The 57,103-nt window shown below is 75.4% G+C and carries 46 protein-coding genes and 1 tRNA gene (1 of these 47 only partly in view); 28 read left to right on the top strand and 19 right to left on the bottom strand.

Annotated features, from left to right (window positions below):
* The 3 genes in view from IE106_RS21300 to IE106_RS21290 are tightly spaced (at most 21 nt apart) and all read left to right on the top strand, a layout consistent with a single transcriptional unit that may run on beyond the window.
* Positions 1–2,625 carry the 3' portion of a CHAT domain-containing protein gene (locus tag IE106_RS21300; protein ID WP_189536459.1) on the top strand. The gene continues 303 nt to the left of window position 1, outside the view, so the window shows 2,625 of its 2,928 coding nt (coding positions 304–2,928); the start codon falls outside the window, past its left edge; the stop codon is at positions 2,623–2,625.
* Between the two features lie 21 nt (positions 2,626–2,646).
* The gene (locus IE106_RS21295; RefSeq protein WP_189536457.1) at positions 2,647–3,021 is read left to right on the top strand and encodes a CATRA system-associated protein; all 375 of its coding nucleotides are present in this window, start codon (positions 2,647–2,649) and stop codon (positions 3,019–3,021) included.
* A gap of 4 nt (positions 3,022–3,025) precedes the next feature.
* Complete coding sequence (locus IE106_RS21290) at positions 3,026–4,669, top strand: CATRA conflict system CASPASE/TPR repeat-associated protein (protein ID WP_189536454.1); 1,644 nt, start codon at positions 3,026–3,028, stop codon at positions 4,667–4,669.
* Here IE106_RS21290 and IE106_RS21285 read toward each other — a convergent pair.
* Positions 4,660–5,031, bottom strand: a complete 372-nt coding sequence (locus IE106_RS21285; RefSeq protein ID WP_229840651.1) for a hypothetical protein — start codon at positions 5,029–5,031, stop codon at positions 4,660–4,662. The two genes, IE106_RS21290 and IE106_RS21285, sit on opposite strands and share 10 nt — an antisense overlap.
* 830 nt (positions 5,032–5,861) lie before the next feature.
* Here IE106_RS21285 and IE106_RS21280 point away from each other — a divergent pair.
* Positions 5,862–6,827: a glycoside hydrolase family 6 protein gene (locus tag IE106_RS21280; protein ID WP_189536452.1), complete on the top strand. Its 966-nt coding sequence runs from the start codon at positions 5,862–5,864 to the stop codon at positions 6,825–6,827.
* Between the two features lie 168 nt (positions 6,828–6,995).
* Here the strand turns inward: IE106_RS21280 and IE106_RS30745 are convergent, their stop codons facing one another.
* Positions 6,996–7,697 carry a (2Fe-2S)-binding protein gene (locus IE106_RS30745; RefSeq protein ID WP_189536450.1) on the bottom strand — a complete coding sequence of 234 codons (702 nt, stop codon included), beginning with the start codon at positions 7,695–7,697 and terminating at the stop codon, positions 6,996–6,998.
* A 354-nt stretch (positions 7,698–8,051) separates the two neighbouring features.
* A complete protein-coding gene (locus tag IE106_RS21270) occupies positions 8,052–8,633 on the bottom strand; it encodes a helix-turn-helix domain-containing protein (protein WP_189536449.1) in 582 nt (193 codons plus the stop codon).
* A gap of 122 nt (positions 8,634–8,755) precedes the next feature.
* On the opposite strand from IE106_RS21270, the gene IE106_RS21265 reads away from it, so the two are divergent.
* From IE106_RS21265 to IE106_RS21255, 3 genes are read left to right on the top strand one after another with little or no spacing between them, the layout of a single operon-like run.
* Entirely contained in the window at positions 8,756–9,592 is an 837-nt protein-coding gene (locus IE106_RS21265) for an EamA family transporter (RefSeq protein ID WP_189536447.1), read from the top strand.
* Positions 9,593–9,630: 38 nt separating this feature from the next.
* Positions 9,631–10,278, top strand: coding sequence for an FMN-binding negative transcriptional regulator (locus tag IE106_RS21260; protein WP_189536444.1), 648 nt, complete (start codon positions 9,631–9,633; stop codon positions 10,276–10,278).
* Positions 10,279–10,320: 42 nt separating this feature from the next.
* Positions 10,321–11,028: a B3/B4 domain-containing protein gene (locus tag IE106_RS21255; RefSeq protein ID WP_189536443.1), complete on the top strand. Its 708-nt coding sequence runs from the start codon at positions 10,321–10,323 to the stop codon at positions 11,026–11,028.
* Between the two features lie 252 nt (positions 11,029–11,280).
* Here IE106_RS21255 and IE106_RS21250 read toward each other — a convergent pair whose 3' ends face one another.
* From IE106_RS21250 to IE106_RS21235, 4 genes are all read right to left on the bottom strand, one after another.
* Complete coding sequence (locus IE106_RS21250; protein ID WP_229840649.1) at positions 11,281–12,384, bottom strand: DMT family transporter; 1,104 nt, start codon at positions 12,382–12,384, stop codon at positions 11,281–11,283.
* A complete protein-coding gene (locus tag IE106_RS21245) occupies positions 12,381–12,986 on the bottom strand; it encodes a TetR/AcrR family transcriptional regulator (RefSeq protein ID WP_189536441.1) in 606 nt (201 codons plus the stop codon). Before IE106_RS21245 ends, IE106_RS21250 begins: the two co-directional genes overlap by 4 nt.
* Positions 12,987–13,602: 616 nt before the next feature.
* Positions 13,603–14,052, bottom strand: coding sequence for a DNA-binding protein (locus tag IE106_RS21240; protein ID WP_189536439.1), 450 nt, complete (start codon positions 14,050–14,052; stop codon positions 13,603–13,605).
* Between the two features lie 211 nt (positions 14,053–14,263).
* A complete protein-coding gene (locus IE106_RS21235; RefSeq protein WP_189536572.1) occupies positions 14,264–15,112 on the bottom strand; it encodes a rhomboid family intramembrane serine protease in 849 nt (282 codons plus the stop codon).
* Between the two features lie 235 nt (positions 15,113–15,347).
* Here IE106_RS21235 and IE106_RS21230 point away from each other — a divergent pair, with 235 nt between their 5' ends.
* From IE106_RS21230 to IE106_RS21210, 5 genes are all read left to right on the top strand, one after another.
* Positions 15,348–15,863 carry a gluconokinase gene (locus tag IE106_RS21230; protein WP_189536419.1) on the top strand — a complete coding sequence of 172 codons (516 nt, stop codon included), beginning with the start codon at positions 15,348–15,350 and terminating at the stop codon, positions 15,861–15,863.
* A 214-nt stretch (positions 15,864–16,077) separates the two neighbouring features.
* Positions 16,078–16,488, top strand: a complete 411-nt coding sequence (locus IE106_RS21225; protein ID WP_189536417.1) for a DUF1622 domain-containing protein — start codon at positions 16,078–16,080, stop codon at positions 16,486–16,488.
* A complete protein-coding gene (locus IE106_RS21220; protein ID WP_189536415.1) occupies positions 16,485–16,733 on the top strand; it encodes a DUF1622 domain-containing protein in 249 nt (82 codons plus the stop codon). The genes IE106_RS21225 and IE106_RS21220 overlap by 4 nt, the downstream gene beginning before the upstream one ends.
* Positions 16,734–16,934: 201 nt before the next feature.
* Positions 16,935–17,990 (top strand): glucose 1-dehydrogenase, encoded by a 1,056-nt coding sequence (locus tag IE106_RS21215; RefSeq protein WP_189536413.1) that lies wholly within the window; start codon positions 16,935–16,937, stop codon positions 17,988–17,990.
* A 293-nt stretch (positions 17,991–18,283) separates the two neighbouring features.
* On the top strand, positions 18,284–19,456 hold the full coding sequence (locus tag IE106_RS21210; RefSeq protein WP_189536411.1) for an FUSC family protein: 1,173 nt from the start codon (positions 18,284–18,286) through the stop codon (positions 19,454–19,456).
* Between the two features lie 63 nt (positions 19,457–19,519).
* On the opposite strand, the gene IE106_RS21205 is transcribed toward IE106_RS21210, so the two are convergent.
* Together IE106_RS21205 and IE106_RS21200 are read right to left on the bottom strand one after the other, a co-directional pair.
* Positions 19,520–21,325 (bottom strand): thiamine pyrophosphate-requiring protein, encoded by a 1,806-nt coding sequence (locus IE106_RS21205; protein ID WP_189536409.1) that lies wholly within the window; start codon positions 21,323–21,325, stop codon positions 19,520–19,522.
* 88 nt (positions 21,326–21,413) lie between these two features.
* Positions 21,414–22,094: an NADPH-dependent FMN reductase gene (locus IE106_RS21200; RefSeq protein ID WP_189536407.1), complete on the bottom strand. Its 681-nt coding sequence runs from the start codon at positions 22,092–22,094 to the stop codon at positions 21,414–21,416.
* Positions 22,095–22,620: 526 nt separating this feature from the next.
* Between IE106_RS21200 and IE106_RS21195 the strand changes: the two genes are divergently transcribed.
* Positions 22,621–23,043, top strand: coding sequence for a DUF350 domain-containing protein (locus IE106_RS21195; protein ID WP_189536570.1), 423 nt, complete (start codon positions 22,621–22,623; stop codon positions 23,041–23,043).
* A gap of 137 nt (positions 23,044–23,180) precedes the next feature.
* Here the strand turns inward: IE106_RS21195 and IE106_RS21190 are convergent, their stop codons facing one another.
* Positions 23,181–23,672: a hypothetical protein gene (locus IE106_RS21190; protein ID WP_189536405.1), complete on the bottom strand. Its 492-nt coding sequence runs from the start codon at positions 23,670–23,672 to the stop codon at positions 23,181–23,183.
* Complete coding sequence (locus IE106_RS21185) at positions 23,669–25,117, bottom strand: WGR domain-containing protein (RefSeq protein ID WP_189536403.1); 1,449 nt, start codon at positions 25,115–25,117, stop codon at positions 23,669–23,671. Before IE106_RS21185 ends, IE106_RS21190 begins: the two co-directional genes overlap by 4 nt.
* A gap of 209 nt (positions 25,118–25,326) precedes the next feature.
* Here IE106_RS21185 and IE106_RS21180 point away from each other — a divergent pair, with 209 nt between their 5' ends.
* Positions 25,327–26,094, top strand: coding sequence for a peptidoglycan recognition protein family protein (locus IE106_RS21180; protein WP_189536401.1), 768 nt, complete (start codon positions 25,327–25,329; stop codon positions 26,092–26,094).
* Here IE106_RS21180 and IE106_RS21175 read toward each other — a convergent pair.
* A complete protein-coding gene (locus tag IE106_RS21175; RefSeq protein ID WP_189536398.1) occupies positions 26,060–26,731 on the bottom strand; it encodes an SGNH/GDSL hydrolase family protein in 672 nt (223 codons plus the stop codon). The two genes, IE106_RS21180 and IE106_RS21175, sit on opposite strands and share 35 nt — an antisense overlap.
* Before the next feature lie 226 nt (positions 26,732–26,957).
* Here IE106_RS21175 and IE106_RS21170 point away from each other — a divergent pair, with 226 nt between their 5' ends.
* The 8 genes from IE106_RS21170 (at position 26,958) to IE106_RS21135 (ending at position 41,019) form a co-directional block, all read left to right on the top strand.
* The gene (locus IE106_RS21170; RefSeq protein WP_189536397.1) at positions 26,958–28,538 is read left to right on the top strand and encodes a sigma-70 family RNA polymerase sigma factor; all 1,581 of its coding nucleotides are present in this window, start codon (positions 26,958–26,960) and stop codon (positions 28,536–28,538) included.
* A 274-nt stretch (positions 28,539–28,812) separates the two neighbouring features.
* Positions 28,813–29,124 (top strand): CU044_2847 family protein, encoded by a 312-nt coding sequence (locus IE106_RS21165; RefSeq protein ID WP_189536395.1) that lies wholly within the window; start codon positions 28,813–28,815, stop codon positions 29,122–29,124.
* 76 nt (positions 29,125–29,200) lie between these two features.
* Positions 29,201–30,712, top strand: a complete 1,512-nt coding sequence (gene hpnR, locus IE106_RS21160; protein ID WP_189536393.1) for a hopanoid C-3 methylase HpnR — start codon at positions 29,201–29,203, stop codon at positions 30,710–30,712.
* 154 nt (positions 30,713–30,866) lie between these two features.
* Positions 30,867–31,898 (top strand): 2-dehydropantoate 2-reductase, encoded by a 1,032-nt coding sequence (locus tag IE106_RS21155; protein WP_189536391.1) that lies wholly within the window; start codon positions 30,867–30,869, stop codon positions 31,896–31,898.
* 143 nt (positions 31,899–32,041) lie between these two features.
* Complete coding sequence (locus IE106_RS21150) at positions 32,042–33,013, top strand: alpha/beta hydrolase (RefSeq protein WP_189536389.1); 972 nt, start codon at positions 32,042–32,044, stop codon at positions 33,011–33,013.
* Positions 33,010–35,076, top strand: a complete 2,067-nt coding sequence (locus IE106_RS21145; RefSeq protein ID WP_189536387.1) for a vWA-MoxR associated conflict system protein — start codon at positions 33,010–33,012, stop codon at positions 35,074–35,076. The genes IE106_RS21150 and IE106_RS21145 overlap by 4 nt, the downstream gene beginning before the upstream one ends.
* Positions 35,073–36,008, top strand: coding sequence for an AAA family ATPase (locus tag IE106_RS21140; RefSeq protein WP_189536386.1), 936 nt, complete (start codon positions 35,073–35,075; stop codon positions 36,006–36,008). Before IE106_RS21145 ends, IE106_RS21140 begins: the two co-directional genes overlap by 4 nt.
* Positions 36,001–41,019 (top strand): NaeI family type II restriction endonuclease, encoded by a 5,019-nt coding sequence (locus IE106_RS21135; protein WP_189536384.1) that lies wholly within the window; start codon positions 36,001–36,003, stop codon positions 41,017–41,019. Before IE106_RS21140 ends, IE106_RS21135 begins: the two co-directional genes overlap by 8 nt.
* Before the next feature lie 102 nt (positions 41,020–41,121).
* Here the strand turns inward: IE106_RS21135 and IE106_RS21130 are convergent, their stop codons facing one another.
* Entirely contained in the window at positions 41,122–41,367 is a 246-nt protein-coding gene (locus IE106_RS21130; protein WP_229840647.1) for a DUF2180 family protein, read from the bottom strand.
* Positions 41,368–41,995: 628 nt separating this feature from the next.
* On the opposite strand from IE106_RS21130, the gene IE106_RS21125 reads away from it, so the two are divergent.
* Positions 41,996–42,796, top strand: a complete 801-nt coding sequence (locus IE106_RS21125) for an SDR family oxidoreductase (RefSeq protein WP_189536382.1) — start codon at positions 41,996–41,998, stop codon at positions 42,794–42,796.
* A gap of 130 nt (positions 42,797–42,926) precedes the next feature.
* Positions 42,927–45,002 carry a pectinesterase family protein gene (locus tag IE106_RS21120; RefSeq protein ID WP_189536381.1) on the top strand — a complete coding sequence of 692 codons (2,076 nt, stop codon included), beginning with the start codon at positions 42,927–42,929 and terminating at the stop codon, positions 45,000–45,002.
* A gap of 177 nt (positions 45,003–45,179) precedes the next feature.
* Here IE106_RS21120 and IE106_RS21115 read toward each other — a convergent pair whose 3' ends face one another.
* The 3 genes from IE106_RS21115 to IE106_RS21105 all read right to left on the bottom strand — a co-directional run bounded on the left by IE106_RS21115 (position 45,180) and on the right by IE106_RS21105 (position 49,817).
* Complete coding sequence (locus IE106_RS21115; RefSeq protein WP_189536378.1) at positions 45,180–46,688, bottom strand: DUF4246 domain-containing protein; 1,509 nt, start codon at positions 46,686–46,688, stop codon at positions 45,180–45,182.
* 353 nt (positions 46,689–47,041) lie between these two features.
* Positions 47,042–47,115, bottom strand: a tRNA-Pro gene (locus tag IE106_RS21110).
* A gap of 50 nt (positions 47,116–47,165) precedes the next feature.
* A complete protein-coding gene (locus IE106_RS21105) occupies positions 47,166–49,817 on the bottom strand; it encodes an ATP-binding protein (protein WP_189536376.1) in 2,652 nt (883 codons plus the stop codon).
* Between the two features lie 105 nt (positions 49,818–49,922).
* Here IE106_RS21105 and IE106_RS21100 point away from each other — a divergent pair, with 105 nt between their 5' ends.
* Positions 49,923–50,489, top strand: a complete 567-nt coding sequence (locus IE106_RS21100; RefSeq protein ID WP_189536374.1) for a DUF309 domain-containing protein — start codon at positions 49,923–49,925, stop codon at positions 50,487–50,489.
* Between the two features lie 43 nt (positions 50,490–50,532).
* Here the strand turns inward: IE106_RS21100 and IE106_RS21095 are convergent, their stop codons facing one another.
* From IE106_RS21095 to IE106_RS21085, 3 genes are all read right to left on the bottom strand, one after another.
* Positions 50,533–50,913 (bottom strand): DUF488 domain-containing protein, encoded by a 381-nt coding sequence (locus IE106_RS21095; protein WP_229840645.1) that lies wholly within the window; start codon positions 50,911–50,913, stop codon positions 50,533–50,535.
* A 279-nt stretch (positions 50,914–51,192) separates the two neighbouring features.
* Positions 51,193–52,563 carry a carbohydrate-binding protein gene (locus IE106_RS21090; protein ID WP_189536372.1) on the bottom strand — a complete coding sequence of 457 codons (1,371 nt, stop codon included), beginning with the start codon at positions 52,561–52,563 and terminating at the stop codon, positions 51,193–51,195.
* A gap of 91 nt (positions 52,564–52,654) precedes the next feature.
* On the bottom strand, positions 52,655–53,605 hold the full coding sequence (locus IE106_RS21085) for a LysR family transcriptional regulator (RefSeq protein ID WP_189536370.1): 951 nt from the start codon (positions 53,603–53,605) through the stop codon (positions 52,655–52,657).
* Between the two features lie 169 nt (positions 53,606–53,774).
* On the opposite strand from IE106_RS21085, the gene IE106_RS21080 reads away from it, so the two are divergent.
* The 3 genes from IE106_RS21080 to IE106_RS21070 all read left to right on the top strand — a co-directional run bounded on the left by IE106_RS21080 (position 53,775) and on the right by IE106_RS21070 (position 57,045).
* A complete protein-coding gene (locus tag IE106_RS21080) occupies positions 53,775–55,994 on the top strand; it encodes an NADP-dependent isocitrate dehydrogenase (RefSeq protein ID WP_189536368.1) in 2,220 nt (739 codons plus the stop codon).
* Between the two features lie 133 nt (positions 55,995–56,127).
* Positions 56,128–56,670, top strand: coding sequence for a TetR/AcrR family transcriptional regulator (locus IE106_RS21075; RefSeq protein WP_189536366.1), 543 nt, complete (start codon positions 56,128–56,130; stop codon positions 56,668–56,670).
* A 12-nt stretch (positions 56,671–56,682) separates the two neighbouring features.
* A complete protein-coding gene (locus IE106_RS21070; RefSeq protein WP_189536364.1) occupies positions 56,683–57,045 on the top strand; it encodes a hypothetical protein in 363 nt (120 codons plus the stop codon).
* The last annotated feature ends 58 nt before the right edge of the window (positions 57,046–57,103 follow it).

Here is a 57,103-nt window from a genome sequence, read left to right as displayed (position 1 = left end):
AGCCGGCAGGGGGCCGGGACCGGGATCCCCGCGGCCGCGCTGTCCGACGTCACCTCCGTCCAAGCCTCGCGTGAACCGGCGCAGACGCCGGCAGCCGACGTGGTGACGGCCCTGCGGTCTCATCTGTACGTCCTCGTCGCGGAACTCCACCAACACCACGACCGACGGCTCCTGGAGGGTTTTCTGCGCACCCTGTGCACCCTGGCCGATCACCCCGTGACGCGGCACGGGCCCGACCAGGACGACGTCATGACCGACCTGGGACGCGCCGTGCTGCTCGCCGCCGAACTCAATCTGGAGGGCAGGCGGGATCTCGGTGTGGAGGTTTTCCGCGAGGTGCTGCTGCGTCCCGACGACGACTCCCTCCTGCGCGCCCGGTACCGCCTGGTCCTCGCGCGGGCCCTTCAGGCACGTGTCACCCGTGTCGGTGACTCCGCCCTCGCACAGGCGGCGGTCGAGGAAGCCGGGCTGGCAGACGCCTTCCTGCGTACGGTCGAGGATCCCTGGCTGCGCCACCTGGCCGCGACCACGCTCGGTGCGACGCTGCTACGCCGGTACGAGCGCTTCCACACCCGTGCCGACATCACCGCCGCGGTCGACGCCTTCGCTCGGGCGGTGGAGACCGCCGCGGGCACCGCGCACCACGCCGCTGCCCTGTCCAACTATGCTGACGCGCAACGGCTCGTGGACCCCGCCTCGGACGAGGAGTTGTCCAAGGCCGTCAACGCCTCTCGTGAGGCGGTGCGGATCAGCACGCCCGGCAGCCCCGGTCGGCTCCGCTTCCTGACGGTGCTCACCAACGCCCTGCGCATGCGCTACGACGCGTTCCGCCGCCCCCAGGACCTCGACGATGCGATAGCCCATGGACGGGAGTGCGTCGAGGCCAGCCTGCCGGACACCCCCGACGGTGTCGTCTTCCGCACGAACGTGGCGAACTCGCTGCAGTACAAGGCCGAGGCCGCCGAGAATCCCCGTCCCTTCCGGCGCGAGGCCGCCGCGCTCCTGGAGGAGGTGGTCTCGTCCACCGCCGGGCACCTCCGGGTACGGCTGACCGCCGCCCGTGCCTGGGGACGGCTCGCCGCCGAGGAGAAGGACTGGCCGGCCTCCGAGGCCGCCTACCGCAAGGCTCTGGAGATCCGCGGGGCCATGAGCCAGACCCACCTGGAGCCCGCCGACCGCGAGCACGTGCTGACCCTCTTCGAGGACCTGGTCACCGACGCCGCCGCGGCGGCGCTCCAAACCGGCAGGGCCGGTGCGGCGGTGGAACGTCTGGAGGAGGGGCGCGGGATCCTGCTGGCTCAGATGGCCGACGACTGGGACCTGGAGGCCCTCGACCGCGCTCACCCGCGCCTGGCAGCCGACCTCCGGGCCGAAGACCGCCGACGGCACGAGGCCGGCCTGCCGGTGAGCCGCGGCGGTGCGGACGACGGGGACCAGCAGGACACACGGCACCCGGGGTGCTTCGACGCACTCGCGAGGGTCCGCGGGCTCTCCGGCTTCGAGTCCTTCCGCCGGCCCGCCCCCGCGGGCGCCCCGGCGAGCCCTGATCCCGATCCCACCGTGCTGGTCAACGTCAGTGGTCACCGGTCCGACGCCCTCGTCATCCGCACCAGGCAGGGCAGGGACCACGTCGAGGTGGTACCGCTGCCCGGGGTCACACCGGAAGAGGTGAACGAACAAGCCGCTCGGTGGTGGGACGGCGACGAGGCCGGTCGCAGCACCCGCCTCGCGGGGGTCCAGGTGTGGTTGTGGCAGCACGTCGTCGGGCCCGTTCTGGCCCACCTCGGCCACTCGGATCCCGCCACGCCGCACACGTCGTGCTGGCCCCGGCTCCACTGGTGCCCGACCGGCCGCCTGACCGTGCTCCCCTTGCACGCGGCGCTCGACCCCGACACGGGAACGTGCGCGATCGACCGGGTCATCTCCTCGTACACCCCCACGCTGCGCATGCTGCGCCAGGCGCAGCGGCGGGCAGCCGGAAGCACCGGTACGGACGACCGGTCGATCACCGTCGTCGCCATGGGGAACACCCCGGGCGAGCGCCGTCTGCGGGCCACTGGGCGCGCGGCCGTCGACATCGCCACCGCGTACGGTGTGCAACCCCTGGTCGACGAGGCCGCCGCAGCGGATCGGGTGGCGGCGGAACTCGGCCGGAGCGCCTGGGCCGTCATCACCGCCCATACACACGTGGACACGGACAATCCCAGCGACACCAGCCTCCTGCTTCACGACACGCGGCTGAGCGTCGCCGAGATCAGAGCGCGCCGCTTCGGCGACGGTCGTACCGGGTGCCTACTCCTCACCTGCCACGGCGGCTTCGCGGGCCATCGTTTCGTCAACGAGGTCGCCCACCTGGGGGCGGCCTTCCAAGTCGCGGGCTTCCCCCACGTGCTCAGCTCGCTCATGCCCGCACGCGACCACATCGCGGCCGGCATAGCCCGGCGTCTGTTCACGCCGGGGACCGCGGGTGCCCGCCACCTCCGACGGATCGACCCTGCGCTGGCCCTTCACGATGCGGTGCGCGACATCCGGCGGCTCGTGCCGCGCGACCCTCAACTATGGGCCACTTACGTCCACTTCGGCCCGTCTCGACCTTTCGACCCGAGTTCGCACCGTCATCCGTGACGTTCCGGAAGGAGCCCCGCCTTGCCCGACGACGACCGGTCCGCCGCCTGGGACGCACTGCACACCGAGGTTCTCTCCCATCTGGGAGCACCGGAGGACTGGGACCTGCTGACCGCCTCGTCCTGGTCCCGCGTCGAAGGGGAGATCCGCGGCCTGAAGTCCGCCTTCGAGGACGGAGCGCTGGCCGAGGCCCAGGACGCCTACGCGCGCCTGCTGGAACTCACCTCCCCGCCCCTGGCGCGGCCCGCCCTGGACGAGGAACCCGGACCCGGGCAGCTCACCGAGGCCCCTGCGGACGTCCTCGCGCTGGCCGACACCTTCATCAGGGACGTGTCCGCTCACCCACCCGGTGCTTCGCCACGTCCACCGGAGCAGGCTCCCGGCACGGGGGACTGATCCGGTGGCCGACCCCGTGCTGCACAGCCGGGCGCTCCTCGTCCTGGCCGTTGCTGATCCCGAGGACCCGCGGGCGGTCGACGCGGTGCGGCAGCTCTGGGAGAACTGCGAGCACTTCGCCATGTCCGCCCCTCTGGCGCGCTGGCGCCTCGACACCTCCTTCCCGACCGGGGAGGAACTGGACGAGCAGCTCGCCCGCACTCGCGGCGGCGGGACGCGGTTGATACGGGCGCGTGAACGCTCCCGGGCACGGGGCGCCGACAGGCCGGCCGTCCACCAGGCGTTCCTGTTCGTCGAGCACGATGTGCTGGGGTTCATGACCATGCTCGCCCCCGGCGAGAACGAGGTCGACTCCTGGGCGGATCTGGACAGGCGGTGGTCCCGGCACCTCGGGCCGCTCCCCGCTGAACGGTTGCTCGGCCTGCATCACGTGTACACGGCGCTCGTCGCGGACCCGACCGCCGGGCCCGCGGGCGCCCCGCACGGGAACGGCACGCTGGTGTCGGAAGACGGCGTTGCGGCCGCCGCCGCCCTCTTGGCCCAGGAGATCCCCGGCCTGCAGGACGGACACTGGCAGCGGCTGTGGCAGCGCACGGCCGGAGGAACACTGGTGTGGCACGCCCGGCAGGGTGGACAGGGCCGGCTCCCGGCGCGGGACCGCCGGCTGGCCGCGCTCGCCGCCACGGAGGCCGAGCAAGCGCTGGACGAGTGGCTCTGGCAGCCTCCCGACCGGCACACGCTGGCGCCGTTGGTGCGGTATCTGGTCCACGCGGGGAAGATGCGCCGCCAGATGGCCGTCTACCTCGAAGGCCGCGACTTCGGTGAACTCCGGCGTCTGCTGACCGAGCAGTGCGACCAGCTCGCCGGACTGCACCGGCGGTTCACCGAGAACGAGTCCGCCGCACTCTTCGGAGAACTGTTGCGCTCGCAGGCCCTGCTGAGGAACCTGCAGGTCGGCGAGAGCGGCCTGGTCCGCACGCTGACCCTGCGCCGCTCGGCGCTGCGCACAGTGGAGATCGCGCTGCACTCCATGGAACAGGCCGTCGCGCTGCCCGAGATCAGGCCGCACTCCATGTTTGATGCCGACTTGCGCGCAGGCGCCCTCTTCCGGCGCGTGGTGGAGGACGACAGCGCCTACCTGGGCGACGTCCGGGAGCAAGTGGGCGAGATCGTCCGGATCACCGAGACGACGATCAGCAGCCGGTTCAACCGGCGCGAGCAGCGGCTGGCCCTGCTGCAGACGGCGTTCCTCGGAGCGCTGCTGATGGGACTGGCCGCCGTCCAGGCACTCGGCTACCGGGTTCCGATGCCCGGCCACGTGCAAGCCCCGCTCATCGCCTTTCTCTTCGTCCTCGCCCTGGCCCTGCCGCTGGCCGCCTCGCGCGTGGCGGCAGGCCGCGCCGCGCCGGCGACCGTTTCCGGGCCGCTCGCCCGCATCGACGCGGCGGCTGGTCTCGGTTTGGGGGCATCGAGCGGCTGGCTGCTCGTCACCGCGGTGTGGACGGTCACCGCCTCCGGACCGGTGCCCCCGTGGCTTTCCCTGACGGCCTCGGCGACTGCCGCCCTGGCGGTCGCAGGGGCCGGCTGGTACCGCCGGCGGGTGCGGAGTCCACGAGGGCGGGGGGCCCGTCGCGTCGGTCAGGCGTAGGGGTCGCGGCCGAGGTGGCCGTCGACGTGGCTGAGCAGGTCCGAGGCAGGGCCGTCCGGGAGCGGGTGGCCGGGGTTCTCGGCGCGGACCTCGCTGATCCACTGGTCGTGCCGGTACTCGCGGCCGATGAGTGCGGTCGGCAAGCGGTGGGCGGCGGTGGGCAGTCGGGTGGGGGCGCCGACGTTTCCGGTGGCGATGTCACCGATGCGGGCGTGGACGCGTTCGGCGGCGGTGCCGCGGGGGGCGGCGAGGCGTTCGACGGTCGGCAGCGCGCCGCGGAACTCCTCCGGGGCGGCCGAGTCCATGAGCCCGTCCGGTTCCGGGTCGGGGCCGGGTTGGGCCGCGGTGGGGTCGCGGACCATGAAGGGGGCCGCGTGGGTTTGGTGGCCGAGATGCCGCCGATGGCACCGGGGTCCTCGTGCGGGCGCCAGGTCACCTCGTCGGGGTGGGCCCTTCCCCAGTTCGTCGGTGTGGGCGCGGTCGTACGCGCGGAGCAGCGCCGGGAGTTCGTGCGTGACTCCCCCTGTCTGCCGGTGTCAGCGCGGGAGGGGGCGGTTCGCGGCCGGGTCGCGTGAGGGCGGCCTTCTCCGCCGGGTGCGGCAGGACGATCAGCGGCAGGGTCGGCCTCACGAAGTCCTCCCAGGGCGTCCCGGCCGGGCGCGCGGCACCAGCGGGTGGCCGACGGCGGGCGCCGCGAGCGCGGGCAGGCGGGGCGGGGCGGGGCGGTGCCCGGTTCGACGCCCCGGAAGGGCTCGGACGGTGCCGGGAGGGCGCACGCCGGGGCGCGTTTCAGTGGCGGGGGCGGGCCGCTGGTGACGAGCGGGCGAACAGGCCGCCCCGGGGGCGTCCTGGCGTCGGCGACGTGCGGGAAGCCGTGGAAGAGGCCGAGCGCCCCGGTCGCGTGACGAGGGGTCTCGTTTCCCGCCATGTAGCGGGCGGGCGTACGTCGACCCTTGACAGCCTCATCGAGCCACCACACGATACCGACCGCACCCCCAAGGCTTTCCGGCGTCACGGGGCACGCTTCCGGTGGGAGCGCTCCCAGTGCCCGGCGTGGCCTTCCGGGTGTGTCGTCCCCGCCGGTGAGACCCTCGGCGCGAGGGGACGGCGTACCACCGCACCCCCCTCAGCGCGTCGCACGCTCGGGACGAGAGCGTACGGCGGACCCCTGCCAGGAAAACGAGGTACAGCCATGCGCCGCAGACTCCGCGCCCTCACGGCAGCGCTCTTCGCCCTGCCGTTGGCGCTCGCCGTCGCACCGCCCGCCCACGCCGCCGACCCGACCACCATGACCAGCGGCTTCTACGTGGACCCCGACTCCAGCGCCAAGCGGTGGGTGGCCGCCAACCCCGGCGACGGCCGGGCCCCCGCGATCAACGCCTCCATCGCCGGCACCCCGACGGCCCGCTGGTTCGGCTCGTGGAGCGGCGCCATCGGCACCGCCACGGGTGCGTACGCGGGGGCGGCGGACCGCTCGGACAAACTGCCCGTCCTCGTCGCCTACAACATCTACCACCGCGACTACTGCGGCGGGCACTCCGCGGGCGGAGCCGCTTCGCCGTCCGCCTACGCGACGTGGATCGGGCAGTTCGCCGGCGGGATCGCCGACCGCCCGGCCGTCGTGATCCTCGAACCGGACTCCCTCGGGGACTACGGCTGCATGACACAGGCTCAGATCGCCGAGCGCCAGGGCATGCTCACCGGGGCCCTCGCCCAGTTCAGCCGCCAGGCCCCCAACACCTGGGTCTACCTCGACGCCGGCAACCCCGGCTGGGCCAGTGCGGCGACCATGGCCCAGCGCCTTCACGAAGCGGGCCTCCGGCAGGCCCACGGCTTCTCGCTCAACATCTCCAACTACTTCACCACGGCCGAGAACACGGCCTACGGCAATGCCGTCAACAGCGAGCTGAGCGCCCGTTACGGCTACACCAAGCCGTTCGTCGTGGACACCAGCCGCAACGGCAACGGCTCCAACGGCCAGTGGTGCAACCCCTCCGGCCGCCGCATCGGCACCCCCACCCGGCTGGGCGGAGGCGCCGAGATGCTCTTGTGGATCAAGGTTCCGGGCGAGTCCGACGGCAACTGCGGCGTCGGAGCCGGCTCCTCGGCCGGGCAGTTCCTGCCCGAGGTCGCCTACAAGATGGTCTACGGCTACTGATCCGGCCCTCCCGCGGCCCCGGTCGCTCCCGCCCCGCGACCGGGGCCGCGGGTGCCCGCCCGCCGCACGCCGGGCGGGGTCGCCGCGCACGTCCGCCGCGGGAGGGCCACGGGCCCGCCGGCGCGCTCGCACCGGCCGGTCCCCGGTGCCGCCCGCCGGTCCGGACGGTCAGAGGGGGGCCGCCTCCCCGCGGTTGAGGACGCAGTCGCCGCAGTAGTCGGCTCCCGGCACCCGGTAGAAGAGGCAGCAGCTCCGGCGGCGGTAGGCGGGCGGGGCGAGGGTGAGGGTGCCCGCGTCCGCGAGCGGGCCCCGTTCCAGCAGGGCCGCGGCGATCGGGAGCGGTGGGTGCGGGGTGTCGGGGCCGTGGGTGCGCAGGATGCGTACGGCTCCGGCGAGCGCGGAGGCCACGTTGCCGCGCAGCAGCTTCGGCGACAGCCCGAAGGGCCCGCCCAGCGCCTCGCCCAGCGGGGCCAGGTTGCGTACGGCGACGGTCTCGTACAGGGCTGCGGGAAGGTCCCGGCCGGGCATGGCGGCCGGTTCGGGCAGCCACAGCTCGACCGTGCCGGATCCGGTCGCGCGCCAGTGCAGCCGGTCCGGGGTCAGGTCGGGCACGCGGCCGGCCAGGGCCGCCGTGGCCAGGGCGATCGACCAGAGGCGTGCGGCGGTGCCGAGGTGGAGCGCGGAGGCCGCCACCCGCCGGTCGGTGCCGATGCGGCGGACCAGGTCCGCCACCTGCGCCGACAGGATCTCCCGGTCCGTGTAGAGGTCGGTGAGCGGGCGGAAGTCCCCCGGGTCGGCGCGCGGCCCGCAGGACACGGCGAAGTACGGGCCCGTGGCCGAGACCCGGGCAAGTGTGTCCGCGATCGTCATGCGGCGCGTGTCCCCCTGTTCGCTGCGTGCTGTGCGGTCTGTGCCGTGCGGTCTGCGCTGTGCGATCTGTGTCGTTCGTCCCGTGCCGTTCGTCCCGTGCCGTTCGGTTCCGGGAAGGAGCCCGACCGCCGGAGGCACCGGCGCCGGGCGGCCCCTGCCCTCGCCCGCGCGTGCGCGCCCGAGGAGAAAGCCCCGGTGCGACGCGGTACGGCGGCGCGGTCGCCGGGGCGGCGCCGGGGACGGCCCGTTCCGCCGTCGCGGCGGTGCCCGCAGCATCCCGTACCCGCCCCGCGCGGCGCCAGGTCCCCTCCGTGCCGCCGTCCGCGACCGGACACCCGCGGCGCCCGGGCCGGGTCACGCGGAGGCGGGGCCGGGCGGGATGTGGACGGTCATGATCAGGTGGCAGGTCTCGGTGCCGGCGCCGCGGTAGGTGTGCGGGGCGTCGCCGTCGAAGGTGGCGGTCTGTCCGGCTTCGACGGGGTGCTCGACGCCGTCGACGACCAGGGTCATCCGGCCGGAGGTGACGCTGACGGTCTCGACGACCCCGCTCTGGTGGGGGTGGCTGGGGTACTCCTCCCCCGGCCGGAGCTTCCAGCGCCAGACCTCGACGGGGGCCGGGCCGGAGGTCGTCAGCATCAGGCGGGCCTCGCCGCCTTCCGCCCCGGTCCACAGCGGCATCACGGCGTCGGCGCTCACGACGCGGACGCGGCCCTCGGCCGGCCCCTCCAGCAGGGCGGAGACGGAGACGCCGAGGGTGTCGGCCAGCCGGACCAGGGTGGCGAAGTTCGGGTTGCCCTGGGCTTTCTCCAGTCCGACCAGGGCGCCCTTGCTGACCTTGGCGCGCCGGCCGAGCTCGTCCAGGGACAGGCCCGCGCGGGTGCGGGCCGTCCTGACGTTGTGCGCGAGAGTCCGCAGGGCTGCCTCTGTCTCGGTCATCCGGTCACCATCCTCACCAGGGGAACACTTCGATGTACCGCCCGGTCGTTTGGTTGACACACCCCGGTCGGTTCGCTGTACGGTTCAGTCGTTCCATTGAAATAGTAAGGGATGTACGTACCGTGATCGCTCTGCTGCTGGCCCTGGGCAGCTCCCTCGCCTACGGGTGCGCCGACTTCCTCGGCGGACTCGGTGCCCGAAAAGCCCATGTGCTGCGCACCGTGATGATCGCGGCCCCGGCCTCGCTCGCCGTCGAACTGCTGCTGTGGCCCTTCCTCGGCGCCTCGTTCGGCACCGGCGCGCTCGTCTGGGGCGCGGCGTCCGGCGTCGCCTCGGCCGCCGCGTTCGCCCTGCTCTACCGCACCCTGGCGATCGGCCCGATGAACGTCCTCTCCCCCGTCACCGCCCTCGTGTCCGCCGTGCTGCCGGTCGGCGTGGGACTGCTGCAGGGCGAACACCTGGGGGCCGCCGGGATGGTCGGGCTGCCGCTCGCGCTGGCCGCGGTCGTCCTGGTGAGCGCCGGCCACGGCACGGGGTCGGTCCGCCCCTCCCGTACCGCGCTGCTGCTGGCCCTCGGCGCGGGCTCCGCGATCGCGCTCCAGCTGGTCTTCCTGCACCAGGCCCCCTCCGACAGCGGCGTGGCCCCGCTGATCGTCGGCCGGGCGGTCTCCTCCGCCGTGACCCTGGCCGCGGCCGGGCTGATGTACCGCAGGCTCGGGTCGGAGAAGCCCGCGTACGCGATGTCGGCCGCGGCCGGCGTGCTGGACTCGGTGGCGAACCTGCTGTTCCTGCTGGCCGCCCGCGGCGGGGACCTCGCCGTCGTCGCCGTGATCACCGCCCTCTACCCGGCCGGCACCGTCCTGCTCGCCCGCGGCGTGCTCGCCGAACGCATCCACCGGGGCCAGCTCGTCGGACTCGGCACCGCCGCCGTCGCCGTCAGCCTCCTCGCCCTCACCTGACCCCCCTCCCCCACGTCGCACCCCGCAAGGAGCACCGCATGTTCATCCAGCCCTGGGACGCCGGCCTGGACGAGGCCGAATGGCGGGCCTGGATCGCCGACGGCCACGACTTCGGCGTCCTCGCCGTCAACGGCCCGCCCGGCCGGCCGCCCGTCGCCGTCCCCACCCACTTCACCAGCGACCCCGGCCACCTCCTGGTCCACCTCGCCCGCCCCAACCCCGCCTGGAAGGCGATCGAGAACGACCCGAACGTCCTGTTCACCGTCTTCGGCGACTACGCCTTCGTCCCCGGCCCCTGGCGCGCCAAGCCGGGCAGCCCGCCCACCGACGGCGTCCCCACCAGCTACTACACCGCCGTCCAGTTCACCTGCCGCGCCCACGTCGTCGACGACCCCGAGGCCAAGGCCGAGCTGCTGCGCCGCCAGATGGCCCACTTCCAGCCCGACGGCGACCACGCCCCCGTCTCCGCCGACCGGCCCCCGTACGGCCGGATGCTGTCCGGCATCCGCGGTCTGCGCCTGGAGGTCACCGACGTACGGGCGAAGTTCAAGTACGACGACCACAAGCCCGTCGAGCACCGCACCACCGTCGCCGACCGCCTCACCGAACGGGGCCGGGGCCTCGACGTCCCCGCCGCGCTCCAGCAGCGGCGCCGCCTGGACCGCACGGGCCCCTGGAAGCCCTGACCACCCGCCGCCCTGCGCACGAAAGAACGGAGCACCCCTCCCATGACCGTCCTCCGGCTCGCCCCCGCCGTCGCGGACGCCTTCCCCGACACCCTCATCGCCCTGGTCACCGCCACCGGTCTGCGCGGCCGCGAGCCCTGGCCCGGCACCGCCACCGCCCTGGAGGCGCTGGAGCGGCAACTCGCCCTCGGCACCTGGCAGCCCGCCGACGAGACCGACCCCCGCATCGAGGCGTGGCACACCGCCTACCGCTCCTTCGGCACCAACCCCCGCCGCACCCGCCCCAGCGTCGACGCCCTCGGCCGCCGCCTCGCCAAGAAGGGCGCCCTGCCGCGCGTCAACCCGGCCGTCGACACGTACAACGCCGTCTCCGTCCGCCACGGCCTGCCCGCCGGCGCCTTCGACCTCGACCGGGTCACCGGCGACATCGACGTCCGCCACGCCGACGGCACCGAGGAGTTCACCCCGCTCGGCGAACCCGGCACGGTCGAGCGGCCCAGGCCCGGGGAGGTCGTCTACGCCGACGCCGCGGGCGTCCTCACCCGCCACTGGAACCACCGCGACGCCCACCGCACCCGCGTCACCGAGGACTCCACCCACGTCGCCTTCCTGCTGGAGACCCTCCACGGCCCCCGCGACGGCCACCTCCTCAAGGCCGCCGCTGAGGAGCTGCGGGACCTCCTCGCGCCTCACGCCGCACGGACCGCCGTGCACTACCTCAGCCCGGAGCAGCCCCAGGCCACCGCCTGAGACGGCCGCGGCGAACGGGACGGACGGCCCGGGTGCCCGGGGGGCGGGACGCGTTTCGTCCGCGCGGCGGCGCCCCGGCCGGGTTGTCGTCCGTCTTGGGCGGGCAGGGCTCCGGCGAGGCCGGGAACGCGGTCACGCCGGGGCGGGCGCCGGGCCGCCGGTCGTCGCGCAGCGCACCGGCCCTCGCCCGCGGGCGCAGCGGCCGCGGGCGGGGCGGGCCGGTGTCCGGCGCCCCGCGAGGCGGGGCTCCGCCTACTGGTCGCGTTCGGGAACCGCTGCGGCGGCCTGCCGCAGCGTCCCTTCGTACACCGGCGCCGCTCCTCCCCGTACCGGCGCCGCCCCTTCGTACGCCGGGGCCGTCCCCTCGTGTGGCGGGGCCGTCCCGCCGGGTGCCGGGGCCGTCGGGCCTTCCCGGCGTCGTGGCCGCCGGGCGGAGGGGATGGGGGCGGTGAGGACGGCGAGGCAGCCGACGACGAGCGCGATGCCGGCCCAGCCGACGGCGGGGAGGCGCTCCCCGACGACGAGCACGGCGAGCACCGCCGCGACGGCCGGTTCGAGCAGGGAGAGCGTGGTGGCCGTGCTGGCGGGCACGTGGGCCAGACCCCAGCCGAACAGGACGTAGCCGGCGAACATGGGCACCAGCGCCATGTAGGCGCCGACGGCCGCGTTGGGCCAGGAGTCGACGAGCGGGGCGCCGGTGACCAGCAGGACGGGGACGAGCAGCACCCCGCCCACCCCGAAGACCGCACCCATCGCCGCCCGGGAGGTGATCCCGCGGGTGATCAGCCGGTGGGCCGCCCAGGAGTACAGGGCGTAGGTCGCCGCGGCGACCAGGCCCAGGCCCACACCGAGCACCGTGGCGCCCGCGGACGCCTCCGCCGGACCGTGCTGCGCGGGTCCCGCGGCCTGGGCCACGCAGAGCAGTACCGTGCCCAGCAGACCGAGGGCGGCGCCGGCCTTCCACCGGCGCGACAGCCGCCGCCGGTCCACGACCCGTTCGATCACGGCCGAGGCCAGCGGGGCCGTACCGATCGACACCACCGTCCCCACGGCCACTCCGGCCAGACGCATCGAGCTGTAGAACGCCAGGGGGTAGACCGCCACCGCGAGCGCCCCCAGCAGGACGACACCGCGCCGCGCACGCAGTTCCCGGGCCTGGCGGGCGATGTGGGGAGCGGCCGTCAGCGCTTGGAGCAGTCCGCCCAGCCCCATCGCGACCGCCCCCACGGCCAGGGGCCCCACGGCCGGGGCGAAGGTCGCCGCGGTGCCCGTGGTGCCCCACAGCACGGAGGCCGCGAGCACGCACAGCGATCCCGTGCCCACCGAGCGGGGGGCGGGCACGGCCGGCTGCCTCACCACTGCTCCAGCAGGTCCGCGGCCATCGCGCGGGCGTGCCGCAGGCGGGTGCTCCCGCCCTCCAGGCCGGCGCGCGCCATCGCGCCCTCCAGCAGGAAGGCGAGGTGCTCCGCCCTCGCGCGCGCCCGGTCGGGCCGGTCGGGCAGCAGTCGTTCCAGGTGGCCGGCGAGCAGGCGCTCGACCTCCTCCTTGTGGCGGCGCACCACGGCGCGCCCCTCGTCGCCGGCGGGCAGTTCGGCGGCCGCGTTCAGCAGGCCGCAGCCGCGAAAGCCGTGCTCGTAGGCGGCTTCCGCGTGGTCGGCGTAGGCGTCGAAGACCGCGAGCACCCCGGCTCGGGGGTCATGGGCCTGCTCCAGCCGCAGCCGGTACAGCTCCAGCCACTCCTCGTGCCGTGCGTCGAGGTAGGCCCTGACCAGATCGGCCTTGGAGGAGAAGTTGTTGTACAGGCTCTTCTTCGCCACGCCCGCTTCGGCCGTGATCGTGTCGATCCCGGTCGCCGACACGCCGTCGGCGTAGAAGCGCCGCGCGGCGGCGGCCAGCAGCCGGTCCCGCGCCGGCCTCGGTCTGGTGGACCCCGTCGTCGCCTCGTCGGCCCCGCCCATCGCACACCCCTCGAAGTAGGTAGTTCGGTCTACCTACTATAGACATCCGAAGCGCCGACGGGGGGCGCGGCCCCGAGAGGCCCCTACGGCCGGAGGCCGCGGCGGCGCCCTTCGGTCGCGGCGCCTGCCGAAGGGACACACCCGCGCCGCCCCCGAAGGACACCGCGTCCACCGCGTACGGGCCCGCCGGGACCCCCTGCCGACGGGCGGGAGGACAGCCCCGCACCCCCGCCGAGGAGTCCGGCCGGCGTGCCGCTTTCGGTACCGGTCCGCGCATGTGGCGGCGGTTGGCGGCCGTCGACCGCCGCGCACCGGGCGAGCGCCCGCCACCGGAGGGGACCACCCCACGCGACGCAACACCGCTGACGCTCCCCGCCCTCGGGGGCCGGGCTCGCCACTCGTGGTCGCGGATCGCCAGGGCGGCGTCGGGGTCGTCGGTGGCGAGTTCCCGCGACTCCGGGCTCCGGGTGCGGCGGTCGACCGGGTACAGGGCGGTGGACCTACCGGGCGGGCGGACAAGCCCGCCGCAAGGGCCGGTGATACGGCGGCCGGTGTGACGAGCGGGGGGCCGTCCGGGGTGGGGTGGCCGGCCGAGCACGGGCTTCCCGGGGGCCGCCTAGTCCGCGCTCTCCGCGTCGGTGCCGGCGCGTTCGGTGAGGCGTTCGTGGCGTTGCCTGGCGGCCTGCGGGGTGCCGAGGCCGAGGCCGAAGGCGATCTCCTGCCAGGTCATGCCGCGGCCCCGCGCCATCTGGAGGAGGCCGGCCTCCAGCTCGTCCATCTCGCCGCGGACCAGGGGGATGAGGCTCAGGGCGGCGGTGATGTCCGCCTGGTCCACTTCCGGTTCGCCGTCGTGCAACCGGGCCGCCCCGCTGAGCAGGAACGACACGAGCCGGACCGCCTCGTGCGGCCCGACGGCCGTGGGGTGGGCCTGTCGGCGGCGCTGCTCGTCGGTGGCCGCGTGCCGCTCGGTGATGCGCATCAGGGAGGCGTACACGCGGCGCGCCCGCGCCTGGTCGGGCTGCGGAGGTGTGAAGGGGTCGGTGGGCTGGTCCGGGTTCGACGTCATGGGACCAGGGTGGGGTACTGCACGAAAAGGTGTCAACTCTTAGTTGTGAACAACTTGTTCATGTGGAGGTCGCCGCCCGCCGGGTCACCGGGGCGGGGAAGGGGGCCCGTCCTGGGGTCTGTGGTCGCGCGGGTCCTGACGCTCGGGAGGCCACCCATGGGAAGGCGTTCGGTCGCGGGGAGGGGCACCGCCCGGTGGGTGGCCGGTTCCGTCACCAGATCGGGCGCGACCACCTCGGCCGGGCGGGGCCGGGTCGTGCCCGCCTCCCCCACAGCGGTCCGCCCGGTTCCGGTGGCGGCACGGTGCCCCGGCGCAGCGGCCAGGCGCACAGCATGCCCACCACGAAGCCGACGACGTGCGCCAGGTACGCCACGCTCCCGGCCTGCGAGACGCCCGCCCCGTACGAGTACACGGCCTGGAGGACGAACCACAGCCCGAGCACCGTCCAGGCGGGCAGGCGCAGCGGCAGCAGGATCAGGAACGGCACGAGGACCCACACCCTGGCCCCGGGGTACAGCACCAGGTAGGCGCCCAGGACCCCGGCGACGGCGCCCGACGCGCCGATCAGGGGGGTGGCCGAGCCGGCGTCGACCAGGGCGAAGCCGTACGTGGCGGCGTAGCCGCAGAGGCCGTAGAACAGCAGGTAGCGCACCCGGCCGAGGCGATCCTCGACGTTGTCGCCGAACACCCAGAGGAACATCATGTTGCCGAGCAGGTGCAGCCAGCTGCCGTGCAGGAACATCGCGGTGAGCGCGGACAGCGGCGGCGACTTGTCGTAGCCGGGCGGGCCCACCAGGCAACCCGGACCGGACGGTCCCACGGCGACCTGGCCGGTGGGCACCAGCTCCGGCAGCCGGCCGTGGATCAGCTCACGCGGCACGGCCGCCCACTGGCCGAGGAACGACTCCAGCCGGCACGCCTGGGCCAGACCGCCCTCGCCGACCAGCGAGCCCGCCATGCCGGGGGTGCGCAGGAAGACGGCGAAGTTGACGGCGATCAGCGCGTACGTCACCCAGGGGACGCGCCGCGCCGGGTTCACGTCATGAACGGGAATGACCACACCGGTCCACTGCCCTGCCATAAGCGCATGAATCAGACCGATCGCTTTCGATCGCGGCGTCACGGGTCGGTGTCCCGCTCTCCGCCGACGGGTCGTGCCCCGACGTGCGCCGTCCGGCTCCGCGCCCGTACTCCCGCCGGACGTACGGCGGCGGGGCCCGATCCCGCCGCGTACGAGGCGCGCCGCGCGGGTACCCGTCCTGCCCTGGACACGGGTACCGAACGGGGATGGGGACATGCCGGATCACGCGTTTCCGCTGGTCGTCGTCGCGGGGGTCTCCGGCTCCGGCAAGTCGACGATCGGCCGGGCCCTGGCACGGCACCTGGGCGTGCCGTACGAGGAGGGGGACGACCTCCACCCGCCGGGGAACATCGAGAAGATGGAAGCCGGTGTGCCTCTGACCGACGAGGACAGGGCGCCCTGGCTGGACCGGGTCGCCGGGTGGCTGCGGAGCCACCTCGACCACGGGGGCGTCATCACCTGCTCCGCGCTCAAGCGGCGCTACCGCGACCGGTTCGCCGCCGTGTCACCACGTGTCTTCTTCGTCCATCTGCACGGTCCGGCCGAACTGATCGCCGCCCGCATCGCCGCCCGACGCGGCCACTTCATGCCGGTGAGCCTGCTGCGGTCGCAGTTCGAGGCCCTGGAGCCGCCGGGACCCGACGAGCACGGCGCCGAGGTGTCCGTCGAGGGCACGCCCGAGGAGACGACCGCGCTGGCGCTCGCCGCGGTGAGGGGCGCCTCGCGGTGAGGGGCGCCACGGGGGACTTGATCACCGTGACGGGCGTGGTCACCGTGACGGGCGTGGTCATGTGAGGGACGTGGTCGCCGTGAGGTACGGGATGTCGTGAGGTGCAGGAGGGGCATGAGGTGCGGGGTGGCTGCCGGCCGGTCGCGCGCCGGCGGCGTGGGCCGGGTGGAGCACGGGCGGCATCGGTGCCGGGGTGCGGGGGTACCTGCCTCCCATGATCGTGTCGGTGGAGCTCCTGCCCGAGTCGACCCTGCGCGAAGCCATCAGCCTCCTGGTACGGCTCGTCGAGTCCGCCGGAGCGCTGATCATCTTCATCGGTGCCGGCTGGGCGTTCGTCCAGTTCGTCAAGGCGGGCCTGCGGCGGCGCGACCGGGTGGCCGGGTTCAACCGGATCCGGCTCAGCCTGGGGCGCTTCCTCGTCCTGGGCCTGGAGTTCCAGCTCGCCGGCGACGTGCTGCGCACGGCGGTCGCGCCGAGCTTCACCGAGATCGGCCAGCTGGCGGCGATCGCGGCCATCCGTACCGCGCTCAACTACTTCCTCGGACGCGAGATCGCACAGGAGCGTGCGGAGCTCGCGCGGGGCGGGGACCCGCTGGAGCGGCCCGTCGGGGGGAAGCCGTCGTGAACGCCTGGCTGCAGGCCGCCGCCGTGCTGGTCACCGGCGCCGGTCTCGTCTCGGCGGCGGCGGCCCACCGGCTGACGGGAGACGTCCGCCGCGCCCTGGCCGTCCTGCTCGACTTCCTGACCGCGGCCGGCCTGGTGCGGCTGGCCGGTGCCCCGTCGTGGGACGGCATCCTGGCGGCCGCCGCCGTGATCGCGCTGCGCCGTCTGATCGGGTCGGGCCTGGCGGTGTCCCGTGCGGCGCCGTAGGCACCGGAGCCCGTCGCCCGGGGCTGCCGCGCGGGCCGGGCCCCTCCGGTACGCCGGCACGGCGCCCCTGCGGGGAGCGGGGCGCGTCCGGCCTCCGTGCCCCCGCCGCCGGGCGCGGCACCGGCCCCGTACACGTGCGGGCCGAAGCGGCGAACCGCGCCCAGGACTCCCCTCTCCCGACACGGAACGGAAGGACGACCCATGCGCGCACTGACGGTCCGGCCCGGCCCCGGGGCCTCGATGGAGGTCCGTGAACTCCCCCCACCCGATCCGGGCCCGCAGGAGCTGCTGGTGCGGGGGCTGGCGCTGGGGGTCTGCGGTACCGACCGGGAGATCGCCGACGGGCGGTACGGCACCGCGCCCGACGGACGGGACTGGATGGTGGCCGGTCACGAGTCGCTGGGGCGGGTGGAGCAGGCGCCGCCCGGGAGCGGATTCTCCCCCGGCGACCTGGTGGTCGGCGTGGTCCGCCGCCCGGACCCCGTCCCGTGCGGTGCGTGCGCCCGCGGGCACTTCGACATGTGCCGCAACGGCCGCTACCGGGAGCGGGGCATCAAGGAGCTCGACGGCTACGGTGCGCAGTACTGGACCGTGGAGTGCGACTACGCCGTCCCGTTGGATCCGCGTCTGGAGCACGTGGGGACGCTCCTGGAGCCGACGTCCGTCGTGGCCAAGGCGTGGCGGCAGGTCGACCTGGTGGGGGACCGCTCCTGGTTCGAACCGCGGCGCGTCCTCGTGACCGGAGCCGGCCCCGTCGGGCTCCTCGCCGCGCTGATCGGCGTGCAGCGGGGCCTGGAGGTGCACGTGCTGGACCGCGTCGAGCGGGGCCCGAAGCTGGCGCTCGTACGGTCCCTCGGCGCGACGTACCACAGCGCCGACGTCCGTGACGTGATGGACGGTCTGCGGCCCGACGTGGTCATCGAGGCGACCGGCGCCGCGCAGGTCGTGTTCGCGGCCATGTCCGGCACCTCGCCGTACGGTGTCCTGTGCCTGACCGGGGTGTCCCCCGCCGGCCGGCACATCACGGTGGACGCCGGGATGGTCAACCGCGACCTGGTGCTGGAGAACGACGTGGTCGTCGGCTCGGTGAACGCCAACCTCGACCACTACCGGCAGGCCGCGGCGGCGCTGGCCCGGGCCGACGAGGGGTGGCTGGACGGCCTGGTCACCCGGCGGGTGCCGCTGGAGCGCTTCCGGGACGCCTTCGCCGGGCACGACGACGACGTCAAGGTCGTGATCACCCTGGACGGTTCTTGATCACGCCGGCCGTCCTCGGTCGCTTGATCGCCTGGTCGGCCGGTCCGACGGTCGCCGGTTCGCCGCGTGACGGGTGCGTGACGGAGGGAGGGCGCGCCGCGCCGGGCGGCGTCCGGGTCCGCCGGTCCGACGGTCGCCGGTTCGCCGCGTGACGGGTGCGTGACGGAGGGAGGGCGCGCCGCGCCGGGCGGCGTCCGGCCGTCGGGCGGCTCGTGGGCCCCGCCGCCGGGGGCGCGCGGAGCCGGGGCGGGTACGGAGGTGTGCGGGGGCGCGCCGCGTGGCACCTGCACCGGATGGCGAAACCGTGGCACCACCTCCCCGAAACCCTGCGCGCCGAGACCCGGTCCGTGACGCGTGCGGTACGCAGCGCCTGGGCGGGGCCGGGACGCGAACGCGACCTGGCCGTCCAGTCGCTCAAGGCCGCCCTGGCGGCCCTGGTCGCGTGGATCATCGCGAGCCGGGTGCTGGAGGCGCCGATGGCCTTCATCGCCCCGTGGGCGGCGGTCGCCCTCGTGCGGGCCACGGTGTACCGGTCGGTGGCGCAGAGCCTGGAGCAGTTCGCCGCCATCGCCGTGGGCACCACCCTCGCGACCGCGGCCGGCATGGCACTCGGCGACCCGACACTGGCCATGGCCCTGGTGCTCCCCGTCACCCTCCTCCTCGGCAACTGGCGCAAGCTCGGGGACCAGGGGATCTACGGCGCCACCGCGGCCCTCTTCACCCTCACCACCGGTGACCCGAGCGTCGACCAGGCCGTCGCCAGGCTGCTGGAGACGCTGCTGGGCGCGACCGTGGGCGTGGCCGTCAACATGCTGGTCCGCCCCCCGGTGTACCTGCGCGACGGCCGCAACTCGCTGAGCACCGCCCTCGACGCGACCTCGGACTGCCTGGCCCGCATCGCCCGGGGGCTGGCCGGCTCCTGGGACCACGGGGACGCCCGCGAATGGGACCGGTGCGCCCGGCGCCTCGCCGAACTCGTCGGCGAGGCGCGGGACGCCCTGGCCAGGACGGAGGAGAGCGCCCGCCTCAACCCCGCCGCCCGCCACCGGACGCGGTTCCTGCACCGGCACGGCCCGTACGCCCACACGATGTACGTACTGGAGGAACTCGCCCGCTACACGCGCGACCTGACGCACACGCTCACCGAGGCCGCTGACGGCGATACGGCCAAACCGCGCCCCGAAGAGGACGTGGCGGCCCGCTACGCGCGGCTCCTCCGCTGCCTGGCGGCCGCGGTGACGGCGTTCGGGCACGTCGTCACCGAGGACTCCGGGCCGGCGCGGTCCCGGCTGCGGCGGGCGGTCGAGGAGACCGACGCCGCCCACGAGGACCTGCGGCGGCTCCTGGCCGGCAGGGGCACCACCGACCCCGAGTGGATGGGCCTGTACGGTTCGCTCCTCGTGGACGCCCACCGGGCCGTGGAGCAACTGCTCCAGGAGCCCCCGCACCACGACGACCGGTCGTGACACGGGGCGCTCCGGGTGGGCCGTCGGATCGGCGGACCGTCGGGAGGAGGCGCTCGGGGCCCGTCAGGCGGAGCCGCGACCTCCCGTCAGGTGACCGGCGAGGTCGGTGAGCTTCTGGCGGACACCGCGGGTGACGATGCCGACGCCGTCGGGGTCCCGGACGGCGGCCTTCGCGGCCTTCACCCCCTGGTCCAGCACGATGTGCGGCGGGATGGGGGCGATGTCGGCGTCGACCTTGAACTCGAGGACGACGGGGAGGTCGCTGCGCAGGGCCTCCTCCCAGGCCGCACCGACCTTCTTCGGGTCGTCGCAGTAGACGCCCTTGAGCCCGAGGAGTTCGGCGTACCGCGCGTAGGGCACGTCCGGGATGTCCTGGGAACCGGGGAACTTGGGGTCGCCGGAGAGGGCGCGCTGCTCCCAGGTGACCTGGTTGAGGTCCTGGTTGTTGAAGACGCAGAAGATCAGCGGGGGGCCGCCCGCGAGCCGGTCGCCGTACCTCTTCACGGTGATCATCTCGTTCATGCCGTTCATCTGGAACGCGCCGTCCCCGATGAAGGCGATCACCGGCCGGTCGGGGTGGGCGAAGCGGGCGGCGATGGCGTACGGGGTGGCGGGGCCCATCGTCGCGAGCGTGCCCGACAGCGAGGCGTGCATGCCCTTGCGGAGCTTCAGGTGGCGGGCCCACCAGTTGGTGGCCGACCCGGAGTCCGCGGTGAGGATGCAGCGGTCGGGAAGGCGCGGCGACAGTTCGGCGACGACGCTCTGCGGGTTGACCTTCCCGTCGAAGCTCTGGTGGGCGCGCCGGTCGAGGACGCGGTGCCACTCCTTGACGTCCTTCTCGATCTTCTTGCGCCAGGAGCGGTCCTTCTTGCGCTGCAGCAGGGGGATCAGCGCCCTGAGCGTCTCGCCGGCGTCGCCGACGAGGTGGGCGTCCATGGGGTAGCGCATGCCGATCATGCGGCCGTCGATGTCGATCTCGACGCCGCGGGCCTGGCCCTCGTCGGGGAGCCACTCGGCGTACGGGAAGGAGGTGCCGACCATGAACAGCGTGTCGCAGCCGCGGATCATGTCGTCGCTGGCCTTGCTGCCGAGCAGGCCGATGGGGCCGGTGACGAACGGCAGGTCGTCGGGGAGGACCTCGCGGCCGAGGAGGGCCTTGGCGACGCCCGCGCCGAGGAGTTCGGCGACCTCGGTGACCTCGGCCTCGGCGTGTGCGGCGCCCTGACCGATGATCATGGCCACCTTGGCGCCCTCGTTGAGGATGTCGGCGGCCTTGCGGAGTTCGGTCTCGTCGGGCAGGACCCGCGGGCGGCTCCAGCCGATGCTGGAGTAGACGGAGCCGTGCTGCTTGGGGGGCGAGGGGACGGCCTCCTCCTCCTGGACGTCCGCCGGGATGATGACCGTGGCGACGGAGCGGGTGGTGAGGGCGGTCTTGAACGCCCGGTCCACGACGTGCCGCGCCTGCCCCGGGTGCGTGATCACCTGGCAGTACTCGGACACGTCGGCGAAGACCTGTTCGAGGGCGATCTCCTGCTGGTAGGACGAGCCGAGGCTCAGGCGCCGCTGCTGGCCGACGATCGCGACGACGGGCTGGTGGTCGAGCTTGGCGTCGTACAGGCCGTTGAGCAGGTGGATCGCGCCGGGCCCGGAGGTGGCGACGCAACAGCCCACCTCACCGGTGAACTTGGCGTGTCCGCACGCCATGAACGCGGCGGCCTCCTCGTGCCGCGCCTGGATGAACTCCGGCCCCTCCGCGGCCCGGCCGAAGGCGCCGAGCAGGCCGTTGATCCCGTCGCCGGGGTACCCGTAGACGCGGTCGACGCCCCATCCGCGCACCCGCTCCAGTACGTAGTCGGCCACCGAAGTCATGGCATCTCCCTCCGGTCCCTCGCGGACCGTCTCGACACACGTCGGTCGTGCCGTCCGGGTGACCGCCGCGACGGTCCACAAACCCCGGTCACCGGGCGGGCCCCTGACCGGTCTCCGCCTGGACGCGGTCGACCGCCGGGTCCGGGCGTTCGCCGAGGTACTCCACCCAGGCCTTCTTGACGCACGGGTAGTGCGTGGCGGCCTCCACGAGGTTCATGAAGTTGACGATGTTCGCCTCGAACCGCTCCCGGAGCGTCCCGTCCGTGAACCGCCCCTCGTCGTCGAGCTGCGTGTGGGCGGCGGCCAGGGAGAACATGTCGGGGTAGACGCGGGTGCCGAGGTGTTCCAGCGGGACGCGCAGGGCCCACAGGCCGCGGTTGCCGCCGACCATCGACGGGGACGCCGACAGGAGCAGCACCTGCAACTCGTTGAAGGGCTGCGGGCGGAACCGCGACGTCCAGTCGATGAGGTTCTTCAGGACGCCGGGCACCGAGGCGTTGTACTCGGGTGACGCGATGATCAGCGCGTCCACCTCGTGGAGCCGTTCCCGGAAGCGCTCGGCTCCGGGCGGGATGCCGTCGGTGGTCTCGGCGTCGGCGTCGTAGTCCGGCACGGGGAAGTCCCCGACGGAGGCGAAGGAGGCCGTCGCCCCGTTGGCCTGGACGGCGGCCACGGCCAGCCGGGCGAGCTTCGTGTTGAACGAGTCGGTTCGCCGGGAGCCGGTCAGGACGAGGAACGACAGCGGGCGGCGGTCGGTCGTGCTGCTCATGGGGGCTGGGCCTTTCGTCGGTCGGCGGCGCGGGCGGACGGGCGGCGCGGGCGGGTCAGCGGACGCGGTGCCCGGGTGGCCGCTCCGGCCCCCGCGGGTCCCCGCCCGGACGTGGACGGCCCCTCCCCGCCAGGAGCGGGGCGAGCACCGTGAACGGGATGGGCGGTGTGAGTGGCGCGAGCGGTGCGGCGGACCGGTGGTGCGGGGGGCCGCCGGCCCGCGCCGGACGCGGGCGGGGGCGGTACGCGACCGCGGACGGCGGTGCCGCCCGACCCGCCGTCTCGTCGAACGCCATGCGGTTCCTCCCGGCGTCGGGGCTGCTGCGGCACGGGGCGCGACGGGGTGGCGCTCCGCGTGCCGTACCACTGTGCGCGGGATTCGGCGCCGCGCGCCGGGTGGCGGGGCCATCCGGGTCACGGGCGTTCCCCCGCCCGCGTGGGCCGGTGCCCTCCGGCGGTGCGCTACATTTTGCGTCGCCTTGACCACGATCACTCATGATCACTTCTGCACGGGGAGCCGGCTCACAATGATCGACATCGTCAACGGACTCGGCCGGGCCGCCGCTTACGGCGGACTCGGGCTGATCCTGCTGATCCTCGGCATAGTCATGATCGACGTGCTGACCCCCGGCAACCTCCGGCGGCTCGTGTGGGAGCACCGCAACCGCAACGGCGCCCTGCTGCTGAGTTCGGCGCTGCTCGGTGTCGGCGGCATCGTGTTCACCTCCATCTGGTCGACGTACGACGACTTCGGCAAGGGCCTCGTGTCGACCGCGGTGTTCGGTCTGCTCGGCCTGGCGATGATGGCGGTGGCGTTCCTCGTGGTGGACCTGATCACGCCGGGCCGCCTGGGCGCGCTCCTGGTGGAGCCGGAGCCGCACCCGGCGGTGTGGGTGACGGCCTCCTGCAACCTCGCGGTGTCCGCGATCGTGTCGGCGTCCATCGCCTGAGCCACCGATCGCTCCACGCACGGGCGGTCGTCCCCCGCACGGCGGGGCGTCCGGCCGGGCCGCCGGCCCTCCCGGCGGCACCTCCGCCCCTCCCGGCGGCGCTCCGGTCCGTCCGCGGCGCCGATCACGGACCCCGGTCAGCCGGGAGCGGGTATCGGCTCGACCTCCAGATGGCGCCGGCGCCGGGGCCCCCGGTACAGCAGGGCCTCCCAGCCCAGCCGCTCCAGGGCCCGGGCGCACTCGGCCAGGGCGGTGTCCTCCTCCTGCGCGGCGCCGCCGCCCGGCGGCCCCAGCCACTCCACCCGCACCTGCCCCGGCCGCTCGCCGGGGCCGACGCGGTAGCCGGTCCTGACGCGCCGTCCCCCGGCGTCCAGCGCGGACGGCGGGACGCCGGCCGCCTCCAGGGCCAGGGCGACCGCCCTCACCGGCTGGTTGCGCTCCCACGGGGCCGGTACGGCCCCGGGATCGCCGCCTGCGGTGTTGGTGAGCCGCCGGATCTGGAGCAGCCCCTCGTACGCCACCCGGACCTCGGCGGCGCGCCGCCCGGCCCCCGCCGGGTCGGCCGTCGGGTCCGGGAGCGGCGGCCCGTCCCCGGTGGCCGCCTCGAACGCGCCGCCCGCCCCGGTCACAGGAGCCGCCTGATGTCGCCGCGGACCCGGTAGAAGCCGCCCGCCGCGGCGTGCAGCGCGTCCACCACGTAGCGTGCGCCGGGCTCCCGTATGGCGCGCGGGAACTGGACGTTCCACGACGGCTCGTAGCCCTCGGAGACGACGTGCACCCGCATCCGGCCGGACTCCTGCACGCACTCCACGACGACCGAGCCCACCGGGGCGTTCGCCACCGAGGCCACCGAGGCCGCGGCCGTCGCCGGCGCGTACGTCGGCAGGGCGGCGGCGAGCTTCACGTCGCGGGCCACCGGGACCGTGCCGCGCTGGGCGGCCTCGATCGCCGTCTCGCTCGCGTCCACGCAGAGCAGCGAGCCGTCGGTGGTCACCAGGTAGAGCCGTTCGTCCCGGTACTGCATGGACAGGGCCGAGCCGCCGCCCGTGCCGAGCTTCCACAGGCGCGTGCCGTCCCGGTCGAAGCAGTACACGGAGGACGCCGCGTCACCGGCGAAGACGAACCGCCCGCCGGGCGACGTGGCGCACGCGTACACGGCGCTGTCGCAGGCGTACGTCGCCTCGATCCGGCCGTCGTCCTTGGACAGCCGCTGCACGACGTGGTGCGCGGTGCCCGCGTACACCGCGGTGTCCTCCTGCCAGCCGAACAGGACGCCGCCGCGGGTCGCCGTGTGCCACAGCTCGCCGCCGCCGTCGGGCGCGTACGCCGTCACGCCCCGCTGGTGGCCGTGGTAGACGGCCCGGTCGTCGGCGCGGACCATCCAGGCGTGCTCGCCCTGGCTGCGGCGGGCCCACTGGTGCTCGTCCTCGTGGTCGATGACGGTGAGCCGGCCGGCGCGGTCCGACACGTTCAGCACGCCCTCGTGGATGTCGAGCCAGAAGATGTCGACGTCCGCCGCGATGTCGTACGCCGCGAACGGCAGCTTCGACGACAGGTCGTACACGCGGCCGTCGTCGCAGCCGGCGTAGATCCAGAAGTCGTCCGCGACCAGGCACTTCACGCCGTCCGGCAGGCTGAAGCGGGCGAGGACGGCGCCGTCGTGGTCCAGCGTGTAGACGTCGCCCGCCTGGTTGCCGACCCAGCAGCGGTCGTCGTCGACGTGGATGCCGAACGCCGCCGACCCCGTCCGGAACCGCCACAGCACCGGCGCGACCGCGCGGGCCGTCGACGGGGCCGACGCGACCTGGCGGCGGGTCACCGCGCGCGGGGCCCGCCCGCCCGGGACGGCCGGCGCGTACCCCTTGCGGACCTTCTCCCCGACCTTCCTGGCCCCGGCGGCACGCGCCTTCTCCGCCGTGGGGAAGGTGGACGTCTGGGTCTGGCCGGCGGCGCCGATCCGCCCGTACCGCACCGTCACCACCTGGCCGTCGACGGTCACCTCGTAGAACTTGTGCGCACCGCCGCCGTCCTGCGACAGCTCCAGGTACGTCGTCTCCGCGGACACAGCAGACATGGCTGACAGACCCCTCCCCAGGGCGGACCGGCGGCCTGTCCCGCGGGTCCCACTGGGAAAACCGTAGGACGCGGCACTGACAACCGCCCGGAGCCGGGCGTCCCGTACGGAGCACTCCGGCGGGCGGCCCGCCGCGCCGTTGGCGACGATGGTGTCGACGAGGAGGAAGACCACGGCCGGGGCGGTTCGGCGCGGAGGAGGCGGGGAGCATGCGTCTGCCGCAGACCCGCGGGGCTCGCGCCGTCACGTCGCTGGCCGTCCTCGGGGCGCTCGTGGCGGCGAACCTCGTCCTCGGGCCGTCGTCGGGTCCGCGGGGCTCCGGCGCCGCCCGGCCCGAGGGCGCCGCGCCCCAGCGCGCCGCCCACCACCAGGGGCCGCGGCCGGTGATCGTGCCCCGCACGGCCTGGCGGGCGCAGACCGTCTCGACGGCGCCCGCCGCCCGGTACGCGCCGGCAGTGCGGGCCGCCGTCATCCACCACACGAGCACCCCCAACGGGTACGACTGCGCGAGCGTCCCCGGGACGCTGCGCGACCTGTACGCGGGACACGCCTACGCCCGGGACTGGGACGACATCGGCTACAACTTCCTCGTCGACGCCTGCGGCACCATCTACGAGGGCCGGGCGGGCGGCGTCGACCGTGCCGTGATCGGCGCCCACACCAAGGGGTTCAACGAGGGGACGGTCGGCATCGCGGCGATCGGCACGTTCTCGGAGGGGGCGCGGGTGCCCGAGCCGATGCTCGACGCGATCGCGCGGCTGGTCGCCTGGAAGCTGGACCCCTACGGGGCCGATCCGCGCGGCACGGTCACCCTCGTCTCGACGAGTGACGAGTCGCGCTTCCCGGAGGGCACGACGGCCGTGCTGCCCGTCGTCGGCGGCCACATGGACGGCTACGCGACCCGCTGCCCGGGCACGGCCCTGTACGCGAGGCTGGCGGACATCAGCGCGCGTGCGGCCCGGCTGCAACGGCGCTGACCCACGTGTCGGCGAGTAACTGGTGGCCCGCCGGGGTGGGGTGCACGCCGTCGTGGAGCCAGTGGGCCGCCGGCGCGCGCCGCGCGGCCTCGTCGAACACGGGCTGCAGCCTGACGAGTTCCGCGCGGTGGACGGCGGCGAGTTCGCCGACCGCATTCTGCCGCAGCTGCACCTGCGCGGCGAGGGCCTCGTCGAAGTCCGAGTCGGGGCCGCCGGGCAGGCAGAACGGCTCGCACAGCAGGACGCGCACCGCGGGCAGCGTCCGGCGGGTGCGGGTGAGGAGGGCGTCGTACACCGCGCGGAAGCCGTCCGCGTCGATGTCGCAGGATTCGCCGTCCACCACGCGCCACGCGTCGTTGACGCCGACGAGGACCGACAGGACGTCGGGGGCCGGGTCGAGCGCGTCCGCCTGCCAGCGGGCGGCCAGTTCGGCGACCTTGTCGCCGCTCACCCCGCGGTTGGTGACGCGCCAGCGGTGGCCGGGTGCCCTGGCCGCGGCGCGGGCGGCGACGAGGTAGACGTAGCCGTGGCCGAGGGCCGCGTTGACGTCGGCGTGCGGCCGCCGGTCGCGGCCGCCGTCGGTGATGGAGTCGCCCTGGAAGAGGATGTGCGAGCCGGCGGGGACGTTCAAGGGCATGCGGACTCCGGTAGCCGGGGGCCTGGGGCCCGGACCTGGACGGTTTCACGGGGAACGTAATTTCCGCGCTCCGTGTTCGGCAAGGGCGGGTGGGGCCCCTCGGCCGGTTCGAAAGTTTCGGCGGGCGGGCCGGGGTGCGTAAGGTCCGGCTGATTTCTGTTGTCGGGGCCGCGCAGCCGGGTCCCCCGACGACAGGACCGTACCGAACGACGGGGCGAGGCAGGGCATGCACAGGGACAGCGAGCACGTACCGGAGCTGGTGAGCGCGGCGCGGGCGGGTGACGGCCGGGCGCGCGAGCGGCTCGTCGAGGACTACCTGCCGCTGGTCTACAACGTGGTGGGGCGGGCCCTGGACGGGCACGCGGACGTGGACGACGTGGTCCAGGACACCATGTTCCGGGCCCTGGACGGGCTGAGCGGGCTGCGCGAGCCGTCCCGGTTCCGGTCCTGGCTGGTCGCCATAGCGATGAACCAGATACGCCGCCGCTGGAACGAGCGACGGCAGGCGCCGGTCGCGTCGCTGGAGCACGTGGTGGAGCGGCCGGACCCGGCGGGCGACTTCGTGGACCTGACGATCCTGCGGCTCGGCCTGTCCGGTCAGCGGCGGGAGGTCGCCGAGGCGACCCGGTGGCTCGACGAGGACGACCGGGCGCTGCTGTCCCTGTGGTGGCAGGAGGCGTCGGGCAGGCTCACGCGCGCGGAGCTGGCCGAGGCGCTGGGCGTCCCGGCGCGGCACGCGGCGGTGCGGGTGCAGCGGATGAAGGCCCAGCTGGAGACGGGGCGGGTGGTGGTGCGGGCCCTGGCGGCGAAGCCCCGGTGCGGTGCGCTGGTGCGGCTGACGGCGGACTGGGACGGGCGGCCGGCCCCAGTGTGGCGCAAGCGCGTCGCACGGCACGTCCGCGGCTGCCGGGCCTGCGGCGGGCACGGGACGGACCTGATGCCGGCCGAGGGGCTGCTGGCCGGCCTCGCGCTGGTCGTTCCGCTGTCCGGGTACCCGGCGGTGCCCGCCGTGGAGGCGGGCACGGCGACCGTCGCGGCGTCCGGTGCGGTGCCCGGCGCGGCGTCGGACGGTACGTCATCGGCGATGGTGGCCGACGGGGCGGCCGGGGCCGTACGGGAGGGCGCCCGGCACGCGGGGGGTGCGGCGGGCGGTGCGGCCCGCCTGCGGGTGCCCGCGGCGGTCGGGGGCGTGGTGGCCGGCGGGGTGCTGCTGGCCGTGCTGTGGCCGGCGGGGCCCGACGCTCCCGCACCCGCCCCGGAGGTACGGGCCCCGGGGGGACCCACCGCGCCGGCGTCACCGGCCACGGCGCCCGCCGCGTCCCGTACGCCCCCGCCCTCCGCGCCGCCCACCCCTCCCCCGAGTCCGGCCGCCTCGGCCACCGCGGCACCGGCACCGTCCCCGAGCGCCACGCGGCCGGCCGCGCCGAGCACGGCGGAGCGGCTGACCTCGCTGGTGAACGCCCGGCGCGCCGAGGCCGGTTGCGCCCCGCTGCGCCTGGACCCCCGGCTGACGGCGGCCGCCCGGGCCCACGCGCGCGACATGGTGGCGCGGCGCTACTTCGCCCACGCCGACCCGGAGGGCCGGCACGCGGACGCGCGGATGGCCGACGCCGGGTACGAGGCCGGCGCGTGGGCCGAGAACCTGCACCGGGGGCCCCGGGACGCGGCGGTGGTCGTCGACGACTGGATGGACGGCTCCGTCCACCAGGAGAACATGCTCGGCTGCCGCTACCGGGACACGGGCGTGGCGGCCGTCCCGGGGCCGGAGGGCACGGTGTGGGTGCAGACCCTGGCCGACCCGGCCTGAGCGGCGCTGCGCCGGGCGGCCTCCCGGGGGCGGTCGCCGGCACGCGAGCGGGGCAGCGGGCGTCGGCTCGTCCGGCGTCGGCGAGGCCGGCGACGCGGCGCACGTGGTCGGCGGCCGCGCCGCCGGGCCGGGGTGCGGCTCTCGTACGGCTCCGTGTCGTTCCCGCGCGCGGTGGGCGCGCCGGGGACGGCGCGGGAGGGCCGTCGGGGCGCCCGGGTGGTCCCTCCGGACGGCCCGGCGTGCGGGGCCCGCGCGGCTGCGCGAGGCTGGCTCCGTGACACAGCTGATCACGTTCGAGGTGGACGACGGTACGGCCGTCTTCGAGGTCGACGACGACCTGGTGGCGGTGGGCCCGGAGGGGTTCCCCGGCGAGTCGGCCGCGGCCCGGGCCCGGGTGTCGCTCCGGGAGGCCCTCGACCAGCTGAACCCCGCCCTGGCGCAGGTCGTCGGCATGCTCCGCCGCCTGGGACCGGAGGAGGCGGAGGTGGACTTCGGCCTCAAGGTGGGCGGTGAGAGCGGCATCGTCGTGGCGAAGGGCACGGCGGAGGTGAACTTCGCCGTCCGCCTGGTGTGGAGGCGCGCCTGACCCTGTGCTGACGGTACGCGGACCGTCAGGGAAGAGACCGTCGTCGATCGTCGTCGCCGTCCGGCTGGAGACTCACATGCGCGTGCTCCTCGTCCACCCGAGTGCCCTGATGTACTCGGAGATCTTCCTTCGACTCGAACCCCTGGGCCTGGAGCGGGTGGCGGCCGCGGCGCGGGACGCGGGGCACCTGGTCCGCGTCGTGGACCTCCAGGTCCTGCCGGCGGCCGTGCTCGACGCGGAGCTGCGGTCGTTCGCGCCGGAGGCGCTGGGGATCTCCCTCAACTACCTGGCGAACGTCCCGGAGGCGATCGAGATCGCCAAGCGCGCGAAGGAGGCGTCCCCCGGCTGCTTCGTCTTCTTCGGCGGGCACAGCGTGTCGTTCATCGCGGAGCACGTCCTGCGGCAGGCGGAGGGCGCGGTGGACGCCGTCGTGCGCGGTGAGGGCGAGCCGGCCGTGGCGCCGCTGCTGGAGGCGGCGCGCGACGGCGGTCTCGGCACCGTGCCGGGCGTCGTGTCGGCGGAGGGCCGGGGCCCGGCGCCGCGGCTGCTGGAGAGCCTGGACCGTCCGCGTCCCGCGCGCGACCTGATGCGCAGGCGGAACCGGTACTTCATCGGGGAGCTGGATCCGTGCGCGTCGATCGAGTTCACCCGCGGCTGCCCCTGGGACTGCTCGTTCTGCTCGGCGTGGACGTTCTACGGGCGCAGCTACCGCAAGGCGTCGCCGGAGGCGGCGGCCGAGGAGATGGCGTCGATCCGGGAGCCGAACGTCTTCATCGTCGACGACGTGGCGTTCATCAGGCCGGAGCACGGCGACGGCATCGCGGCCGCCCTGGAGCGCCGCCGGATCCGCAAGCGGTACTACCTGGAGACCCGCAGCGACGTGCTGCTGCGCAACCCGGAGGTGTTCGAGCGCTGGACGCGCCTGGGGCTGCGGTACATGTTCCTGGGCATGGAGGCCATCGACGCCGAGGGCCTGGACCTGTACCGCAAGCGGGTCAGCCCGGACGACAACTTCCGGGCCCTGGAGGCGGCCCGGCGGATGGGCATCATGGTGGCCATCAACCTGATCGTGGACCCGGCGTGGGACGAGGAGCGGTTCCGCGTGGTGCGGGAGTTCGCGCTGAGCGTGCCGGAGATCGTGCACCTGACGGTGATGACGCCGTACCCGGGGACGGAGATCTGGCACACGGAGGCGCGGCAGCTGACGACGCGGGACTACCGGCTGTTCGACATCCAGCACGCGGTCGTCCCGACGAAGCTGCCGCTGGAGGTGTTCTACCGGGAGCTGGTGCGCACCCAGGCGGTCCTCGACCGCAAGCACCTGGGGCTGCGCAACGCGGTGGGCGCCATGGGGGTGCTGGGCCGGAACCTGCTGCGCGGGCAGACGAACTTCGCGCGGATGCTGTGGAAGTTCGGCCGCGTGTACAACGCGGACCGGCAGATGGCGGACCACCGCCGGCCGGTGCGGTACGAGCTGCCGGTGCCCGAGCACCGGGCGGCCCCTCCGGGGCGGCAGGAGCTGTTCATCCACACGCGCGCCGCGACACCCGCCCACCGGCGGCCCGCGCCGGAGGCGGACGGGGCGTGAGGGGCGGGACGGGCGAGGCGGGGGACGGGCGGGGGTGCGACGGACGGAGTACGACGGCAAAGGCGTGACGGGCAGGAGGGCGACGGGCGGAGGCGGTACGGGCGGGGCGTGAAGACACCTCGACGCCGGTGCGTGCGGGGGCCACACTGGCTGCATGCCACTGAAGATCGCCGTGTTCGGCGCCGGGAGCGTCGGCTGCCACCTGGGCGGCTCCCTCGCCGCCGGTTGCGAGGTGACGCTCGTCGGACGCCCCTCCGCCATGGAGGCCGTGCGGGAGCGGGGGTTGCGGCTGACGGGCGGCGGCCGCCCGGACGCGCGGGTGGCCCCGGCGCTGCTGCGGGCGTCGAGTAGGGCCTCGGACGTGGCGGGCGCCGACTACGTGCTGGTCACGGTCAAGTCGGGGGCGACGCGCGAGGCCGCCGAGGCGATCGGCCCGCACCTGGGCGCCGACACCGTGGTGGCGAGCTTCCAGAACGGGCTGCGCAACCCGGAGGTCCTGCGGTCCGCCCTGCCCGCGGGCACCACGGTGCTGACGGGCATGGTCTCGTACAACGTGGTGCGCACCGGCCCCGCCGCCTTCCACCAGGGCACGGCGGGCGCGTTGATGGTCGACGACGTACCCGACGCGGGACCGCTGGTGGCGGCGCTGCGCAGGGCCGGGCTGGAGGTCGAGCCGCGCGACGACATGCGGCACGTCCAGTACGCGAAACTCCTGATGAACCTGAACAACGCGGTCAACGCCCTGTCGGGGCTGCCGCTGCGCGACCAGCTCGGCGCGCGGGCGTACCGGCGGTGCCTGGCGCTGTGCCAGCGGGAGGCGCTGGCGGTGTACCGGGCGGAGGGCGTGGCCCCGGCGCGGCTGGGGCCCGTACCGGCGGCGGTGACGCCCTGGGTGCTGCGCCTGCCGGACGGGGTGTTCCGGCGGGTGGCGGCGGCGTCGCTGCGGGTGGACGCGCACGCCCGGTCGTCGATGTGGGAGGACCTGGAGCGGGGCCGGCCGACGGAGGTCGACACGTTGCAGGGGGAGATCGTGGCGCTGGCCCGCCGGCACGGCGTGCGCGCCCCGGTGAACGCGCGCCTCGTCGAGCTGGTGCGGGAGGCGGAGGCGGCCGCTCCGGGCCGGGCCCGCCGCTGGTCGGGGGCGGAGCTGTACGCGGAGTTGAGCGGCGCGGCGCGGCGGGGGTAGGCGGCCGCGGGCACGGGGCCCTCCGGGGTGCCGCGCACCGGCGGAACGACGCCGTCCGCCGGGGTTGTCCACAGGGGTTGCCGGTCTTCGTCCGTACACGAAAAGATCGTTCTCCTTACTGGACGTCGACGAAGGGGGGAGCGATGAAGCCTCGTCTGGTGTTCGTCCACGGGATCGGCGGTCCCCGGGACGCCGCGGCGGATCTGGAGGAGTGGTTACGCGCGGCGGCGCACGGCGCCCGCGCGGCCGGGCACGGCGGCAGGCTGTCCGGCCTGACGGGAGGGTGGGCCGCCGACGCTCGCTTCGCCTACTACGGCGACCTGTTCCGCACGCCCGGCTCGCAGGGCACGGGCGGTTCGGCCGGGTCGCGGACGGACCGTCAGGATGACGAGCTGGTCGCCGAGTTGCTGCTCGAAGCCGTCGACGACCGGCTGGCGGGCCCGGCGCCGGCAGCGGACGAGGCCAGGGTGCTGCGTCACGCCCGCACGCAACTCGCCCCGCCCGGCGGCGCGCAGGGCGTGGGCGCGCCCGGCCGGCACGTGGTGAACGCGCTGACGACCCTGATGGCGCTGCCCGGGCTGCGTTCCACGGGCGGCTGGCTCAGCGCCCGGCTCACGGCGGGCACGCTCGGCCAGGTCGCCCGCTACCTCAACCGCGGCGAGCCCGGGGACGGCGGGGAGACCCTGGACGTCCGGATCCGCCGGAGGGTGGCCGCCTGCCTGGACGGCGACGGGCCGACGGTGGTGGTGGCGCACTCGCTGGGCACGGTCGTCGCCCTGGAGACCCTGCACGCGCACCGGGGCGAGGTGCCGCTGCTGATCACCCTGGGGTCGCCGATCGGGACGCGGACGGCGGTACTGCCCCGTGTGCGGCCGCAGCCGCCGAGGGCGCCGGCGTGCGTCGGCCGGTGGCTCAACTTCTGGGACCGCGACGACCTCGTGGCCGCCCGGCCCCGGCTGGAGGACGTGGTGCTGCCGAACGCCTCCTCGGTCGGTCCCGTGAGCAGCCGGGTCGACTCGGACGGCGCGTGGGTGCACCCGGCGGCCAAGTACCTGGCGCAGGCCGCCGTGGCGGGTCCGCTCATCGAGGCCCTGACCGCCGCCGCGGAGTCATGACCGGCCCGCGGCACGCCCTGGTGATCGGGGCGCAGTGCCCTGACCTCGGCCTGTTGGAGGAGTTGGAGGAGTCCGCCCGGGCGCTGCACGACACGCTGACGGCGCCGTGGGCGGGCGGCTGCGAGAAGGACCCGCCGGGCGGGGCGACGCTGCTGTGCGGGGAGGGGGTGACGCGCGCGGACGTCGAGGCGGCGATCCGCACGGCGGCGCTCGGTGCGGGCGAGGCGGGCGCCGTGCTGGTCGTGGCGCTGCTCGGCCACGGAATGGCCTCCGGGACGGGCCTGTACTTCATGGCGGGCGACTCGCGGGCGGAGGCGCCGCTGACGGCGGTGGACGTGGGGTCACTGCTGGCGCAGGCGCTGGACACGCAGGGCCTGGCGGGTGTCATCGCCATCGTGGACACGTGCCACGCGGGGAACGCGGTGCCGGACCTGAAGTCCGTCGCCAACGGCATCCGGCAGGGCGACACGCGGCTGTCGCTGCTCATGGGGTCGGGCGCGGCGGAGGAGGCGTACGGGCTGCGGTTCAGCCGGACGCTGGTGAAGGTGCTCCGGCAGGGGCTGCCCGCGGTGGGCGAGACGCTGGCGCCGGACGCCGTCGTGGAGGCCGTGCGCGACGACGGCGGCACGGCGGGGCAGGCGATCCTGCGGGCCGAGTTCGACGGGGCGCGGTTCGGGCCCGGCCCGCTGTGGCTGGCCCGCAACCCCCGGCACGCGGCCGCCGCGGGCACGCTGCTCGGCCCGGTCGCCTCGGAGGAGCTGGCCCGGGCGGTCGCGGTGGTGGACGAGTCGCTGCCCGCCGGGCCGGTGACGACGGCCCGGGACCTCGACGCCGTACGGTGCGGGCTGGCGGCGGCCCCGCCGTCGCCCGCCCGGGAGTGGGCGCTCGACGTGGTGGACGCGCTGGACGCCGCGGCGCGGACCGTCGGCCTGCTCGGCTCCTGGCCCGGGACGCCACTCACGTCGGGGCTGCTGCGGCGGACGTTCACCGCGGTGTGCCCCGGCCCCCTGGAGTCGCCGCCCGGGTCGTCGGGCACGGACCTGCTGCGTGACGCCGTCGAGTACCTGCTGCTGCGGGCGCCGGTGGCGGGGAAGCGGCGGACGGGGCCGCTCGTCGACTTCGTGGCGCTGCTGGCGCACGAGACGGGCGTGGACCCGGGGACGCCGGCGGTGCGCGGCTGGGCGGCGGCCCTCGGTGCGGTGATCGACCTGAACGACGCCTTCGAGCGGCTGACCGACCGGACGCGTGACATGCGGCTGCGGCTGGTGGTGAGCCTGCACGCGGCCGTCGGCGACGAGTGGCCGGAGTCGCTGGCGGCCTGGCTGCTGGACGGCGGTGAGGTGCGCGACCGCGAGGAGTTCGCGTGCCGCCCGGACCGGGCCGGTGTGGAGCGGCAGGTGGGCGCCGCGCTGCGGTGGGCGTCCCGGCTGGCCGCCGGGATGGACGTGCCGCTGCGCCGCGTCGAGGTCGCCGCGCCGGCCCCGCTGCTGCTGCAGTGGCGCCCGGAGGAGACCGACTTCGGGATGCGGCTGGGCGCCGAGCACGACGTCGTCCTGCGGTGGAGCGACCGCATCCAGCCGCCGGACCACCTGTGGTGGATCAACGACCGGGCGCGCAGGACGCTCCGCGCCATGGAGGCCTCCCCCGACGGCACGCGGCTGGAGTGGCTCGGCGAGAGCGACACCCGGCAGGCGCGGGAGCTCCGCGACCGGTTGCTGGGCGGGCCGCGTGCGCGCGCGGTCGCCCTGGAGCACCGGCCGGCGCACCTCGGCGACGTGCTGGAGACGCTGCTGGCGTCCTCCCCCATCGTGCTGTGGCCGGAGGACGAGACGCATCGCGTCCCGGCCGAGGCGCGCCGCTACCTGGACACGCACTGGCATCTGCTGCCCGGCGAGTTCTGCCGGGCGTACCGCGACCGGTGGAGCGGTCACGGCACCCCGCCCGCCGGGTGGCCGGGACGCGGGCACCTGGCCCGGCTGCGCACGGTGTGGGACGACGCGGAGTGGCTGGAGTTCTGCAGGTGGTTCGAACAGTTCGCGACGGATGGGGAGAGTCCCGCATGACCTGGCAGCCTTTCTACGCGGGAACCGGCAGCGCGCCGCGCGAGCGGGTGGAGCTGGCCCCGCCGCCGCCCTGGCGGGTGTTCCCCCGCAGGTCCCTGCACGAGCAGTTCGTCCCCCCGCGGGGCCTGGTGGAGGCGGTGAACGCCGCACTGGTCCTGCGCCGCCCCCTGCTGCTGACCGGCCCGGCCGGTTCGGGCAAGTCCACGGTGATCGAGCAGGTCGCGGCGGAGCTGGACCTGGGCCCGGTGCTGCGCTGGCACATCACGTCCCGCAGCAGCCTCGCGGACGCCCTGTACCGGTACGACGCCCTGGGCAGGATCCACGCGCAGCGGCTGGAAGGGCCGGACGGCAGCGACGACATCGCGCCGTTCCTGCGGATGGGTCCCCTCGGCACGGCGCTGCTGCCGGCGCGCCGGCCGCGGGCGCTGCTCATCGACGAAATCGACAAGAGCGACCTGGACCTGCCCAGCGACCTGCTGGACGTGCTGGAGCGGGGCGAGTTCGAGGTCCCGGAGCTGGCCCGGTACGGCAGGGACGTGGTGGCCGTCCGGGAGTGGGGCGGCGACGCGTACCACGAGGTGGTGCGGGGCCGGGTGCAGTGCACGGAGTTCCCGTTCATCGTGATGACCAGCAACGGCGAGCGGGACTTCCCGGCCGCGTTCCTGCGCCGGTGCATCCGCTTCACGATGCCGATGCCGACGCCGGAGACCCTGCTCAGGGTCGTCGCGGCGCACCTGGGCGCCGGCGCGGCGGAGTCGGAGGCGGCCGGGGAGCTGGTGGACGCGTTCGTCGAGCGGATCACGGCCGGCGAGAGCCTCGCCGTGGACCAGCTGCTGAACGCCGTCCACCTGCTGACCGGGGACGGGGCGCCGGACGACGAGCGGCGGCAGGCCGTGGTGGACCTGCTGCTGCGGGAGTTGTCCCGTGCCTGACGCACTGGGCCGGGTCCTGTCGGCGCTGCGCGCGGCCGTCCCCCACCTGGACCCGGCCGCGGGCGGCGGGGCGGGACCGGGTGGCGGGCTCGACGGCACGGCGCTGGCGGAGGCCCTCTGGCTGGCGGCCACGATGGCCCGGCACCGGCCGGCGGCCCCGCCCCCGCCCGGCCCGCCGCCGTCCGCCGCACCGGGCGGTGACGCGCCCGCGCCGAGGGGGGCGGAGCCGGAGGGCCCGCCGCCGCGGCAGCCGACGGCACGGGAACCCGGCCCGGTGGCTCCCGGCACGGAGCACACCGCCGGGGCGCGCGGGCTGCACGAGCGGCTGCCCGGAGCCGGTACGCGGCTGCCCGGCCACGCCGTGGCGGCGCCCCGCACCACGGGACTGCCCCGCGCGCTGGAGGTGACGCGGGCGCTGCGGCCGTGGAAGCGCCCGTGGCCGGAGGGACGGCGCGGCGCGCTCGACGTCGACGCGACCGTCGACGGCTACGCCCGCAGCGGCGAGCTGATCCCCGTGTTCTCGGCCGCCCCGGAACGCTGGTTCGACCTGACGCTGATCGTCGACCGCTCCCCCCACATGCGGGTGTGGGAGGAGACCCTCGACGACTTCGTCACCGTCCTCGACCGGCTGGGGGCCTTCCGCACGCTCCAGGTGCGGGACCTGTTGTTCGACGGGGCCGGGCGCCCGCAGGCACCGGGCCAGCTGCGTCAGGCGGACGGCCGGAGGCTGGTCGTCGTCGTGTCCGACTGCGTGGCCGCGCCGTGGCGGGGCCCGGCCGTGTGGCGGCTGCTGCGGGAGTGGGCGGCCACGACGCCCATGGCGCTGCTGAACCCGCTCCCGACGAAGCTGTGGCGGCGCGGCGGACTGGACCTCCCCACGGTCCGGTTCACGCCCGCCGCGCCCGGCGCCCACCGCAGCCGCCTCCCGCACGAGGCGCCCCCGCTGCTCGACCTCGCCGACCCGGACGGCACCGCCCCCGACGGCACGGGGCGGGGTGACGCGGGGGCGTGGCTGCCGATCCCGGTGCTGTCGCTGTCGCCGCACTCGCTGGACCGCTGGTCGCGGGCCGCGATGCGCGGCGCCCCCGAGGGCTGTACGGCCGTCCTCGTCCCGCCGGGCGGACGGCTGCCGGGCCGGCCCCGGCGGCGCGCCGTGCCGCCGTCGCCCGGCACGGCCGCGCGGGGCTTCCTCCGCACGGCCGCTCCCCGGGCGGTACGGCTCGCGGTGCTGTGCGCGCCGTTCGACCGGCTCAGCCTGCGGCTGCTGCACGTGATCCGCCGGGAGCTGGTGCCCGACGCGACGACCGCCGACGTGGCGGAGGCCGTGACGAGCGGGCTGTTCGAACTGGAGGAGCCCGCCGGCGACTTCGGGCCGCTGGAACTGGTCCTGCCCGAGGAGGCCAGGGCGGTGCTGCGTGAGCGGCTGCCCGCGCACGAGGCGTGGCGGGTCCACCAGGCACTCGACCGGTACGTGGCGTCACGCGGCGACGGCCGGCCGGGGCTGCGCTCGGTGGCGTACGACGCGTCCGGGCCCCGTGAACTGCCGGCCGAGCAGGAGGCGTTCGCCCGGGCGTCCCGCCAGACGCTGGAGCTGCTGGGGCTGGCGGTGCCCGGCGAGGAGGCGCCCGCCCCGGACGGGGACGGGGAGGAGGACGGGGCGACGCGTACGGAGCCCGGCGCGTCCGCCGCGTTCCCGCCCGCGCCCGGGATCCTCGTCGGGCGGGAGGACGCCGTCGCGTCCCTCCTCGCACAGCTCGCGGACCCGGCCGCGGGAATCGTGTGGGTGACCGCGGTCCGGGACGCCCCCGGCGCGGGGCGGACGGCGCTCGCCCTGCACACGGCCCGGCGCTTCCCCGGTGAGCGGTACTTCGTGGACATGCGCGGTTCGGGCGACCACCCCCTGCCGCCCGAGGCGGCGCTGCACCGCCTGCTGGCCGCCGTGGGCGCGCCGGCCGACGGGGAACCGCGGACCGTCGAGGAGCTCTCCGCCGCGCTGGCGGAGGCGGTCGCCGGGCGGCGCGTGCTGCTCGTCCTCGACGACGTTCCCGAGCCCGCGCGGATGGAGCGCCTGCTGCCGTCCGCGCCCGGCTGCGCCGTCCTCGCCACGACCCGGAAGGCGCAGGTGCCGCCCGGTTCCCGGCTGGCGCCCCTGCCGGAGGAGGAGGCCGCGGACCTCCTCGCCGCCTGGGCCGGCCCCCGGGGGCGCGAGGAGCGCACCGCCCTGCGGGAGCTGACGGCCGGCCGCGCGTGGTGGCCGCTCACGCTGCGGCTCATCGGCTCCTGGATCGCCTCGGGCTCCGCTCCGCCGCTGCCCGAGCTGGTCCGGACGGTCCGCGACACCACGCCCGGCGGGAGGCGGGCGACACCGGAGGAGGACCTGGGCGCCGTCCTGCGCCTGCGGCTGCGGGCCCTTCCGGACCGGGAGCGGACGGCGCTGCGCCGCTGCGCGCTCGCCCCGACCGGGGAGCTGGCCCACACGGAGGCGTGGATCCTCCTGGGCGGCGACCCGGACGGCCGCGCGGTGCTCGGCCGGCTGGTCGCCGGGGGCCTGCTGGAGCGGCGGGCCGCCGGGGGGTACCGCCTGCCGGAGGAGGTGCGCCGCCTGGTGCTCCGGGAGGACGGGTACGACGCCGGGGCGAAGGCCCCTCTGCTCCGGCGGCTCGTCGACCACCACCTCGCCCACGCCGCCGCGCTGTACGAGGAGGACTGCCCCGACTCCGCCCTCGCCGAGAACCTGGGGGTGCGGGTCGTCGACTTCGTCGACGAACCGGCCTCGCGGCACGTCTGGCTCGACAACGCCCTGGCGCTGGCCGCCGCGGCCGACGGTCCGCCGGGGCGCCTGGCGGACCTGCTGCTGCTCCTCCACGTCCGGGGCGCCTCGGTCCCCTGCCGGTCGCGGTTCGCCGGCGCCGCACGGGCCGTGGCCGAGGCGGGGCCCCGGGAGCCGGCGGCCCGGGCCGGGGTCGCGCTGGCCCTGGCGCAGTACGCCGCCGGGGCGGTCGCGGACGCCGCGTCCACGCTGGACGGGGTGCCGCGGGAGGCGTGGGAGGCGGACGGCGCCCTGCGCGGCCCGGCGAACCGGCTGGCCGGGCGACTGGCCCTGGCCACCGGCGCGCGGGCCGAGGCCGAGGGACACCTGAGGCGGGCACTCGACGCCTTCCGCGCCGACGGCGACCGCTTCGGCGTGGCGGCGACCTGCCTGGACCTGGCATCGGTCCTCACCCGGCTCGGCAGGACCGACGAGGTGCTGCCGACGGTGCGGGAGGCGCTCGGCAGCTACCCCGACTCGGTTCCCCACCCGCTGATGCGCAGTGCCCTCCTGGCGCTGGAGGACGCCCTCACGACGGCCGGCCGGTACGGCGAGCTGCTCACCACGCAGGAGGCGCTCCTCGCCCAGTACCGGACGGAGGGCGGGCACCTCCGCGCCGAGGGCCTGCTCCTGACCCGCATCGCGCGGACGCTGATCTCGCTGGGCCGGCTCGACGAGGCCGGGGAGACCGCGCGGGCGGCGCTCGCGCACCTGGACGGCCCCGGCACGGAGGAGGAACGGGAGGAGGCCCGGCAGCTGCTCGCCGCCGCGGTCGCGGGATCAGGTCCCCCGGAGCCGTGGACCATCGTCGCCGTCGGGGCGGACGGTGATCCACCGGCGACGGGCGAAGCCCTCTCGCTCGCCCTGCTCTCCCTGCACGAGGACGGCGTCCTCGGGCGGTCGAACCACCGCCTGCTGGTCAGGGACGGCCGCTGCCTGCTGTTCCTGCCCCCCGGCGTCCCGCTCGACGCGCTGCTCCGCGGGCTGGCGGAGCGGCTGCCGGACGAGCTGGAGGCGACCGGCCGGCAGCCGGCGGCGCGCCTGGCCGTCCACGTGGGCTCCGTCGACGGGCTCGACGCGGAACGGGCGACGGCCGACCTGAACGTGCGGATCGCGTTGACCATGCTGGACTCCGCGGAGTTCCGGGCGCTCTCGGAGAACTTCCCCTTCCACCCCGCCCTGTGCGTCTCTCCCGAGGTGTTCGACCGGCTCGGCGACCGGGACGACGCCGGTCTCGTGGCCGGGCGGTTCATGGCGCGCGAGGTCACCGGGGCGGGCGACCGGACCGTGTGCGTCGTCCTCACCCCGCACGTCGACCTGTCCGCGTACGACAGCGGACTCCTCATGCTGGCGCGGGTGTTCAACGACCGCGACCCGGACGGACGGGCGATGGCGGCGGCCGTGCGGGAGTCCCTCGACGCGGTGCTCGACCCGGAGGGCACCGGCCGGTACGACGTGGCGCAGCTGAGCGAGCGGGAAAGAGCCCTGATCGGCCCGCGGTTGGAGCTGGAGCTGCGGCGCGTGTTCCCCACCGCGACACCGTTCCGGCTGAGGCTGTCGCTGGGCGGCGGCCGGAGCTGGACGTCGTTCTCGCGGGCCGAGCACGGTGAGATCCACCTGGTCGTCCAGGCCGACGACGCGCACGCCCGCTGGTCGGCCGGGCTGCTGCGGATACGCCCGGGCATGACGGTCGCGCCGGTGCACCGGGACGCGCCGTCGCCGCTCACCGCGGAGGCGCGGATGGCGGTGCTGTGGCTGCGCCGCGGCGCGCCGCTGCCGGAGAACGTCCTGCTGCGCCTGCCCGAGGCGGACCGCGCCGCGGTCCTGGCGCACGCGTCCGCCGTGGACCGCACGGCGGAGCTGTTCCGGCGGGTGCGGGAGCGGCCGGTGCCCGAGGCGGCGCTGCGGGCCGTGACGCGGCGCCGCGACAGCGCCCGCACGGTCCGGGAGGCGGCCGCGGCGCTCCGGGAGGAGGGCGTACTGGTGGTGGGCGGCAACCGGCGGGGGCGGGAGCTGGCCGGGGCGCTGCGCGTTCCCGTACCGGACGCGGACGCGTACGTGAGCGTGCGGTTGACCCGCCGCCGCCCTCACCACTCCGGGCCGTCGACCCTCGCGGGCGGCGTGGCCTGGGTCGTGGCCGGTCCGGACGACCCGGTGGAGCCCCTCCCCGGGGACCTGCCGAACCCCCGCCGCCCCCGGTGACCCGCCGTCGGGCCGCGGCGGCGGGCGGTACGGGCGCGGGCCCGGCTCACGTGCCCGCGGGCCGTGTCTCCTCCCCGCGGGCCCCGGCCCGTGCGGTGGTGGTCACTCCTCCCCCTCGTCGAGGACACCGCCGCCGTCCAGGGAGCTGCTCCTCCCGGGGGCGCCCGGTGCGTCGGTGCACACGCCGCACAGCATGCGGCGGCCGCGCACCGGCTGGGACGGCCCGGGTCCGACGGTCTCGTGGAGCTCCTCGCCGCGTACCCGCACGTGGTCCCGGCAGAGTCCGGCGCCGCAGGAGCGGCACACCGCGACGGCCGGGTTCGGCCGGGCGCATTCGTAACAGTTCACGATCTTCCTCGCTCTCGGCGCCGGGGGAGCCGCCGCCCGTCATCCGGCGCGGCGGCGGACCGCGGGCTCACGCCGGGCCTCCGGGAGGGCCTCCGGAAGGGTCCGCGGGCGCCTCGGCGGCCACGGGCGGCCGTACCGTCCGGTCGGGGGCGCGGGACGGTGCGCCGCACCGTGTGCGGGCCACGACGGTGGTGGTCGGACCGGTCACCGGGCACCTCCTCTCCCGTACGGGCGGCGCCCCGGCGACCCGGTCCGGTCCGGTGCCGCCGTGCGCGGCCCCGACCGCGCTCCGGTCCTCGGGGCCTCCCTCCCGGCTACCGCCCCGGAGCCGGGTGAAACAGCCCGGCCGCCTCCTTCCCCCGGGTGGTCGGCCGGACCTCCGTGACGAACCCGTCGCCGCCGGCCACCCGACGGCGGCGCACCGGGCCGCCGGCGCCGGTGCGGCGGACCGCCGGCGTCGCGTCCGCGCGGCTCGTGAAAGGGGCCGCCACCCGCGCGCCGCCACCTCCCTCGTCGGCGCGGGACCGCACCGGCGTCACCCTGTCGCCGCCCGGGCGTGCCGGGTCGCGGAGGGGGTGGCACAGTCGGACGAACGGCGGCCCGCCGTTCCCTTCCGGAGGTGTGGGCGATGGACACCGTGCTGGTCACGGGCGGGACCGGGCACCTGGGGCGGGACCTGGTCCGGCTCCTGAAGCCCGCCCACCGGGTGCGGGTGCTCTCCCGCTCCCGTGGTGACGACCCGGACGTGGAGTGGGTGCGGGGCGACCTGGCCACCGGGGCCGGGGTCGCGGAGGCGGTGGCGGGCGTCCGCACCGTCGTCCACGCCGCGACCCGGTCGCCGGCCGCGCGGCGCGGCTACCTGCTGCCCACCGACTTCGTGCGCACGCCGCCGGACGTGGACGTCCACGGCACCCGCCGCCTGCTGGACGAGGCGGCGAGGGCGGGGGTCGGCCACTTCGCGTACGTGTCGGTCGTCGGCGCCGACCGGCCGCGGCTGCCGTACCTGCGGGTGAAGCGCGAGGCGGAGCGGCTGGTGCGCGCCGGGGGCGTGCCGTGGTCGGTGCTGCGGGCGACGCAGTTCCACTGGCTGGCCGACCGGATGCTGTCCGGGGCCGCGCGGCTGCCGGTCCTCCCGGTGCCGGCGGACCTGGACGTCCAGCCGGTGGACTCCGCCGACTTCGCCGGGTACGTGGCGGACCGGGTCGTGGCGGGGCCGGGCGGCCGGTGCGACGACTTCGGCGGCCCGGACGTGCTGTCCTTCGGCGCCCTGGTGGCCCAGTGGCAGCGGTTCCGCGCCCGTTCGGCGCGGACGGTGCGCCTCCCGGTACCGGCCCGGGCCGCCCGGGCGGCCCGGGGCCTCACCTGCCCCTGGGGCCACCGGGGCACCACGACGTGGTCGGCGTGGCTCCAGGCCAACCCGCCCCGGTAGCGGTCGGGGAGGGCCCGCCCGGCATCCGGCCGGCGGGGAGGGCAACCTTTCGCGGCTCCGCGGCGACTGCCAGGTGCTCGGCCCTCGGCGCGAGCAGGTAGATCCCCCGACGCAGTATCGGAGCCAGTACATGACTGAAACCCGTGGCCGGGTACGCCATCGCAGGCGGAGGACGGCCCTCACCGTCGGTGCCCCCCTCGCCCTCGCCGCCGCCGGCGCCCTGGCCTACGGAGGCGCCTTCGGGCTCTTCGGCGGGTCCGGGCAGCAGTCCGCGTCCGCAGCCACGGTTGCCGCCTGGACGAACGACGTCGCCGACGGCTTCGCCTCCGTCGACGCCCTCGGCCAGAACGGCACGTACGGCGGCCGGGGCGGCAAGACCGTCACCGTGCGGACGCTCGCCGACCTGGAGAAGTACGCGACCGCCGCCGAGCCGTACGTCATCGTCGTGGCCGGGACGATCCCCGTGAACCCGGTCGGCAAGGAGATACGGGTCGCCTCCGACAAGACGATCGTCGGCTCCGGCACCAGCGGGCACATCGTGGGCGGCGGCTTCTTCCTCGGCCCGGGCGTCCACAACGTCATCATCAGGAACCTGACGATCCGGGACGCCTACCAGGGCGTGTGGAACGACAAGGACCACGACTACGACGCCGTGCAGATGGACGGCGCCCACCACGTGTGGATCGACCACAACGACCTGCGGCACATGGCCGACGGCCTCATCGACGTCCGCAAGGACAGCACCTACGTGACGGTGTCCTGGAACCGGCTGAGCAACAACAACAAGACCTTCGGCATCGGCTGGACCACCAACGTCGTCACCGACATCACGATCCACCACAACTGGCTGCGCGAGACCGAGCAGCGCAACCCCTCCACCGACAACGCGGCCCGCGCGCACCTGTACAACAACTACCTGGAGGACACGCCGGGTACGGACATCACCACGGCGTACGGCAACTACTCCCGCGGGAAGACCCGGATGGTCCTGGAGAACAGCTACTTCCAGGGCGTACGGAACCCCGTCATCCGGGACAGCACCGCCGTGCTCGTCCAGCGCGGCAACGTCTTCTCCGGTACCGGCGGCCGCAACGAGAGCGGCGGCGGCACGGCGTTCGACCCCCGGTCGTCCTACGCCTACACCCTCGACAAGGCCGACGCCGTGCCCGGGCTGCTCCGGGCGGGCGCCGGGCCGAGGCCGTCGATCGGTACGGCGACCACCGCGGCCGCCCCGGCCGCTGCCGCCGCCGTGAAGACGCTCACGGTCGCCAAGAGCGGTGCCCAGTTCACCAGCGTGCAGAAGGCCGTCGACGCCGTCCCGGCGAACAACACCTCACGGGTCGTCATCTCCGTCGCCCCCGGCACGTACCGCGAGACGGTCAAGATCCCGGCGAACAAGCCGCACGTCACGATCCAGGGCTCGGGCGGCAGCCGCAAGGACACCGTCATCGTCTACGGCAACGCGTCCGGCACCCCCAAGCCGGACGGCTCGGGCACCTACGGCACCGGCGGCAGCGCCACCGTGGCCGTGGAGGCCGACGACTTCCAGGCCCGCAACCTGACCATCACCAACGACTTCGACGAGGCGCGCAACCAGCACCTCGACGGCCACCAGGCGGTCGCCCTGCGCACCGCCGCCGACAAGGTCCTCCTCGACGGCCTCATCGTCAACGGCGACCAGGACACCCTGCTGCTGGACACCGCGGCCAAGGACAGGCTCGGCCGGGTCTACGTCACCAACTCCTACATCACCGGCAACGTCGACTTCGTCTTCGGCCGGGCGACCGCGGTGATCGACAAGTCGGTGCTGACGCTGAAGAAGCGCTGGAACGGCACGTCCGCCGGCTACATCGCCGCGCCCAGCACGCCCGCGAACCGCAGGGGCTTCCTGATCAACCGGTCCACGGTCAACGGCGACGTGTCCGCGCGCAGCTTCCACCTCGGCCGCCCCTGGTACGCCGGCGGCGACGCCACCCTGCACCCGCAGGTCACCGTCCGGGACACCACGCTCAGCGACGCGATCAAGACCGCCCCGTGGACCGACATGAGCGGCTTCTCGTGGAAGGGCGCCCGCTTCGCCGAGTACCTCAACACCGGCCCCGGCGCCGGCCCCGCCGGCACCGACCGCCCGCACCTCACCCCCGCCCAGGCCGCCGACCAGGAGGTCGCGGACTGGCTGGCCGGCTGGACCCCCACCGCGTCCTGACCCCACCCCGCACCACTCCCCCGCGGCGGCGCACCCCGGTGCGCCGCCGCGGACAGGACGCCCGCCGCGAGCGCGGTGGCCTCCCAGCGGGCCGGCTGCCCGTCCGCCGCGCCGGCGCCGCCGTGGTGCGGGCCGGCCGCGGCCTCCCGGCCCGGACGTGTCCGGGGAGGGAGGGGCTCAGTGCTCGCAGAGGGAGAATTCCCGTTCGTAGAGCTGGTCGTTGTGTTCGTCGACGAAGAACTTGCGTTCCCGCATGAGTTGTTCGCGGTACTCCTTGGCCTGTTCGAGCGTCATGGTGCAGGTGTCGGACCACGGCTGCTGCGGTGGCACGTCGGATGTCGAGACGATCCTTTCCGACGGGTCGACCAGGAAGAACGCGAGGATCTTGCGGTGCCCCGGGCGGGTGGGGTCCACGAGGCGGAACGAGTCGACGCGGTGTTGCAGGACGTTCGGGAACGCCAGGCAGCGGCCCGCCGGCGTCGACGCCGATCCCAGCACCTGGTTCAGCGCGTCCTCGTCCTCCAGGCCGTAGACCTCGCGCAGGCCGTTGTCGTCGCTCTGTTCGTAGTGCGGGTCGTCGAGCGCCGCCCGGAAACCCAGCCGGCTTTCGGTGATGTTCTCGCTGTCCCAGTAGTAGATGCCGGTCGAGACGATCCGCTCGTTGAGCATCCCCTCGACGTGCCAGGAACCGCCCGGGTACTCGGGCTTGTCCGGGGTGAGGTGGATGGCGGCGAGCTTGACGACGACCTGGAGGCGGCGGCCGCGCAGGTCGACTCGGGCGGACTCGCCGGGCGGCTCGGGCGGGGTGAAGGCGGGGGCGTCCGGGACGACCGGGCAGCGGTTCTCCCACCAGTCGTCCTGGGCCACCTCCCATGCCCTGAGGGCCTCTCGGTAGACCTCGTCGTCGGCGTACGAGGACCTGTCCGGGTGCTCCGGCTCCGAGTCGTACCACCCGTAGGGGTCGGCCTCGATCCGCAGGGGCCGCGGGTGGCGCAGGTCGGTGAGCACGTTCTCCAGCAGCGGGCGCATGCGCGCGAACAGCTCCGGCAGGACGGAGGCCAGTTCCCGGTGCTTCTCGGGGTGGACGTTGTTGACGTACGAGCGGAAGGTGACGTCGCCGTCGTCACTGACGTCGACGTCCGTGGGCAGCCACTGGAACCTCTCCGAGAACTCGTACTTCGAGTAGTGGTCCGTCGGGTTGCGCCAAGCCCACTCGGGCGCGCCGCTCACCTCCCTGACCAGGCAGAACAGCGAGGGGTGCACCAGGTCCAGCACCTGTCCGTCGGATCCGGGGTGCCAGTCCCGTTCCGCTTCGGGGACCTGTTCCACGACCCGGACCGCCCCGCGCAGCCGGGACCGGAGCCCGTCGTCGACCAGCGTGTCCGACTGCCACACCCCGTCGACGGCGGACACCTCGGCGCCGGTCCGCTCGTCCCGCAGCGCGGCGTAGTGCGCGAGTTCGGCGAGCACGTAACGCACCTGCGCTTCGGTGAGGCCCTGGGCGACCGCTTCCTGCGTCCACCTGGCGACGATGCTGGCGTCGTTCCTCTTGTCGAACCACCCGGGCTTCGCCCGGATGTGCGCGCTGCACCGCATCATCTGGAGTTCCCGCAGCGTTCGGGGCTCCGCGAGCGCCAGGGAACGGGAAGCGTGAAAGGGCAGCGGGAAAGCAGGCAGGCCGGTCAACTCTCGGGGTCCCTACGGTCGGTGTGCGGTGGCGGGAACAATAACCCAGCGGACCGACACCGCAGCCGCGGTCCCTGCCCCGCCGGTGCGGTGGTGTGGGGGCCCGGCGGGTGGAAGCGCTCCTGCCGTCACGCGGTGCGGTGGTTCCGCTCCCCCGTGGCGGCGTCGCTGCCGTCGCCGGACGGCGGTGCGTGGGGAGGGGGACCGGAGGATCCGGGCGGGGCGGGAGGCTGCCCGGCCCTCGCTCACCGCCGCCCGTCCGGGCCGGCGTGGCGGCGGCCACCACGGTCCCAGACGCACGAAAGGCCGTCCTCTCATCCGAGAGAACGGCCTCCGACCTGCGAAAAGCAGAGTCGGGACGACAGGATTTGAACCTGCGACCCCTTGACCCCCAGTCAAGTGCGCTACCAAGCTGCGCCACGTCCCGATGCGCTTCGGCCCGGTCATCGCCGGGTGAGCGCGCAAGAGAACATTACCTCACTGGGCGGGCAGGTCCGAAAGGGCCCGGTGGGCGCGGGCGGCCAGGGTGTCGGCACCGCAGGCGGTGGCGAGGGCGGCGGCGCGGGCCAGCTCGGTGCGGGAGCCGAGGGCGACGCCGTGGTCGTGGCGGGCGAGGGCGTGTTCGTACGCGGAGGGGGACGCCTCCAGGTGGCGCACCGCGCGGGCCAGGAGGGCCCTGGCCTCGTCGGGGGCGGCGAACAGGGCGGCGCAGCGCAGGGCCTCCCCGAGGGCGGTGCCGGAGCCGGAGCGTTCCGCGTGGGCGCGGGCGAGGCCGGCGAGGCGGGCGGCCCGGTCGGGGGCGTCGGCGGCGAGGGCGCGGGCCAGGTCGCAGGCCCAGGGCGCCCAGACGCCGTTGTGCCGGCCGCGGGCCTCCAGGGCGCGGCCGGCCGCCTCCAGCTCGGCGACCGCCTCGCGGGTCCGGCCCTCCGCGAGGAGGAGCCGGCCGCGTACGCAGGGGCCGTCGGGCAGGACCATGGCACTGGGCCAGGGCGGGCCGAAGGCGTACCGGTCGACCAGTTCGCGGGCCTCCCCGGTCCTGCCGCGGGCGAGGAGGGTGTCGGCGAGGAGGCAGACGGCGTCCCACTGCACGGCCAGGCCCCGGCCCGCGCGGTCGGCGAGGCGCAGGCCCTCGCGGAGGAACGACTCGGCGCGGGGCAGGTCGCCGGCGCGGCGGTGGGCGAGGCCGAGGAGGGTGTGCGCGAAGGCGAGGTGGGCGCCGCTCCAGCCGGAGATCTCGTACGCGCGGACGGCCTCCTCGAACAGGTCGCGGGCGCGGTCGGGCCGGTCGGTGAACGCGTACGCGATGCCGATCATGGCGGGGGTCTCGAAGCCCCACTCCGTGTCGGTCCAGCCCACCCCGGGGGCGGGGCTGCCGTCGAGGAGGGCGCGGTCGCATAGGTCGTGGACGAGGGCGGTGTCCTCGCCGCGGAGCATCGCGTCGAAGGCGCGCAGGGAGAGCAGGGCGCGTTCGGCGTCGTCGGCGCCGGGCAGGTGGTCGGCGAGGGCGGCGAGGCGCCGGGAGCGGCCGTGCGGGTCGTCCTCGGCGGCGCGGAACGACTCGTACATGAAGTGGGCGGCCTCCAGCCGGGTGCGGGCGCGGCCGGGCGGGGTGCGGGCGGCCTCGGCGGCGACGGTGGCGGAGGCCTCGCGCAGCTGGTTGCTGTGGGCGAGGGCCTGGCCGAGGCGGCAGGTGGCGTCGGCGCGCAGGGCCGGGTCGAGGCCGGGCAGGTCGAGCGCGGAGCGCAGGTGGCGGACGGTGGCGGCCGGGGAGGTGAGGAGGGCGGCGCAGCCCAGCTCGTAGAGGACCTCGGCGTACGCGTCGGGCGGCGGGGGCTCCTGGAGAGCGCGTTCCAGGCAGCGGCGGGCGGCGTCGGGGGCGCCGACGGCGAGGTGCTCGCGGGCGGCCTCGCGGAGCTGTCCGACGACGTCCGGGTCGTCGTCGGGGTGGACCTCCAGGAGGTGGCGGGAGGCGGCGGCCGCGCCGAGGCCCTCGAGGGTGACGGCCCAGGCGGCGCGCCCGTGCAGGGCGGTGCGGACGGCGGGCGGGATGGAGCGGTACACGGCGGTCGCGACGAGCGGGTGGGTGAACTCCAGCGGGTCGGAACCGGTGACGATGCGGGCTTCGCGCAGGCGGGCGACGCAGTCGGCGGCCTCGTCGGGGGACATCCCGGCGAGGGTGGCGGCGAGCCGTCGCGGTATGTCGGTGCCGAGGACGGCGGCGGCCCAGGCGAACCGGGTGGCGGCGGTGCCGAGGCGTTCGAGGCGGGCGACCAGGCCGCTGCCGCGCGCCGACGCGCCCAGGCCGCGCAGGAGGCCGGCGGAGCGGGCGACGGGCTCCAGCATCCGGTCCCGTACGGTCGCGAGGAGCTCGACCGTCTCGTACGGGTTGCCGCCGGTGACCTGCCACACCTCCCGGCAGAACGGGTCGTCGGTGCGGTCGCCGAGCGCGGCGCGGGCCAGGTCGGCGGTGGCGTCCTCGGTGAGGGCGTGCAGGGTGACGGTGAGCCTGGCCCGCTCGTCGACGCGGCGCAGCAGGGTCGCGGTGGGTTCGGCGGGCGGGTCGGCGCGGTGGGCGAGCACGATCAGCAGCGGCAGGCCGGGCAGGCGTCCGGCGAACTCGGCGAGCCAGAGCAGCGACTCGGCGTCCGCCCAGTGCGCGTCGTCGACGAGGACGACGAGCGGTTGCTCGCGCTGCTGCTCGGCGAGGCGGGCGACGACCCGGTCGAGCCCGTCGCGCACGCCCTGCGGGTCGGCGAGCGGGGCCGTGGGCGGGGCCAGGCCGAGGGCGGGGGCGGTGAGGTCGAAGCGGTCGCCGAACAGCCGCCGCAGCCGCTCCTCGGGCAGCGGCAGGAGTGCCGGTACGAGGAGCTGGCGCACGACGTGGAACGGCACGGAGGTGACGGTCTCGCCGCCCCTGCCGGACAGGACGGTGCAGCGGTCGGCGGCGCGCCGGCCGATCTCCGCGAGCAGGGACGTCTTGCCGATGCCGGCCTCGCCCCGGTACACGAGCAGGCCCCCGGTGGCGTCCGGGCCGGTCAACGCGTCGATGGCGCGCGCGGCGGCGGCGAGTTCCGGCTCCCGCTCCAGCAGCGGTGCGGACAGCCGGTGTCCCGACCTGGGCGACGGCATCCCCTTCCCCTTTCCCGTATGTACGTTCGAGGGCCGAGGGTAGTGGGGGCCGCCGGACGGGGGAGACGATTCGGGCCGTCCGCGCCGGGCGGGGACAATGGGCGGATGGACAGGGCTCGCAGGGACCGCGACACGGAGGGCCGCGCCCGCAGCGCGCGGCCCCGGGACGGGCTGGGAAGGCCGCTGCCGTACGGGGCGCCGGGGGTGGAGCGGCAGCCCGAGGGGGTGGAGCGCTCTCCCGGGGAGAGCCTGCGGGAGGCGCAGCGGCTGCTGGACGCGGGGCTGCCGTTCCACGCGCACGAGGTGCTGGAGGACGCGTGGAAGGCGTGCGGCGAGCCGGAGCGCGAGCTGTGGCGGGGGCTGGCGCAGCTGGCGGTCGGGCTGACGCACGCGGCGCGCGGCAACGCCGTGGGCGGGGCGAGGCTGCTGCTGCGCGGCGCGGACCGGATCGGGCCGTACGGGGGCGAGGACGGCTCCCCCGGGCCGTACGGGATCGACGTGGGCGGCCTCGCGGCATGGGCGCGGGAGCTCGCGGGGCGGCTGCGCGGGGACGCGGACGGCCCTGAGGGGGCGGACCCGGGGGTGGACCTGGAGACGGGCCCGGAAGCGGTCGCGGGGGTGGACCCGGTCGCGGAGGCGCCTCGGCTGACAGGGCGTCAGCCGGGCCGGTGATCCGGCGGAAAACGTACGGTGGGAGCGCCGGGAACGGGTATGGTCACCCGCCGCCGAGCAGGTCGCGCAGAACGGCGGCGTGGCTGCGCTCCGGGTCCCTGGCGGCCGTCAGCAGGGTGAGCGGCCCCCGCCGCGCGAGCGCCCGGACGCGGTCGAGGGCCCCGGCGGCCTCGGGTTCGGCCAGCTCGGCCTCGTACCGGTGCCGGAACTCCTCGAACACCTCGCCGGAGGCGCCGTCGGCCGCGTGGAACCAGCGCCGCAGCCCGGTCGACGGGGTGAGGGGCTTGGGCCACTCGTCGACCCGCGCGTCGGCCTTGGCGAGTCCACGCGGCCACAGCCGGTCGACGAGCACCCGCGGCCCGTCGCCGGGCTCCGGGGGGTCGTACGCCCGCCGCAGTCGGACACGGGGCGCGGAAGGGCTCACGCCCCCAGCGTCCCCCCGCTCCCGCCGCCCGGCAACGCCCACCGGCCGGACGGAGGACCCCGCGCCCCGTACGGACGGCCCGGCGCCCCGCATCTGCGCTTGCACCCGCACCCGCACCCGCGCCCGCGCCCGCGCCCGCACAAGCCTGCCCCCGGCGCCGGGGGCAGACCGGGGCCGGGGGCAGGGGCGCTCCCCGCCGTGCGGGGCGGGGGCGCGGGGGCGGGGTCCGGTGCCCGGACACCCTGGCCGAGGTGACGTTCCCGCGGCGGGACCCCGTGCCTAGAGACGCTGCCAGAGCGCCGGCACGTTCGGCGGCTCCCAGCCGACCTGGGCCTGGTGGGGCTGGAGGCAGCGGTAGGTCGCGCCGCCGTACGTGACCTGGTCGCCGGCGTCGTACACGGTGCCCGCCGCCCACGTGCCGCCCGGCTCGTCCGGCGGGTCACCGGGACCCGGCTCGCCGGGGTCCGTCGTGGTGAGGGTGAGGCCGTACGTCTGGAGGAGCGGGTTGATCGGCTGGTGGTACGTGGTGCCGCCCGTCCGGCAGTCGCCGGAGCCGCCCGAGGTGACGCCCTGGGCCTGGCTGCCGGAGATGTACGAGCCGCCCGAGTCGCCGGGCTCGGCGCACACGGACGTGCGGGTGACGCCGCTGATCGTGCCCTCCGGGTAGGTGACGCTCGTGTTGTGCTGCTGGATCGTCCCGCAGTGCCAGCCGGTGGTGGACCCGGACCGGCAGATCGACGCGCCGACGACGGCCTGCGTCGACCCGGCGACCCGGACGTTCTGGCCGCCCGCGCCCTTGACGTAGGGGGTGGAGCGCCAGTTGGTGTTCGCGGCCACCCACGCCATGTCGCGGCCGGGGAAGCTGGACCCCTGGAAGGTGCCCTGCGCGACCTGGTTGAAGCCGGTGGTGGTGGTGCCGACGCGGCCGCAGTGGCCGGCGGTGGCGAAGCCGTGCTGGGTGCCCTTGGTGACGGCGAAGCCGACCGAGCAGCGGCCGCCGCCCATGTAGTACGCGTCGCCGCCCCGGATGTCGTACACCGGGCGCGGCCGCTCGGCGGACGCCTCGACGCGGACGAGGGACCGGTCGACGCCGGCCGCCCGCAGGAAGGACTCGGCGGCGGCCCGCCTGACGGCGCGGACGGTGACGGAGTTGGTGCGCACGTCGACGTACCAGACGGGCACGTCGAGGGTGTTGGTGCGGGCCGCGGCCCGGTCGAGGGCGGTCTTGGCGGCGTCGAGGGCGGCCAGGGTGTGGCGGACGACCCTGGCCTCGGCGCCGGCCGCCCGGATCGCCGGCGCGTCGGCCGGGTCCGCGGTGGCGACGGTGAGCGTCGCCGACTCGGCACCCCGTACCCAGGCGCCCGCGTAGTCCGCGCCGAGGACGCCGCCGAGGCGGCCGGCCACCGCACCGGCCTCGGCCTCGTTCACCAGGCGCCGCTGGGCCTGGGGCGCGCTCAGCCCCAAGTCCCGCTGCATCGCGGCGAGTACGTCCGGGGACGGCTTGTCGGCGCCCATGCTCACCGCCGCCGGCGGGGTGGTGGAGGGCGGGGAGGGCGCGGCGGCCGCCGCGCCGGGGAGCGCGGTCAGCACGAGCGCGCCGACGGCCGCCGCGGTGGCGGCCCACGCGGCTCCGGCGTGTCTGTGGAGCATCTGGTGTTCTCCTCGGTTTCGGTGGGGGTCCCGAAACCGTAGGTGTTGCCGAAAGGCCCTCAGAAGATGTCGCTTTTCCCTCTCTTCGGCGTTATGGGAGGGCCGAAGCCCTCCAGGCGGCGTAACTGCGGCTGCGGGCCGCCGCCTCGGTGTGCGCGGCGCGCGCCTGGGCGACGACGGACGGCGCGGCGAGCGCGGCGGACGCGGCCGGGTGCCAGCCGATGAGGTGCCGCCACACGAGGGGCGTGCCGGCGAGCGGACGGGTGACGAGTCCGGCCGTGTCGGGGAACGTGGCGCGGCAGAGCCCGACGGCCCGCCCGACCTGTGCCAGGTGGACGCAGGAGGCGGTGTCGGTCTCGTACACGCGGACCGGGGTGAAGCCGGCGCGGGCGCAGGCGGCGTGGAAGCAGTCGGCGAAGCAGCCGTCGCCGGGTACGTCGGCCCACGCGGCGTCGGCGAGGTCGGCGAGGTCGACCTGGTCGCGGGCGGCGAGGGGGTGGCCGGTCGGCAGCATGACGAAGACGGGGTCGGTGGCGATCTCCGTCCAGGCCAGCCGGTCGTTCTCGGGCGGGGCGCTGGCGCCGCAGGCGCCGATCAGGGCGTAGTCGAGGCGGCCCTCGGTGACGCAGGCGGCGATCTCGCGCTCGGACCAGGAGGTGTGGGTGGTGACGGCGGCTCCGGGGTGGGCGGCGGCGAGCCGGTCGACGAGGGCGCCGAGGAGCGGGCCGTGCGTGCCGCCGAGCCGGAAGCGGCTGCCCGCGCTCTCGGCGGCGCCCCTGGCGAACCGCACGGCGTCCCGCTGGAGCTCGCTGACGGCGGGCAGCACGATCCTGGCCCGCTCCAGGACGAGCTCGCCGAGGGGCGTGGCCCTCACGCCGTGCCGCCCCCGCTCGAACAGGGCCCCGCCCAGCGCGCGCTCGATCCGCTTCAGCTGGGCGCTGAGGGCGGGCTGGGCCAGGCCGAGCGCGGTGGCGGCCTTGGTGAGGCTGCCCGCGTCGGCGATCGCCCGCACCGTCTTCAAGTGCCGCAACTCGAGGTCCATGGAGCGAGCTTCGCGGGCCCGCCCGGACAGGGCAAGACTCTGGTCCAGACCTATGGGGCCGCTCTCGGGAAACCGCCACGAAATCCGTGGGAGGGGGTCTGTCGAGAGGGGGTCGGTCACGAGATATCTTGATGTCGAGCAATGTTACAGACGTGGAGCGGAGCACCCGGTGACTGACTCGACCATCATCTACACCCACACTGACGAGGCCCCGGCCCTGGCGACGTACTCGTTCCTGCCCGTGGTCCAGGCGTACGCCTCGACGGCCGGCGTCAGCGTCGAGACCCGCGACATCTCGCTGGCGGGGCGGATCATCGCCTCCTTCCCGGAGCGCCTGCAGGAGGGCCAGCGCATCGACGACGCGCTGGCCGAGCTCGGCGAGCTCGCCAAGACGCCCGGCGCCAACATCATCAAGCTGCCGAACATCTCGGCGTCGATCCCGCAGCTGAAGGCCGCCGTCGCGGAGCTGCAGGAGAAGGGCTACGCCCTCCCGGACTACCCGGACGACCCGAAGACGGACGAGGAGCGCGACATCCGCGCCCGGTACGACAAGGTCAAGGGCAGCGCCGTCAACCCGGTCCTGCGCGAGGGCAACTCGGACCGCCGCGCCCCCGCCTCGGTCAAGAACTACGCCAAGGCGCACCCGCACCGCATGGGCGCCTGGACGGCCGACTCCAAGACGAACGTGGCGACGATGGGCGCCGACGACTTCCGGTCCACCGAGAAGTCCGCGGTGGTCTCCGAGGACGGCACGCTGCGCATCGAGCTGGCCGGCGAGGACGGCACGACGACCGTGCTGCGCGAGTCCGTGCCGGTCCTGGCGGGCGAGGTCGTGGACGCGTCGGTGATGCGCGTCGAGGCGCTGCGCGCGTTCCTGGCCGCGCAGGTCGCCCGCGCCAAGGCCGAGGGCGTGCTGTTCTCCGTCCACCTGAAGGCCACGATGATGAAGGTCTCGGACCCGATCGTCTTCGGCCACGTGGTCCGCGCGTTCTTCCCGAAGACCTTCGCCGCGTACGGTGACGTGCTCGCCGGCGCCGGCCTCAGCCCGAACGACGGCCTCGGCGGGATCCTGAAGGGCCTGGAGGCGCTGCCGCAGGGCGAGGAGATCAAGGCGTCCTTCGACGCCGAGCTCGCCGAGGGCCCGGCCCTCGCCATGGTCGACTCGGACCGCGGCATCACCAACCTGCACGTACCGAGCGACGTCATCGTCGACGCCTCCATGCCGGCCATGATCCGCACCTCCGGCCACATGTGGGGCCCGGACGGCAAGGAGGCCGACACGCTCGCGGTCCTCCCGGACAGCAGCTACTCCGGCGTGTACCAGGCCGTCATCGAGGACTGCCGCGCCAACGGCGCCTTCGACCCGGCGACGATGGGCTCCGTCCCGAACGTCGGCCTCATGGCGCAGAAGGCCGAGGAGTACGGCAGCCACGACAAGACCTTCGAGATCGCGGCCCCCGGTACGGTGCGCGTCGTGGACCAGGCGGGCCAGGTCGTCCTGGAGCAGCCCGTGAGCCGCGGCGACATCTTCCGGATGTGCCAGACGAAGGACGCGCCGATCAAGGACTGGGTGAAGCTGGCCGTCACCCGCGCCCGCGCCACCGGCGACCCGGCGGTGTTCTGGCTGGACGAGACCCGCGCCCACGACGCGCAGCTGATCGAGAAGGTCCGGACGTACCTGGCGGAGCACGACACCGAGGGCCTCCGGATCGAGATCATGGCGCCGGTCGAGGCGACCCGGTTCTCCCTGGAGCGCATCCGCCGCGGCGAGAACACCATCTCCGTCACCGGCAACGTGCTGCGCGACTACCTGACCGACCTGTTCCCGATCCTGGAGCTCGGCACGAGCGCCAAGATGCTGTCGGTCGTCCCGCTGATGAACGGCGGCGGCCTGTTCGAGACGGGCGCGGGCGGCTCCGCCCCGAAGCACGTCCAGCAGCTGGTCAAGGAGAACTACCTGCGCTGGGACAGCCTGGGCGAGTTCCTCGCGCTGGCCGTCAGCTTCGAGCACTTCTCGCAGGTCACGGACAACGCCCGGGCCAAGGTCCTGGCCGACACGCTGGACCGCGCGACCGCGACGTTCCTCAACGAGGACAAGTCGCCGACCCGCCGCGTCGGCGGGATCGACAACCGCGGCAGCCACTTCTACCTCGCCCTGTACTGGGCGCAGGAGCTGGCGCGGCAGACCGACGACAGCGCGCTCGCGGAGGCGTTCGCGCCGCTCGCGAAGACCCTCACCGAGCAGGAGGGCACGATCGTCGAGGAGCTGATCGCGGCGCAGGGCCGGCCGGCCGACATCGGCGGCTACTACCAGCCGGACCCGGAGAAGGCGGCGGCGGTCATGCGCCCGTCGCGGACCTTCAACCAGGCCCTGGCGTCGCTGAACTGACGCCCCACGCCCGCGAAGGCCGTGCCGGACACCGTCCGGCACGGCCTTCGCCGTGCCCGGGCGCCTCTCGGGGGGAGGGATTCAGGAACGATCGTTCTTGACTGATCGTTCCTTTACTGTCTACGGTCCTCCCATGGGCCGACCGAGAACATTCGACGAGGCCGAGGTGGTCGAGGCGGCGGCGGACCTGTTCGCCCGCCGCGCCTACGACGGCGTGTCCGTCGACGACCTGGTGGCGCACCTCGGCGTACACCGCAACAGCCTGTACAAGGTCTTCGGCAGCAAACGCGGGCTGTACCTGGCCGCGCTCCGGTGGCACCTGGAGCACCGACTCCGGCCGCTGCTGGCCCGGGTACGGGCGGCGCCCGACCCGGCCGGGGCGCTCAGGGACCTGGCCACCTCGCCCGACCGGGGCGCGGACCTGGACCTGCTGCTGCTGGCCATGGCCGAGCGCGCCCCGGTGGACCCCGAGGCGGCCCACGAGGTCGCCGGGGCCCTGCGGGACCTCGACGCGGCCGTCGCCCCCGGCCCGCACGCCACGGCGGGCGCCGGCGGGGCGGCGCGGGACCCCGCGTACGCGCCGACCGCGACGGTCCTCGGGCTGCGCCTGTGCCTGCGGGCCGCGGCCGGATCCGGCGGCGCCCCCTTCGACCCCCTTCCCCCGACCCGAGACTGAGGAGCCCCCCCCATGGCACGCATCCGCACCACCGACGACACCCTGGTCGTGGAGATCGAGGGACTGGACAAGCTCTGGGCGCTGAAGAGCCGCCTGGAGATCCCCCTGGAGAACGTACGCGGCGCCACCGCCGACCCTGGCGCGGTCAGGGAGCCCAAGGGGTTCCGGGCACCCGGCGCGCACCTGCCCGGCGTGATCACCGCCGGGACGTTCCACCTCGACGGCGAGCGCGTCTTCTGGGACGTGCACGACGGGTCCAGGGCCGTCGTCATCGAGCTCCGCGACGAGCGCTACGCCCGGCTCGTCGTCGAGGTCGAGGACCCCCGGGCCACCGTGGCCCTCATCGAGAACGCCCTCACCCCCTCGGCCGGTTAGGGGCCGCCCGGCCGCCCTCGCGGGGGCGGCCCCGGCGCGGGGCGGACCGGGCGGCGAC

This window comes from Streptomyces roseolilacinus, assembly GCF_014649335.1.
Lineage (GTDB): Bacteria > Actinomycetota > Actinomycetes > Streptomycetales > Streptomycetaceae > Streptomyces > Streptomyces roseolilacinus.
This window is presented reverse-complemented; position numbering and strand designations above follow the sequence as displayed.

What these genes read in the sequence shown, in the direction of transcription:
- IE106_RS21200 (WP_189536407.1), bottom strand. Translation starts at nt 22,094, where the DNA reads ATGAGCAGCACGACCGACCGCCGCCCGCTGTCGTTCCTCGTCCTGACC.
- IE106_RS21225 (WP_189536417.1), top strand. Translation starts at nt 16,078, where the DNA reads ATGATCGTGTCGGTGGAGCTCCTGCCCGAGTCGACCCTGCGCGAAGCC.
- IE106_RS21125 (WP_189536382.1), top strand. Translation starts at nt 41,996, where the DNA reads ATGGACACCGTGCTGGTCACGGGCGGGACCGGGCACCTGGGGCGGGAC.
- IE106_RS21245 (WP_189536441.1), bottom strand. Translation starts at nt 12,986, where the DNA reads ATGGGCGGGGCCGACGAGGCGACGACGGGGTCCACCAGACCGAGGCCG.
- IE106_RS21170 (WP_189536397.1), top strand. Translation starts at nt 26,958, where the DNA reads ATGCACAGGGACAGCGAGCACGTACCGGAGCTGGTGAGCGCGGCGCGG.
- IE106_RS21180 (WP_189536401.1), top strand. Translation starts at nt 25,327, where the DNA reads ATGCGTCTGCCGCAGACCCGCGGGGCTCGCGCCGTCACGTCGCTGGCC.
- IE106_RS21145 (WP_189536387.1), top strand. Translation starts at nt 33,010, where the DNA reads ATGACCGGCCCGCGGCACGCCCTGGTGATCGGGGCGCAGTGCCCTGAC.
- IE106_RS21280 (WP_189536452.1), top strand. Translation starts at nt 5,862, where the DNA reads ATGCGCCGCAGACTCCGCGCCCTCACGGCAGCGCTCTTCGCCCTGCCG.
- IE106_RS21090 (WP_189536372.1), bottom strand. Translation starts at nt 52,563, where the DNA reads ATGCTCCACAGACACGCCGGAGCCGCGTGGGCCGCCACCGCGGCGGCC.
- IE106_RS21150 (WP_189536389.1), top strand. Translation starts at nt 32,042, where the DNA reads ATGAAGCCTCGTCTGGTGTTCGTCCACGGGATCGGCGGTCCCCGGGAC.
- IE106_RS21240 (WP_189536439.1), bottom strand. Translation starts at nt 14,052, where the DNA reads ATGACGTCGAACCCGGACCAGCCCACCGACCCCTTCACACCTCCGCAG.
- IE106_RS21230 (WP_189536419.1), top strand. Translation starts at nt 15,348, where the DNA reads ATGCCGGATCACGCGTTTCCGCTGGTCGTCGTCGCGGGGGTCTCCGGC.
- IE106_RS21175 (WP_189536398.1), bottom strand. Translation starts at nt 26,731, where the DNA reads ATGCCCTTGAACGTCCCCGCCGGCTCGCACATCCTCTTCCAGGGCGAC.
- IE106_RS21185 (WP_189536403.1), bottom strand. Translation starts at nt 25,117, where the DNA reads ATGTCTGCTGTGTCCGCGGAGACGACGTACCTGGAGCTGTCGCAGGAC.
- IE106_RS21285 (WP_229840651.1), bottom strand. Translation starts at nt 5,031, where the DNA reads ATGGTCCGCGACCCCACCGCGGCCCAACCCGGCCCCGACCCGGAACCG.
- IE106_RS21140 (WP_189536386.1), top strand. Translation starts at nt 35,073, where the DNA reads ATGACCTGGCAGCCTTTCTACGCGGGAACCGGCAGCGCGCCGCGCGAG.
- hpnR (WP_189536393.1), top strand. Translation starts at nt 29,201, where the DNA reads ATGCGCGTGCTCCTCGTCCACCCGAGTGCCCTGATGTACTCGGAGATC.
- IE106_RS21105 (WP_189536376.1), bottom strand. Translation starts at nt 49,817, where the DNA reads ATGCCGTCGCCCAGGTCGGGACACCGGCTGTCCGCACCGCTGCTGGAG.
- IE106_RS21215 (WP_189536413.1), top strand. Translation starts at nt 16,935, where the DNA reads ATGCGCGCACTGACGGTCCGGCCCGGCCCCGGGGCCTCGATGGAGGTC.
- IE106_RS21195 (WP_189536570.1), top strand. Translation starts at nt 22,621, where the DNA reads ATGATCGACATCGTCAACGGACTCGGCCGGGCCGCCGCTTACGGCGGA.
- IE106_RS21085 (WP_189536370.1), bottom strand. Translation starts at nt 53,605, where the DNA reads ATGGACCTCGAGTTGCGGCACTTGAAGACGGTGCGGGCGATCGCCGAC.
- IE106_RS21120 (WP_189536381.1), top strand. Translation starts at nt 42,927, where the DNA reads ATGACTGAAACCCGTGGCCGGGTACGCCATCGCAGGCGGAGGACGGCC.
- IE106_RS21070 (WP_189536364.1), top strand. Translation starts at nt 56,683, where the DNA reads ATGGCACGCATCCGCACCACCGACGACACCCTGGTCGTGGAGATCGAG.
- IE106_RS21255 (WP_189536443.1), top strand. Translation starts at nt 10,321, where the DNA reads ATGACCGTCCTCCGGCTCGCCCCCGCCGTCGCGGACGCCTTCCCCGAC.
- IE106_RS21155 (WP_189536391.1), top strand. Translation starts at nt 30,867, where the DNA reads ATGCCACTGAAGATCGCCGTGTTCGGCGCCGGGAGCGTCGGCTGCCAC.
- IE106_RS21075 (WP_189536366.1), top strand. Translation starts at nt 56,128, where the DNA reads ATGGGCCGACCGAGAACATTCGACGAGGCCGAGGTGGTCGAGGCGGCG.
- IE106_RS21260 (WP_189536444.1), top strand. Translation starts at nt 9,631, where the DNA reads ATGTTCATCCAGCCCTGGGACGCCGGCCTGGACGAGGCCGAATGGCGG.
- IE106_RS21100 (WP_189536374.1), top strand. Translation starts at nt 49,923, where the DNA reads ATGGACAGGGCTCGCAGGGACCGCGACACGGAGGGCCGCGCCCGCAGC.
- IE106_RS21210 (WP_189536411.1), top strand. Translation starts at nt 18,284, where the DNA reads ATGGCGAAACCGTGGCACCACCTCCCCGAAACCCTGCGCGCCGAGACC.
- IE106_RS21205 (WP_189536409.1), bottom strand. Translation starts at nt 21,325, where the DNA reads ATGACTTCGGTGGCCGACTACGTACTGGAGCGGGTGCGCGGATGGGGC.
- IE106_RS21270 (WP_189536449.1), bottom strand. Translation starts at nt 8,633, where the DNA reads ATGACCGAGACAGAGGCAGCCCTGCGGACTCTCGCGCACAACGTCAGG.
- IE106_RS30745 (WP_189536450.1), bottom strand. Translation starts at nt 7,697, where the DNA reads ATGACGATCGCGGACACACTTGCCCGGGTCTCGGCCACGGGCCCGTAC.